Source organism: Vibrio sp. E150_018 (assembly GCF_053544035.1).
The window spans coordinates 1-57,671 of the sequence record NZ_JBHGNY010000015.1; the positions used below are offsets into that span (position 1 = coordinate 1).

44 protein-coding genes and 2 pseudogenes (1 of these 46 running past the window's edge) are annotated in these 57,671 nt (G+C 40.4%); 25 read left to right on the forward strand and 21 right to left on the reverse strand.

Going from position 1 to position 57,671, the window contains the following annotated elements:
* From ACE3G9_RS13410 to ACE3G9_RS13425, 4 genes are all read right to left on the reverse strand, one after another.
* Nucleotides 1-796 (reverse strand): tetratricopeptide repeat protein (locus ACE3G9_RS13410; protein WP_449219391.1); only part of this gene is annotated, 796 nt, incomplete at its 3' end.
* Entirely contained in the window at nt 780-4,466 is a 3,687-nt protein-coding gene (locus tag ACE3G9_RS13415; RefSeq protein ID WP_449219392.1) for a LysM peptidoglycan-binding domain-containing protein, read from the reverse strand. The genes ACE3G9_RS13410 and ACE3G9_RS13415, both read right to left, overlap by 17 nt.
* 3 nt (nt 4,467-4,469) lie before the next feature.
* Nucleotides 4,470-4,988, reverse strand: a complete 519-nt coding sequence (locus ACE3G9_RS13420; protein ID WP_449219393.1) for a DUF4123 domain-containing protein — start codon at nt 4,986-4,988, stop codon at nt 4,470-4,472.
* A complete protein-coding gene (locus ACE3G9_RS13425; protein ID WP_449219394.1) occupies nt 4,981-7,086 on the reverse strand; it encodes a type VI secretion system Vgr family protein in 2,106 nt (701 codons plus the stop codon). Before ACE3G9_RS13425 ends, ACE3G9_RS13420 begins: the two co-directional genes overlap by 8 nt.
* Nucleotides 7,087-7,753: 667 nt before the next feature.
* Here ACE3G9_RS13425 and trxB point away from each other — a divergent pair.
* The 3 genes from trxB (at nt 7,754) to cydC (ending at nt 12,446) form a co-directional block, all read left to right on the forward strand.
* On the forward strand, nt 7,754-8,707 hold the full coding sequence (gene trxB, locus ACE3G9_RS13430; RefSeq protein WP_417879014.1) for a thioredoxin-disulfide reductase: 954 nt from the start codon (nt 7,754-7,756) through the stop codon (nt 8,705-8,707).
* Nucleotides 8,708-8,947: 240 nt separating this feature from the next.
* Nucleotides 8,948-10,732 carry a heme ABC transporter permease/ATP-binding protein CydD gene (gene cydD / locus ACE3G9_RS13435; protein ID WP_449219395.1) on the forward strand — a complete coding sequence of 595 codons (1,785 nt, stop codon included), beginning with the start codon at nt 8,948-8,950 and terminating at the stop codon, nt 10,730-10,732.
* Nucleotides 10,725-12,446, forward strand: coding sequence for a heme ABC transporter ATP-binding protein/permease CydC (gene cydC, locus ACE3G9_RS13440; protein WP_417879016.1), 1,722 nt, complete (start codon nt 10,725-10,727; stop codon nt 12,444-12,446). Before cydD ends, cydC begins: the two co-directional genes overlap by 8 nt.
* Before the next feature lie 143 nt (nt 12,447-12,589).
* Here cydC and serC read toward each other — a convergent pair whose 3' ends face one another.
* Nucleotides 12,590-13,672, reverse strand: a complete 1,083-nt coding sequence (serC, locus tag ACE3G9_RS13445; protein WP_449219396.1) for a 3-phosphoserine/phosphohydroxythreonine transaminase — start codon at nt 13,670-13,672, stop codon at nt 12,590-12,592.
* 163 nt (nt 13,673-13,835) lie between these two features.
* Nucleotides 13,836-15,098, reverse strand: coding sequence for a DUF945 family protein (locus tag ACE3G9_RS13450; protein ID WP_449219397.1), 1,263 nt, complete (start codon nt 15,096-15,098; stop codon nt 13,836-13,838).
* A gap of 233 nt (nt 15,099-15,331) precedes the next feature.
* Between ACE3G9_RS13450 and ACE3G9_RS13455 the strand changes: the two genes are divergently transcribed.
* Nucleotides 15,332-15,883, forward strand: coding sequence for a hypothetical protein (locus tag ACE3G9_RS13455; protein WP_449219398.1), 552 nt, complete (start codon nt 15,332-15,334; stop codon nt 15,881-15,883).
* A 96-nt stretch (nt 15,884-15,979) separates the two neighbouring features.
* On the opposite strand, the gene ACE3G9_RS13460 is transcribed toward ACE3G9_RS13455, so the two are convergent.
* Entirely contained in the window at nt 15,980-16,561 is a 582-nt protein-coding gene (locus tag ACE3G9_RS13460; RefSeq protein ID WP_449219399.1) for a TfoX/Sxy family DNA transformation protein, read from the reverse strand.
* A gap of 450 nt (nt 16,562-17,011) precedes the next feature.
* Between ACE3G9_RS13460 and ACE3G9_RS13465 the strand changes: the two genes are divergently transcribed.
* The 7 genes and pseudogenes from ACE3G9_RS13465 to ACE3G9_RS13495 all read left to right on the forward strand — a co-directional run.
* Nucleotides 17,012-17,917, forward strand: coding sequence for a lysine exporter LysO family protein (locus ACE3G9_RS13465; protein ID WP_449219400.1), 906 nt, complete (start codon nt 17,012-17,014; stop codon nt 17,915-17,917).
* A 104-nt stretch (nt 17,918-18,021) separates the two neighbouring features.
* Nucleotides 18,022-18,543 carry a hypothetical protein gene (locus tag ACE3G9_RS13470; protein WP_449219401.1) on the forward strand — a complete coding sequence of 174 codons (522 nt, stop codon included), beginning with the start codon at nt 18,022-18,024 and terminating at the stop codon, nt 18,541-18,543.
* Nucleotides 18,544-18,670: 127 nt separating this feature from the next.
* A complete protein-coding gene (panP, locus tag ACE3G9_RS13475) occupies nt 18,671-20,320 on the forward strand; it encodes a pyridoxal-dependent aspartate 1-decarboxylase PanP (protein ID WP_449219402.1) in 1,650 nt (549 codons plus the stop codon).
* A gap of 294 nt (nt 20,321-20,614) precedes the next feature.
* Complete coding sequence (locus tag ACE3G9_RS13480) at nt 20,615-21,469, forward strand: MurR/RpiR family transcriptional regulator (RefSeq protein ID WP_417879024.1); 855 nt, start codon at nt 20,615-20,617, stop codon at nt 21,467-21,469.
* Nucleotides 21,470-21,573: 104 nt separating this feature from the next.
* Entirely contained in the window at nt 21,574-21,840 is a 267-nt protein-coding gene (locus tag ACE3G9_RS13485; protein ID WP_089123054.1) for a GrxA family glutaredoxin, read from the forward strand.
* A gap of 260 nt (nt 21,841-22,100) precedes the next feature.
* The gene (locus ACE3G9_RS13490) at nt 22,101-23,783 is read left to right on the forward strand and encodes an aspartate:alanine antiporter (protein WP_417879025.1); all 1,683 of its coding nucleotides are present in this window, start codon (nt 22,101-22,103) and stop codon (nt 23,781-23,783) included.
* Nucleotides 23,784-23,905: 122 nt separating this feature from the next.
* Nucleotides 23,906-24,301 (forward strand): annotated as a pseudogene (locus ACE3G9_RS13495) (helicase-related protein); the annotation flags it as partial.
* Between the two features lie 102 nt (nt 24,302-24,403).
* Here ACE3G9_RS13495 and ACE3G9_RS13500 read toward each other — a convergent pair.
* Entirely contained in the window at nt 24,404-24,892 is a 489-nt protein-coding gene (locus tag ACE3G9_RS13500) for a YcxB family protein (RefSeq protein WP_449219427.1), read from the reverse strand.
* 431 nt (nt 24,893-25,323) lie between these two features.
* On the opposite strand from ACE3G9_RS13500, the gene ACE3G9_RS13505 reads away from it, so the two are divergent.
* The 6 genes from ACE3G9_RS13505 to ACE3G9_RS13530 all read left to right on the forward strand — a co-directional run bounded on the left by ACE3G9_RS13505 (nt 25,324) and on the right by ACE3G9_RS13530 (nt 31,189).
* Nucleotides 25,324-25,629: a PTS sugar transporter subunit IIB gene (locus tag ACE3G9_RS13505; RefSeq protein WP_449219403.1), complete on the forward strand. Its 306-nt coding sequence runs from the start codon at nt 25,324-25,326 to the stop codon at nt 25,627-25,629.
* Nucleotides 25,630-25,644: 15 nt separating this feature from the next.
* Nucleotides 25,645-26,958, forward strand: coding sequence for a PTS sugar transporter subunit IIC (locus ACE3G9_RS13510; RefSeq protein WP_449219404.1), 1,314 nt, complete (start codon nt 25,645-25,647; stop codon nt 26,956-26,958).
* Between the two features lie 62 nt (nt 26,959-27,020).
* Entirely contained in the window at nt 27,021-27,332 is a 312-nt protein-coding gene (locus ACE3G9_RS13515; protein WP_449219405.1) for a PTS lactose/cellobiose transporter subunit IIA, read from the forward strand.
* 16 nt (nt 27,333-27,348) lie between these two features.
* Nucleotides 27,349-28,752, forward strand: coding sequence for a glycoside hydrolase family 1 protein (locus tag ACE3G9_RS13520; RefSeq protein WP_449219406.1), 1,404 nt, complete (start codon nt 27,349-27,351; stop codon nt 28,750-28,752).
* A 64-nt stretch (nt 28,753-28,816) separates the two neighbouring features.
* Complete coding sequence (locus ACE3G9_RS13525; protein ID WP_449219407.1) at nt 28,817-30,226, forward strand: GH1 family beta-glucosidase; 1,410 nt, start codon at nt 28,817-28,819, stop codon at nt 30,224-30,226.
* Between the two features lie 27 nt (nt 30,227-30,253).
* Nucleotides 30,254-31,189, forward strand: coding sequence for an ROK family protein (locus ACE3G9_RS13530; protein ID WP_449219408.1), 936 nt, complete (start codon nt 30,254-30,256; stop codon nt 31,187-31,189).
* Nucleotides 31,190-31,254: 65 nt separating this feature from the next.
* On the opposite strand, the gene ACE3G9_RS13535 is transcribed toward ACE3G9_RS13530, so the two are convergent.
* From ACE3G9_RS13535 to rsuA, 13 genes are all read right to left on the reverse strand, one after another.
* A complete protein-coding gene (locus ACE3G9_RS13535; protein WP_449219409.1) occupies nt 31,255-32,277 on the reverse strand; it encodes a LacI family DNA-binding transcriptional regulator in 1,023 nt (340 codons plus the stop codon).
* Between the two features lie 544 nt (nt 32,278-32,821).
* Nucleotides 32,822-33,286: a methyltransferase family protein gene (locus ACE3G9_RS13540; RefSeq protein ID WP_449219410.1), complete on the reverse strand. Its 465-nt coding sequence runs from the start codon at nt 33,284-33,286 to the stop codon at nt 32,822-32,824.
* Entirely contained in the window at nt 33,274-33,783 is a 510-nt protein-coding gene (locus ACE3G9_RS13545) for an AAA family ATPase (protein WP_449219411.1), read from the reverse strand. The genes ACE3G9_RS13540 and ACE3G9_RS13545 overlap by 13 nt, the downstream gene beginning before the upstream one ends.
* A gap of 165 nt (nt 33,784-33,948) precedes the next feature.
* A complete protein-coding gene (gene fabV / locus ACE3G9_RS13550) occupies nt 33,949-35,151 on the reverse strand; it encodes an enoyl-ACP reductase FabV (RefSeq protein ID WP_237295342.1) in 1,203 nt (400 codons plus the stop codon).
* Between the two features lie 193 nt (nt 35,152-35,344).
* The gene (locus ACE3G9_RS13555; RefSeq protein WP_449219412.1) at nt 35,345-37,642 is read right to left on the reverse strand and encodes an acyl-CoA dehydrogenase; all 2,298 of its coding nucleotides are present in this window, start codon (nt 37,640-37,642) and stop codon (nt 35,345-35,347) included.
* 125 nt (nt 37,643-37,767) lie between these two features.
* On the reverse strand, nt 37,768-38,397 hold the full coding sequence (locus ACE3G9_RS13560; protein ID WP_417879030.1) for a TetR/AcrR family transcriptional regulator: 630 nt from the start codon (nt 38,395-38,397) through the stop codon (nt 37,768-37,770).
* A 548-nt stretch (nt 38,398-38,945) separates the two neighbouring features.
* The gene (nhaA, locus tag ACE3G9_RS13565; protein ID WP_449219413.1) at nt 38,946-40,115 is read right to left on the reverse strand and encodes a Na+/H+ antiporter NhaA; all 1,170 of its coding nucleotides are present in this window, start codon (nt 40,113-40,115) and stop codon (nt 38,946-38,948) included.
* A 221-nt stretch (nt 40,116-40,336) separates the two neighbouring features.
* Entirely contained in the window at nt 40,337-41,461 is a 1,125-nt protein-coding gene (locus ACE3G9_RS13570; protein WP_417879032.1) for a lipocalin-like domain-containing protein, read from the reverse strand.
* The gene (locus ACE3G9_RS13575) at nt 41,461-43,914 is read right to left on the reverse strand and encodes an ABC transporter permease (protein ID WP_449219414.1); all 2,454 of its coding nucleotides are present in this window, start codon (nt 43,912-43,914) and stop codon (nt 41,461-41,463) included. The genes ACE3G9_RS13570 and ACE3G9_RS13575 overlap by 1 nt, the downstream gene beginning before the upstream one ends.
* On the reverse strand, nt 43,895-44,566 hold the full coding sequence (locus ACE3G9_RS13580; RefSeq protein ID WP_417879034.1) for an ABC transporter ATP-binding protein: 672 nt from the start codon (nt 44,564-44,566) through the stop codon (nt 43,895-43,897). Before ACE3G9_RS13580 ends, ACE3G9_RS13575 begins: the two co-directional genes overlap by 20 nt.
* Nucleotides 44,567-44,744: 178 nt before the next feature.
* Complete coding sequence (locus tag ACE3G9_RS13585; RefSeq protein ID WP_449219415.1) at nt 44,745-45,389, reverse strand: DUF2913 family protein; 645 nt, start codon at nt 45,387-45,389, stop codon at nt 44,745-44,747.
* Between the two features lie 30 nt (nt 45,390-45,419).
* Complete coding sequence (locus tag ACE3G9_RS13590; protein ID WP_449219416.1) at nt 45,420-46,610, reverse strand: Bcr/CflA family multidrug efflux MFS transporter; 1,191 nt, start codon at nt 46,608-46,610, stop codon at nt 45,420-45,422.
* Nucleotides 46,611-46,958: 348 nt separating this feature from the next.
* Complete coding sequence (gene rsuA / locus ACE3G9_RS13595; protein WP_417879037.1) at nt 46,959-47,660, reverse strand: 16S rRNA pseudouridine(516) synthase RsuA; 702 nt, start codon at nt 47,658-47,660, stop codon at nt 46,959-46,961.
* Between the two features lie 733 nt (nt 47,661-48,393).
* Here rsuA and ACE3G9_RS13600 point away from each other — a divergent pair.
* The 8 genes and pseudogenes from ACE3G9_RS13600 to gntR all read left to right on the forward strand — a co-directional run.
* Nucleotides 48,394-49,686, forward strand: coding sequence for an outer membrane protein transport protein (locus ACE3G9_RS13600; protein ID WP_417879038.1), 1,293 nt, complete (start codon nt 48,394-48,396; stop codon nt 49,684-49,686).
* Nucleotides 49,687-49,857: 171 nt separating this feature from the next.
* Nucleotides 49,858-51,648 (forward strand): DEAD/DEAH box helicase family protein, encoded by a 1,791-nt coding sequence (locus ACE3G9_RS13605; protein WP_449219417.1) that lies wholly within the window; start codon nt 49,858-49,860, stop codon nt 51,646-51,648.
* A 231-nt stretch (nt 51,649-51,879) separates the two neighbouring features.
* Nucleotides 51,880-52,893, forward strand: a complete 1,014-nt coding sequence (locus tag ACE3G9_RS13610; protein WP_417879040.1) for a TRAP transporter substrate-binding protein — start codon at nt 51,880-51,882, stop codon at nt 52,891-52,893.
* A 78-nt stretch (nt 52,894-52,971) separates the two neighbouring features.
* Nucleotides 52,972-53,523: a TRAP transporter small permease subunit gene (locus ACE3G9_RS13615; RefSeq protein WP_417879041.1), complete on the forward strand. Its 552-nt coding sequence runs from the start codon at nt 52,972-52,974 to the stop codon at nt 53,521-53,523.
* Nucleotides 53,516-54,838: a TRAP transporter large permease gene (locus tag ACE3G9_RS13620; RefSeq protein ID WP_417879042.1), complete on the forward strand. Its 1,323-nt coding sequence runs from the start codon at nt 53,516-53,518 to the stop codon at nt 54,836-54,838. The genes ACE3G9_RS13615 and ACE3G9_RS13620 overlap by 8 nt, the downstream gene beginning before the upstream one ends.
* Nucleotides 54,839-54,895: 57 nt before the next feature.
* Nucleotides 54,896-55,384 (forward strand): annotated as a pseudogene (locus ACE3G9_RS13625) (gluconokinase); the annotation flags it as partial.
* A gap of 9 nt (nt 55,385-55,393) precedes the next feature.
* The gene (gndA, locus tag ACE3G9_RS13630; protein ID WP_449219428.1) at nt 55,394-56,893 is read left to right on the forward strand and encodes an NADP-dependent phosphogluconate dehydrogenase; all 1,500 of its coding nucleotides are present in this window, start codon (nt 55,394-55,396) and stop codon (nt 56,891-56,893) included.
* 80 nt (nt 56,894-56,973) lie between these two features.
* Nucleotides 56,974-57,671 carry the 5' portion of a gluconate operon transcriptional repressor GntR gene (gntR, locus tag ACE3G9_RS13635; protein WP_449219418.1) on the forward strand. 304 nt of this gene lie beyond the right edge of the window, so 698 of the gene's 1,002 nt are visible here — the first part of the coding sequence; it begins with the start codon at nt 56,974-56,976; its stop codon lies off the right edge, out of view.

Below are 57,671 nucleotides of genomic sequence, written 5' to 3' on the forward strand. Positions count from 1 at the left end.
CCATAATTTCAAACAAACCAGTTATCATTTTTTGTTCTTTTGATGTAAGCGCTTTGTTTTTATAATCCCCAGCATTTAAATCCCAAATCAAAATAGCATCAACATAATCCATCAAAGGTTGATAATAATAATTCTCCGCAAACCGAATCACTTCTTTGATGTAGTGCTGACGAGTTTCTTTTGAAAAATTCAATTGATAGTAATTACCATTAGCCAATTGATTTTCTGTGATCACTGGGACCAGTTTTCCATCTTGGGTTAACTTTTTTAATAAAAAATATTGCGCCCGCAAATCTCCCTGCTTTGCTTGTTGTTTGAACATATCAATCGCTTTAATCAGGTTTTCTTGTGTACAAACTTTTTCTCCAAAATATAGAAGACATCCCTCAGAGTCTGGAGACAATTCAAACTGCGCATAAGCATTTCCAGCTTTTGCTGCCTCTTGATATAACCGAATAGATTTTGGAATAGATTTTACACTTGCCATGTAAATCATTTTGGAATACCAAAACTGTGCTTCTGGATCTTTGTTGTCTAAAAGAGGTTCCAAGTATTTATAGGCTTCTTTATTATTCCCATGTTGAATATTCACCAAAATATCGTACAGCTTATCTCCCGGTTTCACGGTACTGGAAATGTATGGGTCATCCGATTTTTTATTAATATTGGCATCAATAAATGGCTGAAAAAGCGCAATATCGTCTTCAGGGTTTGGCGTGTAGTCATTACAGCCCATGAGCCCAAGCGTGAAAACACACAATACTGCACTGATAGATAACTTAAGATAACGCGGCATTAATCGTCCACTCCATAATAAACTCTTGTTTGGTTTCAACTTCACCATCCGTATTACGGATTTGAATAGCCTCACCTTGTTTGGCGTCAGGATTTTCTACAATGGAAACCGGGTAAGCGTGATAGCGGCGCACTTTAACCTTGGGTAAAGTCACATAGCTACTTTGATAGCTATTCGCTAGTGGGTCTTCTAGTTCATCCGAATACGTCAGCACCATGTTCTGGCAAAGTGCAACAGAAGTAAGGTTAAAATTAATAATACTCCCTTCACCAAACTGCTTCACAAACCTCGCCAGCTTAAACCAATTATCCTTAAACGATTCCCACTGCAAAGGCTTATCTTGCAATATCGCTGGGTCATTATTCATGCGAATCAAGCTTTCTTTCCACTGACGTTTTGAGCTGATGTTGTCATTTTCATCATCCACTAACCATTGCATGATTTGTACGATGGATTGTGCTAGGCGTTGGTTGCTTTGGGTAACTGTATACACTATAGTTCCGTTGATACGTGTTACTGGTTTATCTTGCTCTTTAATCAAGGTAACAAACAAATTACGTAAGGTTTCGGGTGGAAGTTTTATTACCCAATTTTTCATTTCTCTTTGCACTTTGGGGTCATCACTAATTGTACGACCAGCCAACAACGGCGCACACTCTTTACTCAAGGTGCTTTGCTTATACTCCGCCCATGTCGATACTGGCATCAATAACACATCAGCCACCGTTAACCCCATAGTCATGGCAAGCGTTAATACATTATTAAGTAACGCAAAGTCTTCATTCTCGCCGTCTTTGTCTACATCACCAAACATCGCTAAACGCTTAAAGTCGTGCTGCTTTAGCACCCCAAGCAAGGTATCCACAAATCGGTCTACCCCTAACATGTCTAGATTAATGGCGAGTTTACCTGAAGCTCCCGGCCCCATCACCAATTTTGCTGAGCTCACAAGCACTAACACGCCACCTTGGAACAATAAGCGAAACTCACCTTTAGCTCCCGCGCCAAAGGAGGCAGAAAGCTCACCATTAATACTACCCAGTTGTTGATACGGGTTCTTATCCTTAATAGGCGGTGGCTGCCAATACACGGTAGCCCCTAAAGTACCTCCAGCTTCAACTCCTGCAAAGGCATCCACGGTAACGCCGGCATCCAAAGGATAATCAGAGCTTACTGGGCCAGAATTCAGCACATTCGTGGACTGTATATTGGGGTCAAAGGCCGTCACTGAACTGCCCTTTAGTCCAAAATTACCACTTCCGGTATCAGAAGCCCCAAACGCTACCTTACTGCTGAGTTGGCAAGATGCGCCCGCCAAACCATACACCGAGCCTTCAATTTTGGCCGCTAAGCAACCTGCTTTATATTCTTGCTGTGTATTATGAGCATCGACATAGTCTAATGTCAGGTCATAGCCTTTGACATCTTTGATGTCTTTATCCTTATTGCCCTTTTCAAACGGCAACCAAAACATAAAGCTGGCTTGCGCTTGCAACAACGAAAAATTCGCTGACACTTCACCCGAGCCGCCCAGTTGTTTTGGGTTCTTTAGCGCATTTTGATAACTGCTTAATGGCGAGTTTAAGCTTGCGGCCGCTTTACTACTAAAGCGGAACAACTGCGCCCCAGCATCCGCACTGTATTCGGCTTCTTTACGATCGGGGCTTATGCCATTTTGATAATGGTAACCATCTGACCAAAATGCCGTATCAAATTTCTTCTCTTTGGTCAGTGGTAGTAAATCCAACTTCACCTCTGGCTCTTTCAGCTTTTCAAGCGCATCCGATAATGAAGTGACCGCACTTTCACTATTCGATTGTTGGCTCGCACACTTAATTTGACCGGTAATATTGCGCACATGCCCTTTGGCCTGCGAACATAAAGTATCCTCGTTACTTTCTGGTATGTACCAAGCAGGGCCACGCAGGTAAAACAGCTCGCCGCTCGACATCAAGCTGCATTCCACAACCTGTAAATCATTGAGCTCGGCCTGATTTTCAAAACCCGCTTTATTTTTCATTTTTGGTTTGTAACTATTATCCCACAATAAAGTGAGTTTAGTGGGCAGAGAAGCCACAAAAGGCGACTGAAATTCTAAATTAGGGTTGGATGACTCTAATCGAGATTGCGCCACGCTTTTTAACAGCTCGATGCGCGCCTTAGCCACTTTTTTAACCCATAGCAATTTATTAAAAAGCTCATCAAGCGGCAGTGGTGTGCCTAATACTTGCGCTAAGTTCTTTTGGTGCTCGGTTATCGTATTATCAATTAAGGCTATCAGCGCCAAGCTTGGATAGTAAGACCAATCAAGCGCCACGTCATTCACTAACGATGACATTCCCTCTGTCTCACTATCATCTTTGGTTGGTTGTTTATTACCTTTAGATTGGACATAAAGCGCTTCTATCAAATCATCTTTTTCAATATCAATCACTTGATTTGGCAGGCGCCAGTCCGGCATTTTTTCATTTAATACTTTCGGCCCTTGGTTTGCTGGGCTATCACCTTCTAATTGCGCCAAGGTTAAACATTGCTCTTTGACCACTAAGCCTTGTCGATTTAGGTTACTCACCGCGGCAGAATACCAATTCATACCATAAGGAGATTGCGCCTCTTGAGGTTGCTGAATAAGTGCGCTTAATTTTGCTTTCGCTTTATCATGAGGCAACTGAGCAATCGACATTTCATCATGATTGTCAGAGAGCATTTTTGCATATTTTTCAATCGTCTCTTGTTGCTTGCTAGTGAAGTATTTTAGCTCTTCTCGATACACAAAATACGTGCCGTCATCCGAATTCATTTCTTCCGCTTTATCAATCGCCGCTTTTTCCATACTTTCTATTTTGTCGATAATGTCATCAAGCACCGTATGATGTAATTGATCCAATAAATATTGGTCAACGTTGGCTTGTTGGTTACGCGCTTCTCGAGCCGTATTAATAGAAGCACCTGAAATCGCATCCACCCTAGAATTAGCCCTATCTCGCGCCATGGCATCCGCTTGTTCAAAATGGCTTTGAAGCTTCTCAGCATAGCGTTTCCAATACTTAACTTTGCTTTTTAAGCCGCCCATGTTGATATTGGCCTTTTCTGCCATATCGTAGAGAACATCAAACGGATCGCTATCGGTCTCTTTGTATAAATAACGCGTGATCACCAATTTAAATAAATTCAGTGTTTTATAATCATCTGCGTTTTCTTGCGACATAAATTGTTCAAAATGTTTTGCAGCAAATTTAGATAACACTCCTAATTTACTTAAATTCTGAGTGGTTGTTTGTACGTCACCTTCCACTATCGTGGTATCTAGCAGCGCTTTTTCTTTTTCAATAATTTTCTTCGCATCTTCGGTAATGCCATACCAACACTTCTTACCTGTTTTAGGGTGAGCGGGTAGGTATAAAATGTCCGCAAAATCAAGCGGCTCGCTACATGTATCAGCGCCACCTGCGAGTTCTTCTGGCGGTTTAGGTAGTTCAGTACGGCTGCCATCTAAAGGAATACTTTCAATGGCAGGATCGGGTAAGGTTAGTTTGCTCCCTTCATAAATCAGATCGGGATTTTTAATTTGCTCGCTATTTAAGCTCATCAAAACGTCTTTGGTGGTATTAAAACGTTCCGCCAGCATGCTTAAACAGTCATTTTTTAATATTGTGTATTGTTGAGCCATGATTTATACCCACTGCTTAAAAATTGATGAGGTTAAACGATAAGGAGTTTCCGTATTTTCTTTATCCGAAGTGCTTTGTTGATGAAAAGAGTGAATCTGCTGCGAATCATCAACCCAATACAAACCACTCGCTGGGCCTAAAATAGTATGAATGTCTTGTTCATTAAGCTCACTCGCCACTTGCTCCCAAATGATGTTCACATAAAAGCGGAATAAAAAAGCCATTTGGTCAATGCTTACCGACAATAATTTTTGTAAATGATTGAGCAGCGCATAAGCATCAATATTTTTATTTAAAGTGAGAACCACTGAACTAGAATCAAACAAAGGCAAAGTACGCCATTTATCTAATACCGATTCATTTGAACCAAGATTAATCAACAATGGGCTTTGATCGATTAAATAATCAAAATCAGAGCCCGCATACAAAGGTAAAACGGTATCAAGTTCAGCAACCGTTTTAAGCTGCTTTAGTGCATCAGGAATACGCACAGTATCGACTACTATCCAAAAGTTATTCATTCGATACCCCCTTATCACAAGCGCAATCCACACGAGTACAAGAGCCATCTGCTTGCTTTTGACATTGTTTCGCTAAAGCAACATTCGCAATCGCTAAAGTCTGCATTTTAGTTGCAGAGATCTGCATGGGTAATGGGTTTACCGGCACAACTGGTGATTCAATCCCTAACGGCAAAACAGGTATAGAACCACTGTAACCACTACCGCTCCCCGCACTACCACCGGAGTTAATATTCACCCCTGCACCCACTAAATGCACACCTGCTGCATCCACTTTAACAAAACTGCCACCTGCTTTTATGGTCAGCTCACTCGCCGCTTCTAATATTATTTTTTGCCCGGCATCTAGATGAATTTCCGTCGCCGCATCTTTGATAATCTTAGAGCCAGACTTAACTTGTATTGAACCATCAACCTCAGTGGTTTGATCTTTGGTTACCTTGGTGCGGCTTTCACCTTCTACCGTCAAATTGTGATTATTTTTGATCTGAGTGAATTGATTGTTTTCTACGGTTAGATGCTGGTCGTGATTTACATCGGTAATGTGGTCATTGAGAGTTTCCGATTTAAAATCTTTTTGCGCATGAACATACACTTGCTCCGAGCCAGATTGGTCTTCAAAACTGATTTCGTTAAACCCTTCACCTTGGTGGGTTTCACTGCGCCATACGGTTTTAGTTTTGTTATCAGGTAGTGGGTAAGGCGGTAGGTTTTGGGCATTAAAGGCGCGACCGGTCACAATCGGTTGGTCTGGGTCGCCGTTTAAAAACGAGACAATCACTTCATGGCCGATTCTTGGAATGGCGATTTGTCCATATTGACTACCGGCCCAGCCTTGTGAGACTTGCACCCAACATGAACTATGCTCATCACCATTTGAATATCTATCCCACGGGAAATGCAGTTTGACGCGGCCATATTCATCACAAAAGATTTCTTCACCGTCAGGGCCGACAACATAAGCGGTCATTGGGCCATCAACTTGTAGGCGAGTCATTTGCGGCGTGCGCCACGTTTTCTCCGCGGGTATTGCTTTAAATTGATTAGCGTAAGTCGTGGGTTTTCCGCCTGCGGATTCTTCAAGTGCTTGCGGTTGGTCGCCTTGATGAGTACTCGCAATAACTAACCATTGTTTATTAAAGCTGTCATCAGAGTGTTCACTTAATTCAAACTTAGCGCCCGTTTGTAGTTGCGGTTCATTGCTTTTACCTTTGGCTGTGTGAGCATAGCGACGCAAACTATCTAGGCGTAGTTGGTTGAATTCTTTACCGGTAGCGTCATCTTTAAAGCGTCCCGGTGCATCAAAGTGCTCATAGGTATCACGCTGGTAGTCTATATCGCTAGCAACGGCTTGTTGGCTAAAAATGTACTGCGGCTTTTTAAAGCTACTATCACCGCTGTGTGCTTCACTGACTCCAAACTGAGTGGTCTTGCTGAACTCTTTTATATACGGCGTTGAGCTGATACCGCTTGCCATCACGTTATAAGGAACCGGAGCACCTAACGAGCTAATGACTTGAGAATCATCGGTGAACAGTACACTGTGTTTTCCTTTTGAATGTTCAATGTGATAAACCATGCCTTCTTCGGCGGCAAGACGGTTAATGAACTCAAGGTCAGTTTCTCGATATTGCATGCAGAACTCTCGTTGCTTTGGCGTGCGAGTTAGCGCAAAAGCAAAATCTTGAATGTCCATTTCTTTAAACAAAGTGGCGATGATATCGGGCGCGGAAATGGATTGGAAAATGCGGCTGTTATGGCGCAGCGATAAACGCTCAATGTCAGGCACTAGCGTTAGGGAATAGAAGGTATGGTGATGACCGGTTTCGCCTTGAGTAAAATTGCGAACAATGCCGTTGATGCGTTGTACTATTTCGCCATCGCGATGCATGACAAGCTCGACACTTTTATCGACCATGTCTAAAGCAGTTAAATCGGGACGACGGCTGGCAAGCTGAATCTGATAACGAAAACCATGGCACCAACTACCATCAGTTTGTTGAACCGAAGAAAAGTTATCTTGTCCTTGATAGCTTCTCACGACTAACGATTCGTCACTGACACCATCGACGCGAAGACTAAATTGTAGCGTTGCCATGCCCTATCCTTTTAATGTTTAACGCTTTACCGGTTTGCTTTAATTAATTGATGAAGCAAACCTTTACCTGAAATCACGTCAACGATACAGCAACTACCATGCCAATTTTTTATCCTCAATAAAATCAATAGTTTTTCATTTTCATAGCAACATTAAGTAGGCAAGATCTTGCTTGGTATTGGCAAGATCTTGCTTATACCTAGTTAACTGATGGCGAGGTTAAATTAAATCCTGAATACTCAACTAACTCATCAAAAAATACCTCTATCTCCTTGTTGTAATGCATTAAACCGACCCGCAATAGCCCTCCCGCCCCCTCGAACAATTTAACTACTTTAATACTCCAATCGTATAAAAGTGCCTGCTCCAAACGCACATATTCTTTTTCGCTAAAAACTTTGCCATTTCACCAAAATCTACCCCTTTGACTTTTAATGTAAAGATAAGCGTTAGCTGTGAAATACTTTCTAGGTTGATATGCCCATAACAAGTCACTTCAGGCATCTTGTTTAAATGTTGCAGAGTATAATTCTGATTGAGTGTATGTATTTAGTGATACTATGGCGTTTCACTCCATTACCTTTGCAGAATGTAAATCTATTACTTTCTTTAATGCGATATTTTCCATACAATCCAGACACAATAACGCATTCAAATTGGAGTCTTCATGAACAACGTTAAGCATTGTAATTTACTCATCCTTGGTTCAGGTCCTGCTGGTTATACTGCGGCGGTTTATGCTGCACGCGCCAATTTGAAACCGGTATTAGTGACAGGTATGCAACAAGGTGGTCAATTAACCACCACAACTGAAGTTGAAAACTGGCCGGGTGATCCAGAAGGATTAACAGGCCCAGGCTTAATGGATCGCATGAAAGAGCATGCTGAACGTTTTGAAACTGAGATTGTGTTTGACCATGTTAATGAAGTAGATTTCAGCCAGCGCCCTTTCCGGCTAAAAGGTGATTCAAGCGAATATACTTGCGATGCGTTAATTATTTCAACGGGCGCGTCTGCTAAATACTTAGGTTTAGAATCTGAAGAAACCTTCAAAGGTCGCGGCGTTTCGGCTTGTGCCACTTGTGATGGTTTCTTCTATCGCAACCAAAAAGTTGCGGTAGTCGGTGGTGGTAATACCGCAGTAGAAGAAGCACTTTACTTGTCAAACATTGCTTCTGAAGTTCACTTAATTCACCGTCGCGACAGCTTCCGCTCAGAAAAAATTCTTATTAACCGCTTAATGGATAAAGTCGAGAATGGTAATATCATTCTACATACTGACCGCACACTTGAAGAAGTCGTGGGTGATGAAATGGGCGTAACTGGTGTTAAAATTAAGGATACTCAATCTGATAACCTTGAAACTATTGATGTGATGGGCGCTTTCATTGCGATTGGTCATCAGCCGAACACCGATATTTTCCAAGGCCAACTTGAAATGAAAGATGGTTATATCATCGTCAAATCAGGCCTAGAAGGCAACGCGACTCAAACTAGCATTGAAGGTATATTTGCTGCGGGTGATGTTATGGATCATAATTATCGCCAAGCGATCACATCCGCAGGTACAGGTTGTATGGCTGCACTCGATGCCGAACGCTACCTAGATGCGTTAAAATAATACTTACCTAAGAGGGCTTCGGTCCTCTTTTCTTTTATAAATAAGCGCCTTATTAAGTACAAGTGAATCAATCGCTGATAGAATATGTCTGCCTAATTATTTAGGTGAAAGTAACACAAGCCAATTTGTTATATCACTGCAGTGCCGACATGGCATCACTCTCGAATTTCAGTGTTTATAATAATGGCCTTTTTTAGATGCAATCCTGCCCCTTTCACCCCTGATGGGAATGAGTCTTACATGGATAAACAACAAAGACGTCATTTAACTAAATGGCTAAAACAGCAAGGTAAACTTGCGAAAAAATGGTTACTGATCACAATAGGGTTAGGTGTTCTTTCTACCTTATTTCTACTCGGTCAAGCCGCATTCTTAGCCTCTATTCTGCATAACATCATCATAGAGAACATCGATAAACATCAACTCGTCAGTTCTTTCATCGGTTTAGCAGTGATGATCGCAGGCCGTGCATTATGTACTTGGGGCCGTGAAATTGCCGGTTATCGCTGTGGTGAAGCAGTACGCCTTTATATTCGTCAACAAATTTTAGATAAACTACGCGATCTAGGCCCTGCCTATATTAAAGGTAAACCGGCTGGTACTTGGGCAGCATTATTACTCGAACAAGTTGAAGAGATGCAAGACTTCTTCTCTCGTTACTTGCCGCAAATGTCACTCGCGGTCTTCATTCCGTTTTTAATCTTAGTGGTCGTATTCCCAACCAACTGGGCGGCAGGTTTGATTTTCCTTATCACTGCTCCACTCGTTCCACTATTCATGGCATTAGTTGGTATGAAAGCAGCTGATGCCAATAAAAAGAACTTCAAAGCATTGCAACGTTTATCGGGTCATTTTTATGATCGTTTGCAGTCCATGACCACGATTCGTCTATTCCATCGCGCTGAAGCTGAAACAGAATTATTACGTGGAGCTTCTGAAGTTTTACGTAAAAGCACTATGGATGTGCTGCGTATTGCCTTCTTATCCTCAGCAGTACTTGAGTTCTTCACATCTATTTCCATTGCAATTACCGCGGTGTATTTCGGGTTTAGCTACATTGGCGAACTTAACTTTGGTTACTACGGCGCAGGAATCACCTTATTTACTGGTTTGTTTGTTCTTGTATTAGCCCCTGAATTTTACCAACCATTACGTGACTTAGGGTCCTTCTACCATGCAAAAGCTCAAGCTTTAGGTGCGGCAGAAAGTATTGTTGAGTTTTTAGATGCTGATGTTGAAGCGGCTAAATCTGGCACTACACCTTTATCTGCCCCAGATAAAATCGTCATTACCGCCCATGATTTGGAAGTGTTTAGTCCAGAAAAAACGAAACTAGTTGGTCCTATCTCTTTCACTTTAGATACAAATCAAACCACAGCGTTAGTTGGCCCAAGTGGCGCAGGTAAAACCAGCCTAATCAATGCGATTCTAGGCTTTCTACCCTATTCTGGCTCTTTGCAAATCAATGGCATTGAAGTCAAAGAACTCGATTTAAAACAATGGCGCAGTAATATCAGTTGGGTGGGCCAAAATCCACTACTGGTTAACGGCAGCATTTATGACAACGTGGTTCTTGGACAACAAAACATTTCTCAACAAGAAGTCACTAAAGCATTACAAGATGCCTTTGCGGCTGAATTTGTCGAAAGTCATGGTTTGGATTATCACATTAGCGATCGTTCAGGTGGCCTTTCTGTTGGACAAGCACAGCGTTTAGCACTCGCTCGCGCCATGCTGCAAAATGGCCAATTCTGGCTGTTAGATGAACCAACCGCCAGCTTAGATGCACACAGTGAAAAATTAGTAGCTAAAGCATTAACGGATAATACCGTTGGCAAAACGACATTAATGGTGACTCACCAATTAGATCACTTAAAGCAAGTTGAAAATATCTTAGTGATGAACGCTGGTCAGATTGTTCAATCAGGCCAATATAATGCGATTAAAGATTCAGGTTTATTTGCTCAAATGTTGTCTTCAAAAGTTGAAACCGACAACGAGAATAAGGGGAATTTAGATGCGTGAGTTAACACCTTATCTCAAACTCTACAAAAAGCACTGGTTTAGCCTATCACTGGGTATGTTTTTAGCCTTTGCGACTTTAGTGACCTCAATTGGCCTACTTACCCTTTCAGGTTGGTTCTTATCCGCAGCGGCGGTTGCTGGGCTTACTATTGCACGAGAAACCTTCAACTACATGCTACCTGGTGGTGGTGTTCGAGGTTTTGCAATGGCGAGAACTGCTGGCCGTTGGGGTGAGCGAGTTGTCAGCCACGATGCAACGTTCAAGTTATTGGCCGATTTACGCATTTTCTTCTTTAAAAAATTAACACCATTGATTCCGGGGCGTTTATCAAAACTGCGCGATGCGGATCTACTCAACCGTCTTGTGGCGGATGTCGATGCCATGGATCACGTGTATTTACGTTTAGTGAGCCCAGTTATCGTCGGCATTTTTGGTATCGCATCGTTAACTGTGTTCATTGCTTGGTTTGATTTAACCATAGGCTTAACACTTGGGTTGATTCTACTCACCTTGTTATTATTGTGGCCGATTATTTTCTACAAATTAGGTAAGCACAATGGTGAAACGCTAACCCAAAATAAAGCTAAGCTACGTATTGCAACGCTAGATTGGGTACAAGGGCACAGTGAGTTAGTCCTATTTGGCGCTGAACCAAAATACCGTGAATCCATAAGCACACACCAAAATTCGCTAATTCAAAATCAATTTAAGAATGCTCACTACACCGGTCTTGCAAGCGCCCTACTGTTACTCTCAAATGGTTGGAGCCTAGTGCTGATCATTTGGATGGCTGCTGACGGTATTAATGGTCAGCTTCCTGGTCCAATGGTCGCGATGATGGCCTTTGCAACCATGGCAAGTTTTGAGCTTTTAATGCCAATTGCTGGTGCATTCCAATACCTAGGACAAACCTTAGAATCGGCACGCCGATTAAATGAAGTCCTTTCAGCAAAACCAGATGTCGTGTTTACCAAATCTGGCACCGAAACCAGCCAAAATTATGATATTCAGCTAAACAATGTGAAATACCGTTACCATGATAGTGATACCGATGCACTTAAATCAGTATCACTGCATTTAGGTGCGGGTCAGAAACTTGCGATTGTCGGCCAAACTGGTTCAGGTAAATCTACTTTACTGCAATTATTAACTCGCCAATTTGATGTCACTTCTGGTGAATTACTCCTTGGCGGTAGCTCTATCGAACAATGGACAGAGAAAGGTTTACGCCAAAGTATTTCAGTAGTTAGTCAACGTGTTGATATTCTAAATGGTACATTGAAAGACAACCTACAACTGGCTAAACCAGATGCTTCCGATGAAGAAATGAAGCAAATTTTACAAGAAGTTGGCCTGTCTCATCTTAATGACAGTACCGGGTTAGATACCTGGTTAGGAGATGGTGGTCGTCAACTATCTGGCGGTGAAAAACGTCGTATCGGTATTGCGCGTGCGGTATTACACAACGCTCCAGTTATGCTGTTAGATGAACCAACAGAAGGCCTAGATAAACAAACTGAAAGCCAAATCATACAGTTATTAAGTAAGCATACTATGGATAAAACAGTGGTATTCGTTACTCACCGTCTAGTTGGCTTAGAAAAAATGGATATGATTTGTCTGATGGATCAAGGCAAAATAGTAGAGCAAGGCAACCATAGCGAATTACTGGCCCAAAATGGCTTGTATCACCGCTTACATCAACGTCTATAATAATAAAGCACCTCTTCACCTTAACTTGTTAAAAAGGTAACCCAAACAAAAACCGCCAAGTTGATCGTTTCAACTTGGCGATTTCTTTATATCATACGAAGCATCACTATTACTTATATGAACGACTTTAAGCTCCAGGTATATTATTTATTTGCTGCTTCAAACGCTTTCATGAAATCAACCAAGGCTTGAACCCCTTCTAACGGCATTGCATTATAGATAGATGCTCGCATACCCCCTACCGCTCTATGTCCTTTCAAGGCTTGTAAACCTCGCGATTCAGCTTGCTCAAGAAACAATCCATCAAGCTCAGGTTTGGCGAGTTGAAATGGCACATTCATTAACGAACGATTATTCGCATGAATATTATTACGATAAAAGTCCGATTCATCAATGCATTGGTAAAGTAACGCTGCTTTGGCACGGTTCACTTTTTCAATTTTCGCAACACCACCATTAGCTTTCAACCATTTAAAAACTAATCCCGACAAGTACCAAGCATAAGTAGGAGGCGTGTTAAACATCGATTCTTTTTCGAACAAAACTTTGTAATTTAAAATGCTTGGCAACGCTGAATTAGCTAATTCCAGCAAATCATCACGCACAATCACAATACATAAACCGGCTGGACCAATGTTTTTCTGAGCACCTGCGTAAATCACACCATATTTAGATACATCAATTTCACGCGATAAAATTGTTGAAGACATATCTGCGACAATTGGTTTATCTGTTTGTGGTAAATCATTAATTTCAATACCATCAATGGTTTCATTCGGGCAAAAATGCACATAAGCTGCATCATCTGATAAAATCCAATCAGAAGCCGGCAGTATTGCGGTTTTACCATCAATTTCGGTAGATGCTTTAAACACATGCGGTTGGCAATATTTTTGCGCTTCATCAACCGCACTAGCAGCCCAATATCCGCCATCAATATAATCAGCTGTTTTAGCATCACCCAATAAGTTCATTGGAATCGCCGCGAACTGAGCACGTGCGCCACCTTGGCAGAAAAGTACTTTGTAATTATTAGGGATGGAAAGTAGATCGCGTAGATCTTGCTCTGCATCCGCAGCAACTTTCAAAAAAGGTTTACTGCGGTGGCTGATTTCCATAACGGATGTGCCTAGGCCATTCCAATCTAAAAACTCTTTTTGAGCTTGTTGCATAACCGCTTTAGGAAGGCTTGCTGGGCCAGCACTGAAGTTATAGGTAGGTTCCATGATGAATTCTGCTCCTGCGTAGATGAGAAATGAAAATAACGAATTTACCTACAGTAATACCATTTTTTACTTAATTGAGAAAAGTCATTTTTGTTCAAACGTAAAAAAAGAGGCCACATTGGCCTCTTTCATAACAAAACACCTATTTTTTCAAAAAATTCAATTATACGAATAACTGTGCAAGTACCGCAAATAACGGCAATGTTTTACCATTTTTGAACACAATGTTGCCGTCTTTAATATCACTATTAAGATGATAGCCATCTGCTTTCTTCGCCATGATTCCTTGTTGAATTAGGTTATCTAAACCCGATTGAATAAATGGAAATTGCGTAACCATTTCATTGGAAACAAAGGCATTAGCTTCACCATAAATCGATGAAATCACTTGCATTGGATTCTTAGTCACTTTGTTATCTCCTTTAGGAAAATTAAGTAACCAATCACTATTAAACTTGCCTTCACCAATCGAGGCTTTCATCTCATTAAGAGAAATACTGAACCCTTTTTCAAACAAGCCATCGATCGATGCCATTACTACTTTAAGATCATCATTATTGAGCTCATGACCTTTATCTTGATAAACACTTAATAATTGAGAAAAGTTTTCAATATCTAAGGCATTAAATGAAGCATCAACACCCAGATCTGTCAGTGAATCATCAACAAGTTCTACTGTATCTATTGCGATTTTATGGTGACTAGAGAAAGTTTTATCTTTTGCATTTTCTTCTGTATTAAATTCATAATCGAATTTGTGCACATCAACAATACTCACGCCCTGAGCATCCACCATATTGGTTTCACCTACAGTGATTTGTTGGCTTCCCAACCAAAAGCCCTCTTTTTTTTGACCGTTGCCTGAACCAACAATAGAGTCAACAATCAACGATTCACCATTGTTGAAATGTCCATCAAAACCGTCAAAAACATAAGTAAAATTAATATGTCCATCACGGCTAATGTCAGCATTCAATTTAACAGGAGAAAACTCCAACTTAGAATTCTCATCATTAGCAAAGTTAAATGTCATTTTTTGGCTAGTCATATCCAATGCAGTTGAGCCATTAATATAGGTAACAGAATGGATATCAATCGGTAAGCGAGAATAGTCATTAGGCTTAGTATCCGTCGCGATACTGATCAGGCCATGGCTGATAGTGTGATCTAACATGAACTCTGTTGGCAAACCATCTAATTCAAGCTGTTGCTTTAATACTGGATCAACCACAGTGACTTTAGTTTGTGCTGTTGAGCTCAAGTAACCACGATCATAATTAACAAGCTCAACATTGACTTCTTTTGTGTCCAGCTCATTTACCGTATCTTGAATAGTCGTTTGAGCGAACTGCCCTAGTGCTAATGGCCAACATGCAACTAATAGTACTGCGCCACCAATTGCGACAAACTTCTTTACATTATTCATTTTAATCCTTAGCAAATAAAAAACAGTCTATCGTAAATTCATTTTTAATGTCATGAAAAAAAAGACATTGAATGAATATATAAAGTGATAATATTTGTCTGAATGCTTACATTAACCGGTACTTTGTCAATTTACATAAGTCGTTGCTTCTGACAAAATCAACAGCATAGAGCAAAAAATAAATAATTTATTTGCTATTTTTACAATTAAATAAAAATAAAGGGTTTTCTTTCATGCGCAAGTCACTGATTCTTTCTGGCCTATTATTGGTATCTGGGTCTACCTTTGCAGCTAATAATGGCTCTGCTAATATGAGTAACTTTAACTACGATTACATTGATGCGCGAATCGGCTTTAGTCCGATGACTTTTGGTGCCGCTGTCAGTAAATCTATCCACCCTAATGCTCATGCCATCCTTTCTGTAGATTCTGAATTCGACAGTGATTACGATCTTTCAGCTGGTTTGGGTTTCCATGCTCCACTCAATAACTGGGCAGATATCACTGGTGAAATGTTATTTAAATTGGTTGATGACCGTCATAAATTTGATAATGACTCAGGTATGGAAGTTAATCTAGGTGTTAGACAGTGGTTAGGTCCACAGTTTGAAATTGGAGGTCAAGTTGGTTACTACAAAATCAACAACCATGATGATACCGATGAAGTTTATGGTTCAATTTCAGGTCGATTCCATGCAACAGAACTATTCTCTATTGGCCTAGAAGGTAAGCTAAATTACATCTATGGTGACCAAGTTATGGTTACAGCACGTTTTAACTATTAATTAAACACGCTTAACTGTTAATCAAAATCAAACATTGCCAAGACAAGAAAGCCTCGCACAAAATACGAGGCTTTTCCTGTAGATCTTAACGGTTTCTTAGTGGTGTACACTGGATAAAAGTTGTTGCTTTCTAGGCTCTTGAATAAGTTTCCAATGGCAACCATCTATTGCTCCGGCAAATTTCCACAACAAGCGTATATCAACATCACCACCATACGCTTCTTTTACCTTCATGAAGACATCTTCAGGCCTCATCTGTAAAAATGTACTCACATCTGGTACGCCTGCTTTTTTCACCATTCGCTCTAGTGTAAGTTGCATATTGGGTAAATCTCGCAACCTACGACTATTTGCTGACTTTTGAAATGCTCTTTCTTGCTTAGAATATTCTATTGATAATTGAATGATATTATCGAGTGACGTATCACCTTCTGTATAAAGTTTCGTTACATCAAAATAATTCACTGTTGCTACTGTTTGTTTTTTAACGTGTTTATATCTTTTACAGCCCCTTTCTTCCAAGGTTTTATCAAGACTACCGCCGCCACGAATAAAAATAGTTCCATCAGAAATCAGTGCATACATTGCATCTTCACTAAATAATCCAATTCCTCCAAACATTGAACGCTTCTGAAATAAGCCAAATTTAGCTACATATTCAAAAAAAGAACGTTCCATATTGCTACCCATGTGTAACCTCCGTACTTATGTTTAACCCCCCGATCAATACACAAGCGCCATTAAGACATATTATTTATCATTTCCATATTTTTGCGAGCAACTTAAAAACACAGACTCTATTAACCATGTTTTTATGAACACGCTCTAATATTAATGATACTTTATGATGAAAATTAAGTAAGTGCACAGCTCACACTCAACTATAAAAACCCATAAAAAACGTGAAATCAGTCGCATTGTTATGTTTATTACGTCATGGAAATGTAATGACACATTCATAAAGTAAATATTTCCACGAAAAAGCCATTATGTATAAAATAGCCAATAAACTTAATTTAAATAAAAAATAAAGAGCCAACTTAGTTAAGTGGATGATTTTTATTCTCAAAATCATTAAGATGGTCGCGCAATTGCGCTTTACTCTCTCACTTTTCATTTGGGGTGTTTATGTATTCAGGTGTATTTATGATTTTCCTGCCATTAGTCGTGGGTTATTTCATCCCCCTCCGTAGCGAAACTTGGCACCATAGAATCAATCAAACCGTTTCTTATTTGATCTACGTTATCCTATTTTTTATGGGATTAAGTCTGTCGGCGTTAGATAACTTAGGCAGTAACTTACAGACAATTGCACTTTTCACCTTTACCTTTTTTATCTCGATTGGTGCTTGCAACCTGGCTGCACTACCATTTGTAGATAAATGGATGCCCGTCGAAGCCCAGTCAAAAGCCGCTCCATTACCGGTTTACATGATGGCATTAGAATCCGCCAAACTCATTTTAGTCGTTGGCGCAGGCTTATTATTAGGTCTACTGCTTCCTTTTCAGGTTCCGTACATTAGTAAAATCAGCGAAAGCATTTTATTACTCTTGCTCTTTTTCATTGGCATTCAATTAAGAAATAGTGGCCTCACGCTCAGACAAATTATTTTAAATAAACGCGGTATGATCATCGCTTGTATTGTTGTTGGTACCTCATGGATTGGTGGCATCATTGCATCGTATATATTGGATATACCTATGACTAATGGTTTAGCGATGGCATCAGGGTTTGGCTGGTATTCACTTGCGGGAATTTTGATGGGAGATGCTTATGGCCCCGTTTATGGTGGCGCTTCTTTTATGTTGGAATTACTGCGTGAATTAGTTGCCTTAATTGCCATACCGATGTTTATTCGTCGCTACCCTTGCACCAGTATTGGTTATGCAGGCGCGACAGCCATGGACTTTACTTTACCCGTCATCCAAAGTACTGGCGGTGTAAAATGTGTCCCTATTGCCATCGTCAGCGGCTTTATACTCAGCTTACTCGTTCCGGTACTGATGTTATTTTTCGTATCATTGGGCGCGTAAATTCGAAAAAACAAACAATAAAAAGTGATATGATGCACTGATTTAGACGACTGCCATCATTTATAATAAATGGCTTTATTAGTGCCTTACCTCAAGGAAAGAAAATGAAAAAACCTGCTATCGCCCTTTTATTGTTATCTCTCAGCAGTTCCGTGTTTGCCGCTACAGATAAAAATACCCAATGCTTAACGGATAAATACCATGCGTATATTGATGCATCTTTAACTTGGTACCAAGATCTTGTATCGATTACCACCGAGACAAACCCAGATTTAAAAGAAGTCGGTGATTGGTTTTTACAAGGTAGAACCCACCATTTTGAATTAAACCGTGCTGCAGTGGATTTTTATCTCACTTCTGAACCTGAAAAAATTGCCACGGATGAGCAAGTAGAATCATGGTTAAAACTTTCTCAAGCCGATGTAAAAACTTTGTCACAACGTAATGATGAATTAGGCAAGGTAGCTAAAACAACATTTGATGACCGCCAATCGCCACCGAATGAAAAGAACTATGAATTACGCTCTGCTTTTGCTGACCTGTTAAGCCACCCTAGCAATATCAAACCTGCATTAGACAAATACAATCAATCGGTTGCGAAAACTAACGCCATTGAGTGTAATTAACTATATGTAAGTAACCGTATATAATCACGGCCGCACACACCTTACCGACATTTGAGCGAGACTTTATTGATTTATTACGATAAATTATTTCGCTCAAATCAATGGAAACTCTAGAAGAAAACGTGTTATGGGATCTAACGACAAAATTGTAGATGTCAATTTTGAGAGCTTGCTGCGCATTTTTACTGTGCCGGAAGCTCCCGATTCAACCTTGGGTAACATCGAACAAAAGCTCTCTCAGAATCTAAATGAATTCTTAAGAGAACATATTGTCGCGGAAGAAAAACCCTTATCAGAGATCGAAAAAGATTTTTCAGATGCCGTCATTCCCGAGTTTCCGACCTTCGTTTCAGAGCATACTCAGCATCTTCTTGATACTTTAGTCTCCCACTCGGTACACACCTCAGCACCAAGCTTTATTGGTCATATGACTTCTGCATTGCCTTACTTTTTAATGCCATTGTCTAAAATCATGATTGCGCTGAATCAAAACCTAGTAAAAATTGAAACCTCCAAAGCATTCACGCCGTTAGAGCGCCAAGTACTTGGCATGTTACACCGTTTAATTTACGGGCAATCTGAAAACTTTTATCAAAAATGGATGCATAGTTCGGAGCATTCACTCGGTGCATTTTGCTCTGGTGGCACCATAGCAAACATCACCGCATTATGGGTTGCGCGTAATAATGCATTAAAAGCTGATGGCAATTTCCAAGGGGTAGAAAAAGAAGGTCTATTTAACGCCATGATACATTATGGCTATCAAGGCATGGCGATATTAGTGTCTGAACGTGGGCACTACTCTCTTAAAAAAGCTGCCGATGTGCTCGGCATCGGCCAATCAAATCTTATTCCAGTCAAGGCCGATGAAACTAACCGCATCTGCCCGACAGCACTTGAAGAAACCATAAAGCAACTTAAAGCAAAAAAAATCAAACCATTCGCGATTATTGGTGTAGCGGGCACAACCGAAACGGGCAACATTGATCCTTTAGACACCATTGCCGATATTGCACAACGCGAAGATTGCCACTTTCATGTGGACGCTGCTTGGGGTGGCGCGACATTAATGTCAAATAATCATCGTTCATTATTAAAAGGCATTGAACGCGCTGATTCTGTGACGATAGATGCCCATAAACAGCTGTATATCCCGATGGGTGCAGGAATGGTGTTATTTAAAAATCCAGAAGCAATGAAAGCGGTTGAACACCATGCTGAATATATTCTACGTAAAGGTTCGAAAGATCTCGGTTCACATACATTAGAAGGTTCTCGCTCCGGCATAGCGATGCTCGTGTATTCCAGCATGCACATTATTAGCCGCCCAGGTTACGAACTATTAATCGATCAAAGCATTGATAAAGCGCGTTACTTTGCCGACTTAATCAAGCAGCAAAATGATTTCGAGTTAATTTCTGAGCCGGAATTATGTTTGCTGACTTATCGCTATGTACCACAAGACACGCAAAAAGCTTTAGTAATTGCATCGACTGAAGAGCGCAAACAATTACACCAATTACTCAATGAACTGACACAATTTATTCAAAAGAAACAGCGTGAAAATGGCCTGTCATTTGTCTCCCGTACTCGTTTAACGCCAGTACAATGGGACCGCATGGAAACCAGTGTATTCCGTGTGGTGCTCGCTAATCCACTCACCACCAATGACATTCTTCATTCAGTTATCGAAGAACAGAGACAAATTGCTCAAACGAGTTCAATAGTCTTGCCACAAATTCACCAACTTACAGCCAAAGTTTTGCAGAGTGCCTAAGACAACCCAGACAAACATCCTGTAAATTTATTTCGAAAAGTAGAAACCCAGTGACCAATATCATCATTAGCGAGCGATAAAATTGGGTTTATTACTTACAAAACTGTAATTTAATTTGAAGTTTGTCATGTTATCACTATAAAAATTCCCACCGAATACATGAATATCCTCTCTCCGTGGTTATACTGGCTATGTACTCATGGACTCGAGTATATATCTGGGCAATGACTACCCTATCTTTATATTCAAGTAATACCCAATTTGGCTTTGAGTCTCAGCATTTTCGAGAGCAATATGAATACATTAGAAAAAATTCAAAAGAACCTAGATATTTTCAGTAAATCAGAAAGAAAAGTCGCAGAAGTCATTATCGAAGCTCCACAAACAGCGATTCATTCTAGTATTGCGACCTTAGCCAAAATTGCTGACGTGAGCGAACCAACCGTCAACCGTTTCTGCCGCCGCTTAGATACCAAAGGCTTCCCTGACTTCAAACTGCATTTAGCCCAAAGTTTGGCCAATGGCACTCCTTATGTAAATCGTAATGTAGAAGAATCTGACGGTCCTGATGCTTATACCCATAAAATATTTGAATCCACCATGGCTTGCTTAGATGTCGCCAAAAATAGCCTCGACCCTTTTCAAATTAACCGTGCCGTCGATCTACTCACGCAAGCGAAACGAATTTCATTCTTTGGTTTGGGGGCCTCCTCTGCAGTAGCCAAAGATGCACAGAACAAATTCATCCGTTTTAATATTCCAATCATGAATTTTGACGATGTTGTCATGCAACGAATGAGTTGTATTAACTCGACAGAAAATGACGTTGTTGTTTTGATTTCACATACCGGACGAACAAAAAGTCAGGTAGAAACCGCTCAACTCGCCAGAGAGAATGGCGCAACTGTGATTGCTATTACCGCCAAAGACTCCCCTTTAGAACAAATGTGCGACTTGGCAATAACCCTTGATATTCCAGAAGATACCGATGTTTATATGCCAATGGCAAGTCGTGTGGTTCAAATGGTAGTGATTGATGTACTCGCGACCGGTTTTACTTTACGTCGCGGTTCAGGCTTTAGAGAAAATTTAAAACGAGTAAAAGATGTACTAAGGGATTCACGTTACAATAAAACAACCCCATTTTAAGCGAATCCTACATACTTAATTACTTTTAACTCTTAATCTGAACTTTAAAAACTCATTCTCTTAAGGCATAGTGAACCACATAACGAATTGGAAGGAGATAAACCATGTTTGTAGTTATTTTTGGTCGTCCAGCTTGCCCGTTTTGTGTACGAGCAAAAGAGTTAGCGGAAAAGTTAAAAGAAGAGCGTGATGACTTCAACTACCGCTATGTTGATATTCATGCAGAAGGTATCAGTAAAGCTGATTTAGAAAAAACTGTTGGCAAACCAGTTGAAACGGTTCCTCAAATTTTTGTAGACCAAGATCATGTAGGTGGATTTACAGAATTTGAAGCCTATGCAAAAGAAAACCTAGGTTTATACAGCGAATAAAGCTCATTCAAATCCCCCCCTTTTAAAGCGACCAGTCTCACTGGTCGTTTTTTCATCCCTTTTAAATCACAACACATCATCAATCAATATTTAACAACGCAAAATTTAATTCAATTTTTTTGTTTTTTCCCTTATTAATTCCACATTTATCCGATACACTTCATAACTAAGCTTATCGACTTAATCTTACTGATTTTAATAGTAAGTTTTTAGATAACCATCTATTCTTTGTTGTACTTTAATTTCACCTGAGAAATATCGTGAATATAGACGTTGCTGCACTCTTAAACCAAAATCCTATACTACTGTTATTTGTTGTATTGGCGATCGGTTTATCTATTGGTAAAATTCGTTTCGGAAACTTTCAACTTGGCAATTCTATTGGCGTCCTGCTGACGGCGTTATTTATGGGAAACCTTGGCTTTGTATTTAATGCCGAGGCGCTAACCATTGGCTTTATGTTATTTATTTACTGTGTAGGAATCGAAGCTGGACCTAACTTTTTCGGTATATTTTTCCGCGATGGTAAACACTACTTCTTCCTAAGTTTGATTGTATTGATTACTGCAACAACACTGACATATTGCTTAGGACATTTTTTTGGCTTAGATTTTGGATTAACCGCTGGCATTATGGCAGGCTCAATGACAGCAACCCCCATTCTAGTTGGTGCGCAAGATGCATTAAATTCCGGCCTAGGAACGATTCCCGATAGCATGCAACTATCCAATGTTTTAGATAACCTATCGGTTGGCTATGCATTATCTTATTTGATTGGCTTAACCAGCATGATCATGTTTGCCAAGTTGCTGCCTAAACTACAAAAAGAAAATCTCAGTGATTCAGCACAGCGTATTGCCCAAGAGCGCGGTCTAGGCGGTGCGGGACAACGAAAAGTCTACTTGCCTATTATTCGTGCTTATCGTGTTGGACAAGAACTTATCGATTGGACTGATGGCAAAAATCTGCGTGAACTAGGTATTTATCGCCAAACTGGTTGCTACATCGAACGTATTCGTCGTAATGGCATCCTCGCCCATCCAGATGGTGATGCTATATTACAACTCGGTGATGAGATTGCTTTAGTGGGTTATCCCGATAGTCACGCTCGCCTTGATCCTAGCTTCCGTAACGGTAAAGAAGTATTCGATCGCAACTTGCTTGATCTTCGCATTGCCGAAGAAGAAATCGTCGTAAAAAGTGACAGTATTGCTGGAAAAAAGCTTTCTGATCTAAACATTGCAGAATATGGCTGTTTCTTAAACCGAGTTGTTCGTGCGCAAATTGAAATGCCAATGGATCTTAATATCGTGCTGGCTAAAGGGGATATTTTACAAGTCAGTGGTGAAAAAAGCCGTGTACTTGGCTTAGCAGAGCGAATTGGTTTCATCTCAATTCATAGCCAAATTGCCGATTTACTGGCCTTCTGTAGCTTCTTTATCATTGGTTTATTGTTTGGCTTAATCACCATGACATTTGGTCAAGTAACTTTCGGACTAGGTAATGCGGTAGGCTTACTTATTTCGGGCATTACTCTAGGTTATTTAAGAGCGAACCACCCGACTTTCGGTTATGTACCTCAAGGTGCATTGAATATGGTCAAAGATCTCGGTTTAATGGTCTTCATGGTGGGAATTGGATTAAGTGCTGGTGCTAATATGCTCGAATATTTAGGACAAATGGGCTTAAAAATTGTTGGCGTTAGCTTCCTTATCAGCGTACTTCCGGTTGTGGTTGCTTACCTATTTGGGGCTCATGTATTGAAGATGAACCGTGCATTATTATTTGGAGCCATCATTGGTGCAAGAACCTGTGCTCCCGCAATGGATATTGTTAACGATTACGCCAAATCGACCATTCCTGCGCTTGGTTATGCGGGTACTTACGCCATTGCTAATATCTTAATGACACTCGCCGGTACCTTGATCATTATATTAAGCTAACAGTAATGTTAACTTCCAAACACAAAGCCGCCATCGAAACTAAACGATGGCGGCTTTGTATTTTCTCTTGTGTGCTACACTCTGCACATATTTTTGAGAGGCAGCTCTTTCATAGCCTTTAGCAAACTCTCACAATTTTTAAACAACAAAACATCCAAGTGCTCATTGCGACCGACCTACTTACTCGTGGCATTCATATTGATGCGCTACCTGTGGTCATTAACTTTGATCTCCCTGAAAGTGCCCCCGTTTATGTTCACCGGGTTGGGCATACTGCACGAGCTGGCCACACAGGGTTGGCAATATCTTTGGTGTGTCATGCGGAAACATTGGCATTAGATGCAATACGTAAGCTAACCCAACGCGAGTTGCCTCTCGATAATTTGGCGGATTTTCCTGTCACTGACACACCTAGTTCTGACGTAGCAAAACGCCCAACTCGTGACAAACAAGCGAACCGCCGCAGCGCACAGAAGCGTAGTATCAAAGAGTTTAAAGGAAAGCCAAAGCGCGGTTAAATAGACGGTAAGGAAAGTAGAATGGGAAAACCTTGTAAAGACTATACAAGGTTTTAGATTGTCGTATTTATTATTTCTCTATTTTTCGAATATTGACGGTCTTCATTTAACGGCTGCGTGCTGCTCTACAATGAACGCGATCGCTTCATCATTTAAGCAAGATTTACTGATATATTGACGTTGTTTGCCTATATGAAAAATAAAACCTAAATCGCTTTGTTGAACTTGGTCGATGTCAGTCCAGGCAATACTACGGCTGTTGGCTGAGCTATCATAACTCACACCGTTAGAGTTGACTTGAAATGTCACGTTGCTATTAGAGGCAGTACTGTACGCTTGTCGCCATACCCACCATGTTCGCTTAAAATACACACTAAGCACTTCAATCACACTCAGAACAATAAAGAACCAACCAACGTAACTGCTTGGCAATAGATCAAACTTAACGACAATCACCCCGAAAATAAGAAAAAACATAGCCTTGAGATAGGCCTTGGGAAATTTAGCGGGACGACTAGTTTGGTCATAACACTCTTCAAAAAAGCGCTTATCGAGAGTGTATTCTGTAGTGAAATCAAAATTTTTAGACATATATGGGTACTTTGAGGTTTTCTGTGAGTGAGTATTTAGATAAATTTTCTTATCTTGCACTTGCCAATGCTCGTAATCTTTCCAAGCATTTTCAGTAAAGCAAGATAACATTATTCACCACTATCAACTAATAGCTTCTCAACAATCTTACCTTATTCAGCTTGTGCAATTGAGTTTATTAGTCATGAGACATTAGATAAATATCGAACTGTTTTTTGTTCTCGACTTCATTACTCCACATTATCAATGAATCTTTCACGATCCCATTATAAAAAAATTGTGATAAACCGCAAATTATCATCACTATAACCAAGAAAATAATGAATAGAGTCACACAAATGTAACCGGTTACTGTAACCGGTTACATTAATGGTGAAACAAGATATATCCATAACATAAAATAATGAGTCAAACAGACTAAGGAAAATAATATGCCTAAAATCCTCCTTTGCTGCGCTGCTGGAATGTCAACCAGTATGGTCGTAAAAAAAATGCAAGAAGCCGCTTCCAACAAGAATCTCTCTGTTGAAGTCACGGCTGTAGGCTTGGATGAGTTTGATGCCAACTTAGATACTTACGATTGCTTCCTTTTAGGACCTCAAATCAAATATAAATTTAATGATTTCAAAATGAAAGCGGACGCGGTAGGTAAACCTGTTGCCGTTATCAATGCCATGGATTACGGCATGATGAAAGGTGAAAAAATACTTGATGAGGCGTTGGCTTTACTCGACTAATAATGGAGAACAATCATGTCTAATCCTTTTTTTGATTTCATTGAAAATAAGATCGCGCCATTAGCAGGTGCGTTTGCTTCACAACGTCATGTCAGTGCAATGCGTGATGGGTTTATCGGTGGTATGCCTTTTATGATTGTAGGCTCATTTCTACTTGTATTTGCTTTTCCTCCATTTTCTTCAAATACCTCTTTTGCATTTGGCCAATGGTGGCTCAGCATGTCACAGGAATATTTTGACCAGATCATGACTCCTTTTAATATGACCATGGGGATCATGTCCTGTTACATCAGTGTCGGTATTGCTTACAACCTGGCAAACCATTACAAATTAGATGCACTTCCTACTGGGTTATTATCATTAATGACTTTTTTATTAGTGGCTGCGCCTATGGAAGACGGTAAGTTATCCGCATCATTCATGGGAGGCACTGGTATTTTTACCTCTATTATTGTCTCCATTTATGTTACCGAGTTAACACGCTTTCTGAAAGTACGAAATATTGGCATCAAATTACCTGAACAGGTACCCGCTAAGATCCGTCAATCGTTCGATCTATTGATTCCAGCATTAGCTGTTATTTTTACAATTTACCCACTTAACCTGTTCTTACAAGGACAGTTAGAGATGATTTTGCCTGCAGCCATCATGTCATTATTCGCGCCATTGATTTCTGCTTCGGATTCTTTACCTGCCATTCTTTTGGCTGCTTTCCTTGCACACGCGCTATGGTTTGCTGGTATTCATGGTGCAGCAATTATAGGCGGTATTATGGCGCCGTTTTGGTTGGTTAACTTAGGACTTAATCAAGATGCATTAGCTGCAGGTGTTGAATTACCTGCTACCTTTATTGAACCATTTTGGAGCTTCTTTATTACTCTTGGAGGCTCAGGGGCAACCTTTGCGCTTATCTTGCTTTACTTACGCAGTAAGTCTGTTCACTTAAGATCGATCGGTAAATTGTGTGCGATACCAACACTATTCAATATCAATGAACCGGTAATTTTCGGTAGCCCAATTGTAATGAACCCAGTCCTGTTTATTCCATTTGTTGGCACACCAATGATCAACGCCACCATTGCCTATTTAGCGGTTCAAACGGATTTGATTAGTAAAACAATATCATTGGTTCCTTGGACCGCTCCTGCACCTATTGGCGCAGCATGGGGTGCGGGTTGGGATATGAGTAACAGCTTGCTTGTTGTGGGACTCATTCTACTTGATTTAATTATTTATTACCCCTTCTTCAAAATATATGAAAAACAATTGGTTGCTGAAGAAAATTCAAGTGGAGGCGAAAAAATCATAAACGAAGTTAACTACACCTAACATACAAGTCTGAATATCCTTGGGGGGTAGCCTTCCCGACGACACTAACTAGGAGTATCACAATGGATCTTGAATCAACAGTCATGGAATTGATCATCAATGCAGGTGAATCCAAAAGCTGTGCAATGCAAGCCCTGCAATGCGCTAAACAAAGTAAATGGGATGAGGTTGATGATCTTTTAACTCAGTCAACCGCGGCAGCAAAGCGAGCTCATGCAGTACAAACTGAACTTATTGGTCTTGATGAAGGTACAGGAAAAGTACCAGTAAACTTGATTATGGTTCATGCACAAGACCATATCATGACCTCGATGCTAGCAAGAGAATTGATTGAAGAAATAATTAATATTCATCGCACTATGCAAAAAGTGTAAAACCAGGATCTAAATAATGAAAAGCACTGAATTAAAAAACTTTCCAAAGAACTTTTTATGGGGAGCATCAACGTCTGCGTATCAAGTCGAAGGCGCATGGGATGAAGATGGCAAAGGGCCTTCTGTTATCGATATGGGAAAAGTAGTTGAAGGTACAACAGATTTTAAAGTAACCAGCGACCATTACCACAGATACAAAGAAGACGTAGCGCTCTTTGCAGAATTAGGCCTAAAAGCATACCGTTTTTCTATTGCGTGGACTCGAATTTTTCCAAATGGTGATGGTGAAGTTAATCAAAAAGGCATTGAGTTTTATAGCAACCTGATTGATGAGTTACTGAAATACAATATCGAACCTATTGTCACTATGTATCATTTTGATTTGCCATATTCACTACAAGAAAAAGGAGGATGGTCTAATCGAAACACAGTAGACGCTTTCGCTCTATATAGTAAAACTCTGTTTGAACTCTATGGGGACAGAGTGAAATACTGGCTGACCATTAATGAACAAAATATGATGATTCTGCATGGAGATGCATTAGGGACTAAACATGTTGCTAGTGAAAATCCAATGAAGGATCTTTATCAGCAGAATCACCATATGCTGTTAGCTCAAGCGAAAGCGATGAACATTTGCCATCAGATATTACCTGAGGCAAAAATTGGTCCGGCTCCAAATATTTCGGTTATTTATCCTGCTTCTTCAAAACCGGAAGACATTTTAGCTGCAAATACGTTTACTGCTCTGCGTAACTGGTTGTACTTGGATATGGCTGTGTATGGTCGATACAACAAAACCGCGCTTCATTTTCTGGAAGAGCGTGATGCTCTGCCTGATATTGAGCCTGGTGATATGGATATTATGGCGACAGCTAATCCTGATTTTATTGCCTTTAACTATTATAACTCCCAAACAGTCGCTGCTAGTACCGGTGATGAGAGTGATATTAACTCCACTGGCGATCAGCAGATCACTATTGGTGAAGTTGGTGCATACAAAGGTGTTAGTAATGAGAACTTGGATAAAAATGAATTTGGCTGGGAAATAGATCCTGTTGGTTTCCGTACTACAATGCGCGAAATTTATGATCGCTATGCTCTGCCGCTTATTGTGACAGAGAATGGCCTGGGTGCCTTTGACACCGTCGAAGAAGATGGTTCAATTAACGATGATTATCGTATTGAATACCTGCACAAGCATATTGAGCAGGTGCAACATGCTATTACTGATGGTGTAGAGGTGTTTGGTTATAGCCCATGGTCTGCTATTGATTTAGTCAGTACTCATCAGGGGTGTTCTAAACGATATGGATTTATTCACGTAGATAGAGATGAGTTTGACTTAAAAGAGATGAAACGCTCTAAGAAGAAAAGCTTTTATTGGTATCAGAACCTAATTACAAACAACCGCTTATAGTCTCTCCATCATATTCCTGAAAGGCAACCTGCCTTTCAGGGGATCAATTCAATGGAATTCAACAATGAAATTTGCTAACGATTTTTTAATAGGTGCTGCAACCGCTTCATATCAAATCGAAGGGGCATGGGATAAAGACGGTAAAGGCCCAACAAACTGGGATGAATTTACCAAAATACCTGGAAAGACGTTCGAAGGAACGAATGGCGATGTCGCAATCGATCACTATAACCGCTATAAAGAAGACATAGCTTTAATGGCTGAAATGGGCTTAGAGTCTTACCGCTTTTCGATCTCTTGGGCTCGAATTTTCCCAGAAGGTACAGGGGCTGTGAACCAAAAAGGCATTGATTTTTATAATGCCATTATTGATGAGTGTCTCAAATATGGCATTGTTCCATTTATTACGCTGTACCACTGGGACTTACCTTTAACGTTGGAAAAAAAGGGGGGGTGGCTAAACAAGGAAACAACGAAAGCTTATATCGAATATGCCAAACTTTGCTTCAACAAATTTGGCGACAGGGTTAAGCACTTTATTACCTTTAATGAAACTGTCGTTTTCTGTTCACTTGGTTATATGCGCGGGGCTCACCCACCTGGTATTCAGAATGATCCTAAAAAGTACTTTCAAGCTACGCACAACGTCTTTTATGCACATGCTAAAGCAGTAATCGAGTATAAAAAGTTAAATCAATTTGGTGAGATCGGCCTCAGCCACGTATTTAATCCAGCATTTGCGGTGGACAATTCTGAAGATAACCTATTTGCCCAAGAGCATGCGAATCAATTCAAGATGAACTGGTTCTTTGATCCCATCTTACTTGGAACGTACCCTGACTATGTCATCAAGCAACTAAAACAAGAAGGGAACCTACCAGATTGGAATGATGAGGAGTTAAAAACTATTTTTGAAGCTGCGCCTTTGAATGATTTTATTGGACTAAACTATTACCAGCCAATGCGTGTTAAAAAAGTGAGTGGTCACAAGCAAGACCAAGAAATGACTCGTGAAAATGCTACGGGGGCACCAGGTAGTCCGAGCTATGATAATGTTTATCAGACCGTAAAAATGAGCGATAAACGATACACCAAATGGGATTGGGAAATATCACCAGAAGCCTTCGTAAGTGGGCTTAACATACTCAAAGAGCAATATGGGCAGATTAAAATCTACATTACCGAAAACGGGTTGGGTGATGAAGATCCTATTATCGAGGGAGAAGTCTGCGATATAACCAGAATTCATTTTATAAAAGAGCACCTAGCGGCAGTGAAGAAGGCCATTAGTTGCGGGGTCCATATTAAAGGCTATTTTGCTTGGTCAGCTATCGACCTGTTAAGTTGGCTGAACGGCTATAAAAAACAATATGGTTTCATTTATGTGGATCATGACGATGGACTGAAGCGGAAGAAAAAAGCATCCTTCTATTGGTACCGAGATGTTATCGCTAACCGTAGTGAAGACTTTTGATTCAATTAGATAAGAGAAAATAGAACTATGACAACCTATCTGTCGTTTGATATTGGTGGTACTGACATTAAGTTCGGTGCTGTAAATGTTCAGGGTGATATTCTCCACCGAGGCAAAGTGAAAACAGCTTCTGCTGGAGAAGATATTATTCAGACCATTGTTAATATAAAGCAGGAGCTGTCCCAGACATATCGCTTTGATGGTGCAGCTTTCTCAGTGCCCGGATTTGTCAATGTCGACACCGGTTACCTAAAGGCGGGTGGAGCCATTGCAGACTTTTGTGAGTTTGCCTTTAAAGATATTTTGACAGATAGATTATCTCTGCCGGTAGAAGTCGAAAACGATGTGAATTGTGTCGCACTAGCTGAAAAGTGGCAAGGTAAGGCAAAAGATATTAGTGATTTTATCTGTATTACCTTAGGTACTGGTATCGGGGGAGCTATCTATACCAATAATCAGTTGATACGCGGACATTGCTCAATGGCTGGTGAGTTCGGCTATACTTTTATTCACTATACACATGAATCGGAAGATAAAGCCTCTGAAACAATGAACCTGACCGCTTCGATAAGAGATGGCTTAAGGCGACGTTACGCCATTTATAAGGGATTATCGGGCTTTGAGCATATATCGGGAAAAGATATCTTTTCGCTAGCAGATGGGGGGGACAGTGTGGCTGTGGGAGTCATTGAGGAGTTTTATAAGAGTATTGCTGTTGGGCTACATAATCTTACTTTTATATTAAACCCTGAAAAGATCATCATTGGTGGTGCTATCAGTGAGAGACCGGATTTGATATCCAATGTAACCAAAGAAATGAAGAGGTTACTCAATGCTATTCCGGTCATCAATAAACTTAACCTCGATGAAGTGGTCTCTATCGAAAACGCATCATTTACCAATGATAATGGCTTAATCGGTGCGGTATATCACTTTTTAATCATGAGGGGGAAAAGAACGTAATAAGTAGACATCTAGCCGTATTTACATTGAAATCGAACGCATTATGCTGGCTACTAGATAAAAAATTATAAATCTAGCCAGCTTTTTTGTGTATGACACGGAATAACAGAATTACGCTGAATGAGTCTGCCATGGTGATGATGGGACAGTGGAGGTTTTTTAGTTTCAGTCAGTTCTAATGCCAATTCCACAGCCTGCCTCGTCATTTCTTCGATAGGAAGTTCAACGGTTGTGAGTGTAGGATTAAAAAAATCTGTTATCGGGTCGTTATCAATACCGGTCACAGCGATTTGTTCTGGAACATTGATTCCTGCGTCATCCAGTGCTTTTAAAGCACCAACAGCCATATTGTCATTAAATGCGACAATAGCGGTAAAGGGTATCTTATGATTTAACAGTTCCTGACATGCTAGGTATCCACTCATCATATGATAGTCACCGTTTTTAACAAGATTAACCTGAAATGGTATACCATTGGATTTTAGTGAGTTTTTATATCCGGCTAGGCGAGCTTGTCCGGTTGGGTTTTCAAGTGGACCAGTAATACAGGCTATTTGTCTATGTCCAAGATTTATCAAATGATCCATCACTATACTTATGGCTCCCTCCTGATCAAAGGAGACCGTGTGATATAAGGGCTCAGAGGGGTTTCGGTTTAAAATCACCAGTGGTATGGATAGATTGCTATGTAGACTTTTAATATGCTCATCAGACAACGTTCGACTATAAAGAATTACCGCATCACACCGCCCTTCAAGTTGACGAATGGCTTCATATTCCTGTTCTGGGTCATTTTTCCCATCAGTGACTATGAGTTGTTTATGTGCATTATCAGCGCTTGCGGCAGCTTGTTTTAATAACAATCCAAAATGAATACCATCAAAATCAGAAACCACCAACCCTATACTGTTGGTTCGATTGGTTGCTAGTGCCTGAGCCATTTTATTTGGCCTATAGCCAAGCTGATCCATTGCTGTAAAAACAGCTTCTCGGGTAGACTCTTTAACTTGTCCAGTTCCATTTACAACTCTAGAAACCGTTGCTTTAGATACACCGGCTAATTTACACACATCAATAATAGTACTCATCAGCTTACTTTTCTCTAAGGAATTAATAGTCTATATGCACCCAATAAGTGGTTAAAAAGATAATAACACGCAATGAAACCGGTTACACTTTGGTTCGTAAAAAATTGACACATTAACTTTAAGTTTTGTCGTAAATTGAACCTTTATTTATAATCTGCTTAGCACTCATTACCTTTCACATCATTACTATCCACTCTTTTGCATTACCCCGATTTTACACCATACAAGCTGGATAATCCTCCAAATCGAGCATTACACAAATATGAAGCTGAAAAATCAAAACTACCCTCTTAAAACACGCATAGCCCAGATCCGAACTCACATTAGTAAATCTAGGACAAATTCTAACAGTAGAAGCTCTTGTTTAAGCTATAATAGATAATTATTATAATGAGATCTTGTTGTTCATTCCAAATAATAGCAGTGATTCTTCTTGCGCCAAGGCCTCCTGTACTGGAGCGATCAGCTATTTTCAATTTTTAACAATTTCATCTTGATAAGCTCAAAATTTAGACGGGAGATGAATATAGACTAATAAGCTGCTTTATAACCAGCGGCGTACTTTCTGGCAATAGTCGGTGTATTGCTTACCAAACTTTTGTTGTAGGAAACGTTCTTCAGGTTTGATTTGAAATTGGGTGATATAGCAAACAAAACCGAGACATACTCCGATGGTTAACCAGTTACTCAACCACACCGAAATCGCCAATAAATTAAGTAGCATTCCGAGGTACATTGGATTTCGTGAAATACGATAAATACCACTAGTAACCAGTTTATTGGTGGCGTGTTTTAAATCGGGATGAATGGTGGTTTCTGCTTGAATGAACTTCTTTACACCGGTCATCGCAAGCATTAAACCAATAAGCACTAAACCTAGTACCATTTCCAAACGATTTTGCCCTACTCCTAGTTTGTCATTGGGTAGCCAATAGTCGAGCCCAAACATGATGATTACGGCAATGAGAGCCACAATCGGCGGTTTTATTTTTAGATCTAATGACTGCATATTTTTTCTTTACGAATAGTTTTGATCGTAAAGCCTTCTTGTGACTTAGGGGCTTCGAAATATTGGGTTACGTGGTGAAACATAGCTTCGGTATCGAATCTCACTCTGGCTGGTTGCTCTATTCGTCTATGTTTAATTTGTTGCAGACAAACCTCACCATCCGCATCGATATAAATCAGTTGATGCTTAACCTGAGCATTTTCAAATAACTGCTTAAACCATTCTCTTTGTTGATAAGTATTGGCAGGGAAATCGAGTATAACATCCGTTCCCGAAGTGAGAATTTGTTGGATATGTTTGGAGAGTAGCGGTTTTATTCTTGATGCAAATTTTAAATATTCTTCAAAATTGCTGATTTGATCAGGGTACAACGCCGTTAGCCACTCATCTTCGCTGATATGAACCGCTTTAATCTCTTTGGCCAATTGTAGAGAATGTGTCGATTTACCGGATCCCATTTTGCCGGCATAAAAATAAAGTGTTGCTACGTTTTCCATGCTCTCTACCCCACAAATAACCACGCTGTCTTTGATAATTAACCTTAGGTTAGTTATACCATTAAAACATAGACCAGATCTAAGGTAGTCTCTTTACTTTTTAGAAAGAATAAAAAAGACGCCCCGAGGAGCGCCTTATATTGTATTCACTTTAACGTATAAGAATTAGATATCTTGAACGTCGAAGTTAACTTCTGGGTTTACGTCAGCTTCGTAGTCAACACCATCAACACCGAAACCGAATAGTTTCAAGAACTCTTCTTTGTACTCAACGTAGTCTGTTAACTCTTTCAAGTTTTCAGTGGTGACTTGAGGCCATAGGTTACGGCAATGCTGTTGAATGTCTTCACGTAGTTCCCAATCATCTAAACGAAGGCGGTTTTTGTCATCCACTTGTGGAGCGCTGCCATCTTCTTTGTATAGACGTTGAGTAAACATGCGGTGAATTTGCTCCATACAACCTTCGTGTACGCCTTCTTCACGCATTTTCTTAAATACCATTGCGATATAAAGAGGCATAACTGGAATGGCAGAACTTGCTTGAGTCACAACACTCTTCAATACGGCAACATTCGCAGTACCGTTAAGGCCTGCTAGCTTTTCATTTAATGCGGTTGCTGCACGATCTAGGTCCATTTTTGCTTGACCTAGTGCGCCATCCCAATAGATTGGCCATGTTAGCTCAGTTCCGATGTAGCTATAAGCGACAGTTTTACAACCTTCTGCTAGTACACCTGCTTCAGATAGCGCTGCCATCCAAAGTTCCCAATCTTCGCCACCCATTACAGTAACAGTATCTTTGATTTCTTGTTCTGTTGCTGGCTCGACACTGGCTTCAATAATAACGTCTTTATTGGTATCAACTGCGGTTGCTGTGTACGTTTCACCAATTGGTTTAAGCGATGAACGAATCACTTCACCGGTTTCTGGCATTTTACGTACTGGCGATGCTAATGAGTAAACTACCATATCGATTTGGCCAAGATCAGCTTTGATCAGGTCGATGGTTTTTTGTTTTGCTTCATTTGAGAAAGCATCACCATTCAGGCTTTTAGAGTATAGGCCTTCTTCTTTCGCTAACTTGTCAAAAGCTGCTGAGTTATACCAACCCGCTGTGCCAGTTTTTTTCTCTGTGCCAGGCTTTTCAAAAAACACACCGATAGTTGATGCACCACCGCCAAATGCAGCTGCAATACGAGATGACAAGCCATAGCCACTTGAAGAACCAACCACTAGTACGCGCTTTGGTGCGTTAGCAATTGGGCCTTGAGCTTTTGTGTAGGCAATTTGTTCTTTTACGTTTGCTTCACAACCCACTGGGTGTGTTGTTGTACAGATAAATCCACGGATTTTCGGTTTGATGATCATATTCAGCTTCCTTTAAAAAACCCCTGTAGGATAAAAGTTTATCCGAGGTTTCGCATCTTATTTCTGCATTTTTTGCTTATATAGCCAAGTGGTTAGACCTGTTTAACCACAACTTCACTAAAGCAAAAACGCCACAGTAGCTGTGGCGTTGTCATTAAGTATACTCAATTTTGTATGGTATGCGCACGTTCAATCAAGCGGCGCTATCAAGCTTTTTTGACGACTTCTCCTTTTTCTCTGCATCATGAGTACGAATTTCACTGAAATCATGGCTAAAGTGATCCACTTGAATTGAACGGTAACGAATTTCGTCCGCTTTCATCACTTGCTCCGCTTCGTCTTGGGTTAAGATTTTTTGCTCAACCGCCGCTTGTAAACGCTCTTTTAATGGACCAGCTTTTGCTAGCTTGCCATCTTTAACTGCTTTCATCATTTTACGCTCTAGATGCTTCACACCGTACATGGCAATGAACGCTCGTTCGATAAGCCCAACGCTGTCATTTTCATCATCGCCAATGTAGCAAAGGCGCGTTAAACGTTCACGATGTGCTCCCGGTGTCATTAAGCTTTCTGCCACTTTAGTTTTTTGCTTATCAGACGGTGCTTTAAAGCGATTACCTAATGGGAAAACCAACACTTTTAGTAGCATTCCAGCAACTCGACTCGGCATATTGCGGTAAGCTTCTTCTAAACCGTTGGCTGCCTGACTTAAGCAATGATTCATCGCATAATGAACGTAATCGAGATCGTCTTGCTGACAGCCTTCATCTTCATAACGTTTTAGCACTGCTGAGCCTAAATATAAATAACTCAATGCATCACCAAGACGCGCGGACAACATCTCTTTACGTTTTAGCTCACCACCTAGGGTTAGCATGGCAAAGTCTGTCGTCACCGCTAATGCTTTACTTAAACGAGTCATATCGCGGTAATACTGCTTCGTCGCACCAGAGGTATGAGATTTCGCAAAGCGAGAGCCCGTCAATGCCATGCTAAACGCCCCTAAGCTATTTTTAATGGCATAACTCATGTGTTTAAATAACAAGTCATCAAACGCTTTTGCACCGGCTTTTTCATCTGGATTTGCCGCCGCTTCCATTTCAGGTAGGACAAATGGATGACAACGCGTTGCGCCTTGTCCGAAAATCATCAAGTTACGGGTTAAAATGTTCGCGCCTTCTACAGTGATCGCAACTGGTACGCCATAGTAATGATGCGCTAAGTAGTTCATTGGGCCAGTTTGAATCGCTCGGCCTGAATGAATATCCATTGAATCGTTTAATATGGTACGCGCCATTTCGGTCATGTGATATTTAGCAATCGCGGTAACAATCCCTGGTTTTTCACCCATATCCAGTGAAGTCGTGGTTAAAGTACGCGCCGCTTCTAGCATGTACGTCATGCCACCGATACGCGCCATCGCATCAGCCACGCCTTCAAACTTACCAATCGACATGCCAAATTGCTTGCGTACATAACCATAAGCGCCAGTTGTTCGGCTAGTAAGGTGACCAATTGCCGTTCCGAGTGCCGGTAGAGAAATACCACGGCCTGCTGATAAACATTCCACCAGCATACGCCAGCCTTTACCTGCGTAATCTGCACCGCCAATTAGCCAATCCATAGGAATGAAGATATCTTCACCGCGAGTTGGGCCATTCATAAAGGCTAACCCTAGCGGATCGTGGCGCTCACCGATTTCTACGCCTTCATGATCAGCAGGAATCAACGCACATGTAATGCCAAGATTTTCTTTATCGCCAAGCAGGTGATCAGGATCATCTAACTTAAATGCGAGGCCAAGTACCGTAGCCACTGGCGCAAGAGTGATATAACGTTTATTCCAGCTAAGGCGAATGCCTAGAACTTCTTCTCCATTGTGCATGCCTCGACACACCACACCTTTATCTGGAATACCACCAGCATCAGAACCCGCTTCTGGCCCTGTTAAAGCGAAACATGGAATATCTGTGCCATCAGATAATCGTGGTAGCCAGTAATCTTTTTGCTCTTGTGTACCATAATGCGATAGCAGCTCACCCGGACCCAAAGAGTTAGGAACCATTACGGTTACAGCGGCACTAATACTGCGAGTAGCAATTTTGGTAACAATCGTTGAGTTTGCGTGCGCCGAAAAATTCAAGCCGCCATAAGCTTTATCAATGATCAGAGCAAAGAACTTCTCTTTGCGGATGTAGTCCCACACTTCTTTTGGAAGATCACGGTCTTCTTGTACCACTTTGTAGTCATCAAGCATCGCAAGTAATGTTTCAACTTGATTATCAATGAATGATTGTTCTTCTTCTGTCAACGTTGGTTTCGGATAGTTATGCAATGTTTGCCAATCTGGTGTACCTGAGAAAAGCTGACCATCCCACCAGACACTACCCGCTTCCATCGCTTCTCTTTCAGTACTAGAAAGCGGCGGTAATACTTGTTTAAACCATTTAAACGCTGGGTCACTGATCCATTTTTGTCTTAGCGAGCTCATAATCTATTCCTTTTTATCCACGTTATTCATTTAGTTGTTTTTGTTATGTTCAAGTCCAAGCATAGAAACTGTTCTTCAATATTTATGCTTGAAAGCTAGGTTTAATAAAACCCAGGTTTAAAAATCTAGGCTTGAGCGGCAACCCCTGCCGCTAAAAATGGGATTAACTGTTGAATAAACACATCGGAATCGACTTTCTTTCCATAAGAGTTATAAGCAATTTCCGCAAGTGCTTGACTTGATGACATGGTGAATACACAAGTACCTAAGGTGAAGTGTAGTCGCCAAAATAGAGTTTCAGCATCTAATGCTGGGTTGGCTTTTTTTACCGAGTCCGTAAATAGGTTAAGTACACTGCTGTATTGAGTCGTAATAAACCAACGTAGATGCCCTTGCACATCGGTATAACCACGGCCAATCAACAACATAAAACGACTTGCACCATTTGGACGAAGGTTATCAAGAGATAATACTGGATGTGTTAACGTATTAAACACCTCCGTCATGGTGTAATTATCACTTTGATTCAGCTTTGTTAGGCTTTTTTCCAACTCGGGCATAAAGGCTTCTAAGTAACGGTTAAGCACCGCTCTCACCAAAGTTTTCTTATCACCAAAATGGTAGTTTACCGACGCTAGATTTACATTAGCTTTAGTAGTGATCGTACGTAATGACGTATCATTAAATCCGTGTTCAGCAAACAATGCTTCTGCTACATCCATGATTTTTGCTTTTGTCTTATTCTTAACCGTCATTTCAATCGCTCGTATTAAACACTTGTTTGAATATTATCAGGATAGATCAATTGAACAAGCGGCAAAGATCACAAATGCGAAACATAGTTCACCAATAAATTTAATAAATATGCCCAAGTGACTTCAAGATGAAGCTTCCGAAAGGCAAGTTAAAGTTATATGGATATAGCAAGTTCGACACGTTATAAATAATCTCGATTTTTTTGAAAAAAGATTGAACCGAATGTAATTAACCCAGTCCTATATTACGTAGCAAGTGGAAATAAGCTGGAAACATGTCTTAATTTGTTCATCCATCAGTTTTCTACACCTAACTGCAATTTTTTCATATACAACTCCTATATTGTTTTTAGCCCATTTCAAATTGATTTGGGCTTTTTTTTGTCTTCATCAATCTGCCTTATCGAGTTTCTATAGACGTAAAAAAGGCCACTCCTTATGAAGTGGCCCCTTATTTACGCTGAAGTGGCTTAGTGTTCTTAAGTCATCAAGCTTTCTTAAATGCCCCGATCTTCTTAAATAAGTTCGCTTTATACCATTAAGATAGCTTACTCTTCTGTAGCAACTGATGTTGTCGTCTGCTTAGGTAAGAAACAATGCAATAGCACATAACCTAAAATTGCAGCAGTCGTTGAGCCAATTAAGATGCCAAGACGTGAATAAGTATCAAATGCAGCATCAACATTAGTAAAGGCCAGTGATGAAATAAAGATCGACATAGTGAAACCGATACCACATAGTACTGAAACCGCAAAGATATGCTTGAAGTTTATCCCTTCTGGTAATTGAGCAAAACCAGATTTTACTGACACCCAGCTGAAGGTAAATACACCTAGGGGTTTACCAACTATTAGACCTAACGCAATACCCATTGGTACCGTTGATGACAAGCCCGCTAGTGAAACCCCTGCTAAAGAAATACCCGCATTTGCAAAAGCAAAAAGAGGTAAAATCAAGAAGTTCACATAAGGATGCAATGCATGCTCTAGTGATTTCAGTGGAGATTTACCGCCTTCTTCACCTTTTAGGGGAATAGCAAAGCCGATTAATACACCTGCAAGCGTTGCGTGAACACCTGACTTCAGAACGCTCACCCATAAAATGAAACCGACAATCAAGTACCAACGTGTTTTGGTGACATTTTTCATGTTCATGTAGAACAAAACAGCGGTCGCAATAAAGCCTATCAGTAAAGCAAGGCTTGATAGATCACTTGAGTAGAATAGAGCGATAATAACAACGACACCTAAATCATCAATGATTGCTAAAGCAAGTAAAAATACTTTTAAGCTCACAGGAACACGTGGACCTAGTAACGCCATAATACCGAGTGCAAAGGCAATATCCGTTGCAGCAGGAATAGCCCAACCACTAGCAGCAACAGGATCACTGTAATTAAATACAAGATAGATTAAAGCGGGTGCAAGCATGCCGCCGACGGCCGCAATCGCTGGGAACATAGCCGTTTCTTTAGAACGTAATGCTCCTATCAGTAATTCACGTTTTACTTCCAGACCAATAAGTAAGAAGAACACCGCCATCAAACCATCGTTGATCCAATGTGATGCTGACATACCTAAAATGTAGGTATGGAGTGTATCTTGGTATAGGGAACCATATGATGAATTGGCAATCAGCATTGCAATAACAGCTGCAATCACGAGAATGATGCCACTTGCTGATTCCATCTTAAAAAAATTAACTACTTTATCGCGCATAAAACCTTTTCCTTAGTCTAGCGTAACTCATCTGATAATACATGCATCGATAGTATCTGGATAATTTAAACTATAAAAATCGATTGTTTAGATACGAACACTCGAATTTTCCGAATTAATAAAATTTAAAAAAAGTCTTTCACATATATACCCAAGTTAACAATATGAATGGCTCACATTTAACTTACCAAAAATCATACAAATAAGAATGATAGATGAGCCTAGTACCCCGTCAATTGCATAAAGCCAACACCTCTATGGCTTCCTGTGATTTGAATAGGCCCTTCCCATGACGGGATCCAAAATGGTAACCATAACTCTTTATTTAAAGATTGAGTAATCAAGCTGATTTGATAGTTTGGTAGCTCAATAACCCAACGTAAAGGTAAAAGTCTTCCATTTAGTAATTGTTGATTTTCAATTGGGTAAATTCTCACTTCACTATCTTTAATCTTCACTGTTGAGCCATTTTTATTCGATAATGAACCTGAAATATAGCGCATATTCTGTGGATTATGATATTGGGTTAAAGATAAGACTCGCCCATCGGATAAATGAAGGTTAAAGGTATCCCAACGCAATGAACGATTGGCGACAAGATGGTTACCCCACTCTTTATCTAACCAAGCAACACCTGACACATTTACTTCTTTACCATTCAAAATCAAACGTCCTTTAGCCTTAATAAAAGGAGCGCTAAATGAATAAGATGCGGTAGACATTAGATCGTGTGTTTTTTTATAGCCTTTATCACCATTTAAAACAAAAGGTCCATAAGCTGCATTTTGTAGTGAGACTTGAAAATCGTCGGTTTTAACATTCAACTGGCTTGCGATGGCAAAATTATTATTCGAAACCCAACTCCAATCATCGATCCATAGCCTAAACGGGTACATCATCACTCCGGCCTGCCCAATACCGCCACGGGCAATACGCTGCTGTGACCATGAATGCCTGGAAGTTGAGACAACGACTTGCGCCGTATAGATTTGTGCATTTCTCCAGCCCACGCCTTGATGATCACCATTAGCAACACGATAAACCGTCCACTGCACGCCATAGTCTAAGCCATCATCGCCTTTTAAGTTGGCACTGTAGTGCCAAACTTCATTATGAAAACCATTATGTTCAGAAAAATCTTTGCCGTACTTAATCGTATAATCTGGTAAAACCGGATCATATACAGCTTGATTACCTTCTTTCGATTCCGCTTGAAGATGAAGCTGATCAATTTCTTTCGCTACTAATCCTTTAACTAAGTGAGGGGCGAGCAAACCTGATAACAGCAAGAAAGCAAGCGTCACCACAATCGCTTTAAATATCCATTGGTGTTGTTCAGTCTTCATTATAATGAGTCCCTCAACAACTTCATTGGCGTCGATTTAACCATGTGCCAAACTGGCCATGCTCCAGCAATAAACAAACTCGAAAGTGACCAAACAAAAGTAGAAATATATTGTTCAGGCAATAAAGTGATTTGCATGGTCCAACCAAAAGCATTTTTAAGAACGACATCCACCATTAACTGCGCCACTAAAATACCAAGTGGTAAAGCAATGAAAGCAGTAAATAGCCCTATCGCAAGCAATTGTAGTGCCCCTAAAATAACTAACTCTCTACCAGAAACACCTAAACAACGCAGTAAAGCAACTTGCTTTTGCCTTGAAACTTCACCGGCAACGGTTGAAACAAATAAGCCGAACACCGCAATAAACAAGGTAATTTTCCCTAAGGTATCCGCCACTTTAAAGGTTTGATCAAACGCAATCATCGCCTTCGTATGCATAGCATTATTGTTATAGATTCTTTCCGGAGACAGGCTATAAGTTCTTTCCATCCGCTGTATTAAGTCACTTGGCTCGACTTGTTCATTCAATACAACACCTAAAGCCACATCGCCTTGGCCTTGGAAGGTGTCTGACCATTTATGTTCTGAGATAATCACCTGGTTATATGGATTCCCATAATCATAATAAACGCCTAAAACAGGCCAATGTCCACCTAAAGGCTCAGGTAAATTAATAATATCGCCAGGATGAATGTTATGTTTGAGTGACATCGATTCACTGACCATCACACCTCGATCATGATGCAAATGATACCAAAACTGTGGGACTGCTAATTTCACTGTTAACGATTTACGCTCACCTTCTGTTTCACCTGAGCTCACAACCTGGACAGTTTCTGTATTGGTTTGCAGTGATTTCTCCCACCGCCACCAAACACTCTTCACTTCAGGTTGTGTTTCAAGCCAATGGCTCATTCGAGCTGCAGAGGATATTGTCGGAGTAATATATAAATCAGCAGATAGCCGTTGAACCAACCATTTATCTGTCGTCTCTTTAAAGCTATGAACCATCGTTACCACGCCAATATTGGTTGCTAACGCCAGCATAAATGCCATTGCGGCAACACCACGATAACTCATACTGGCAGCCATATCAGCAAAGAACCAACGAACTTTGACCCACGGCATAGTATAAGAGAAGCTGGTAAATAACTTCCATAAACAATATGGCATCACCAAGCCAACACTCACTAATATTAATGCAATGAGAGTAAAGCCTTCTTTTTGATTACTCGGTGATTGATACAAAGCCACCGCCGCCACAGTACATATACAGGCGACAAAAGCTTGTAAACTAAACTCTCGACCAGCAAAACGCATTAATGATAAACGAGAAGTGAGTCGAATTGGTTGAGAGCGAACCAATCGAACAAGCGGCCAAAAACAAGACAATAGACAACCAAAGATAGACATCAATAAGCTGTATTGAATCCATTCCCAGTCCCATTTAATAGATAGGCCAACATCGGCATTATATAAATCACTTAAACTTGCTGAAACCGAAGGCATGAGTCGGTTCGCCAAAGCCAACCCAAGTACCGTGCCGCTCAACCAACTAATTAAAATCCAAGCCATAACTTCTAACAACAATGCTTTGGTTAACTGCCAGCCAGACACACCTGTTAAACGTAAAATACCCACTAGAGGCTGACGTTGGATAAAAGAAAGTGACATTGCTTGATAGAAAATAAATAAACCCACAAGGAAAGACAGCATTCCCATCGCAGTTAAATTCATATGAAAAGCTTTAGTGAGCGAACCTAGCTCAACACGAGTATTACGATGCAAGGAAATACCATCAGGCAAATAATTACGTAATTTTTCTAATTTAGCCGGTGACATTGCAGTACAAGCAATCATATCAAAGCCTGAACTACGATTAAGCTTTCGAAGCAAAGACATATCTGCTACGAGTCTTGAACCCGAAATTCTTCCTTGAGTATCTACCTTGATCGGCCCAATTTTTTCGCCTGATTTTAAAGTGATAAAATCATTATCAACTATATCTAGGTAGTTAGATAATTGAGAACTGATCAAAATTGGATATGGAGGACGCATCAGCTCAAGCATATCCGAAGAACCAAAACTTTGATTCTGCTTGAATGACAACATTATCACCGGATCAAAACCCACAATATTGAGTTGCATGCCACCTTCAGTCACAATTCGATAGTTATCAAAAGGGGCACATTGATGGAAACCATTGCGTCTTAATTGAATGTAAAAACCTTGAGGAATTTTATTACCCGTCAGTTTCGGCTGAATTCGATATGGGAGTGGATTTGAAAATAGCTTTTCACCATTAGCATAACTCTGCTTGGCATGATAATTAACCGCTAAAACACCGACGAACAGCGATATGCCTAGTGTTAAACCTAGCCATACGAGAAGAATTTGAAATGGGTGGCGACGATAATGGCCAAGTAGAGCTTTAGCTACGGGCCACAACATTCAACGCGCCTCCTTGTAATCGAACACAACCTTCTAAATGTGCAGCTACCCTTTCACTGTGAGTCACCAGTAATAAAGTGCAATTCATCTTACTCGACAGACTCGTCAATAAACGCATCACCGCTTCGGCATTTTTCTCATCTAGACTACCGGTTGGCTCATCCGCTAATAAGATCGAAGGCTCCATATATAATGCACGAGCAATCGCGGCACGTTGTTGTTGACCACCGGATACTTCTTCAGGATAACGGCCGAGCAATGGCATTAAGTCAAGTGAGGATAATATTTGACGCCAGAGATGTGGGTCTTCTGGTAAACCTTTTAATTGACGACAAAAGCGAATATTATCGGCAATATTCAGCGTTGTTAGCAAATTAAATTGCTGAAAAATAAGCCCAATATTATTACGACGAAAAGCATTTTTTTGTCTATCAGGGGCATCGTGCATAGGAAATTCAGAACAAATTACTTCACCAGAATCGCAAGAATCTAACCCTGCAATAATGTTCAACAATGTACTTTTCCCTGAGCCACTTTCTCCCATTAAAGCAAGTTGGGCTCCACGGTCTAATGATAACTCAGCACCTTGTAAAACGGGGTTAAATACGCCCCCATCAATATAACCTTTACAAAGATTTTTAAGATAAAGCATTAAACTTGCACCTGCGACCAATAATAAGAAAGGAAATTTACACTAATTAGCTTGTTGTAGGAAGAGCTTTACCCTATATGACCTGAGTTACCACTGTATATAACATCGACATACCAAATATCAGGCACCAATTCAATAAAACCACACCCCTTAAGTAACCAACTGATAATTAAAACTATCAATAATTCATTGGAATTTCAGCCAATTGGGGCCCAATGTTGCACGGATAAACTCGGTATTCACCGTGATACTTCACAATGGATTTATAGTCAGTTTGCTTATGTAATAAAAAACCTTGCTCTGTTGCCTCGGTGATAAAAGCTGCGTGGTTTCCTCTTACATAAAAACTCATCGGTTTAGTTAGTAACTCACCATCAAAGCAATCATCACATTGCTTAGCACATAAAACAAATGAGTTTGGCTGATCGGCAAAAATTTGTGTCTTTTCAGTTAACTCAAATTCATTAACGACTTCCCACCCCTTCGCTTCCATGTGATCCATAAAAGCTTCAATATCCGAATCTTTCAGCACTTTAGGCTCAGATTCCACGGGCAGAAAATGTTGGTATAATTTTGCAATGCGTTCAAACGTCACAAGAAGGTCACTACCTGCCCCTTTGCTACGGCTCAATTTTTGCCAACGAATCAGATCATTTTTCACACACCCATCAAATTCTTGAGTCTTTATGCTTTTCGTTACCCAGCGAGCTAAAAAATGAGTATTTGTAATCGGTGTATTGGCCAACTTACCGTTTTGATGCTGTTGCTTTAATTCTGATAAAGCACTGGTCACTACTCGTTGGATCTCTTGTGAATATTGCATGTTTTTCTCTAATTCAAAATTTGTATTCATTTAAGCATTTCGGCTCAATAACCAATAACAACTTGCCGACAATACTGCGCATAGGAACATTGCGATTACCATCGGCCATACATAACCGCTTGGTAAGAAAGCAATCAACGCACTGATGGCAGCACCCACGCCAAATCGTAGTGTACCGGCAAGCGAAGAAGCCGTGCCCGCCATTTGAGGGTAACTACTTAACAGTAATCCCATTGAGTTGCTACCGATAATCGAAATGGTACCAACAAATAAAATCACACAAGGCACTATCGCCCATAAGCCTAAACCTAATAACCAACTCGCCAAAAGTGCTACGCCAGCAAAAGTTTGGCACCAGAGACCAAAACGTAGCATCCAGTGCGAGCCCATTTTACGGACTGCGCGACCATTAAAGCTAGTCATTGCCACCATACCAACAACATTTAACGCAAACAAATAGCCAAAGTATTCTGGTTGTACGCCGTAGATATCAATATACACAAATGAACCTGCGGTAATAAAAGCAAACATACCAGCAAACGAAAATGCACCACAAAAGATAAGGCCAAAGACTACAGGGTTGGTAATTAATTTAAAATAATTACGCATGGTGGTTTTAAAGCGTAAAGTTTGCTTGTTTTCAGGTGCTAGCGTTTCAGGAATGTTAAACAACACCGCTAATAGAACGAAGAAAGACACCGCTGCAAGTACGGTAAAAATAGAACGCCAACCAAACCAAACCGCTAAGTGGCCACCAATCATAGGCGCCAACAAAGGTGAAATGGTAATAACCAAGGTAATAAAAGACATCGCTCGAGCAAATTCTTCTTTATCGAACATATCTCGAACTATGGCTTGCACAATCACAGCCGCTGCTGCACCAGCAAAACCTTGTGCAAATCGAGTGTATAATAAAGCTTCAATACTCGTCGTTGTAGCGCAAATAATAGAAGCAATTGCAAAGAACACAATTCCTCCCATTAAAATTGGACGACGACCATAACTGTCTGCTAAAGGTCCATGCAAAAGTTGCCCCAAAGCAAAGCCGGCTGTATAAGCGGTTAGCGTCGCCTGTACCAGGCCATGATTCACCATAAAGTCATTGGCAATAGTCGGCATTGCAGGCAAGTACATATCAATAGCGAATGGTGTTAATAAACCAATCGAACCTAAAATCAGAAATAAAACAAAGCTGCTTTTAGGTAAGGAAGTTTGCGGCATAGCGTGTCCTTTGTGAAAATAAATAAACAAACCACAAGTTGATAATTAGCGGCTTGGCTAAATATATAAAGAGATAAATAACATAAAGCTTTCATACCCGAATGACTTCAAGATGCAGAATTCAGAGCTCTCATCCAGGCCTTTAGGTAAAGAAGATTGGCGAAGGAATGTAGGCCCTTTCAAACCAATCTGACACGGCATAAAGGCTGGATGAATCTCACGAAAGGCAAGTTAAAACAAGCTGTATGCTAAGTTAAATTGCCAAGAGATAGAATCACTCTGATCATATTCAATTTGCCTTGCCTAAAACTTATTTTACTCTTGCTGAAACTTGCATCTCAACGTTACTTAAGTATAAATTGCAGCGACTTCTTCATTTGTTAATGGACGGTACTCACCAGGTTCAAGCGTCTCATCGAGAACAATCATACCAATTGATTCACGGTGTAATTGCTCAACTTTATTACCTAGAGCAGCAAACATACGTTTTACTTGATGGTACTTACCTTCCGAAATCGTCAGCAATAATTCATTTTGAGAAAAGTCCACGACTTCCATTTTTGCAGGAAGTGTCAGCCCTTTTTCGTTTCTCAATTGAATACCGTCTTGCAATTGTTGGATGTAATCATCACCAATCGCATCTTCTAGCCATACTCGATAAGTTTTCTCACATTTGTGTTTTGGCGAAGTAATACGATGTGACCATTGACCATCATCAGTAATTAATACCAAGCCTGTAGTATCGACATCAAGACGACCTGCGAAATGAAGCTTATCCATATTTACTTCATCTAATAGAGCAAACGCCGTCGGGTTATTGCTATCTTCATGTGAACAAACAAAGCCATCCGGTTTGAACAGCATGAAGTAACGAGGCCCCGGCATAGGTAAATGACGCTCTTGCCACTCAACATAGGATCCTTCCCCTACCTTGATTGAGGCGACTTTAACTATCTGCCCATCTACCGTTACTTCACCACGACGCAATAAAATCGTTGCTTCCCGGCGGGTTACCCCTAATGTTTCACATAAAAACTTATCTAAACGCATGAATACCTCTAGTCTGACTATCGCTTGTTGATCGAGTCAGCACACATAAATGTTGCTATAAACACTAGGGTTGGTTGAGCTTTTATCAGCATTTTTGCAGTGAAAGACCCACCATCCCTAATTCCAGCATGAGATATCATTATAGAGATATTTGCTTCATTAGTTGAGCTATTTCACAAAATTGATTTATTAATGAATTAAAGAAAAATACAACGCTCCAAGATCAGAAGGTAATATAAATCCTGTTATTTAAAAATCGATCCTTTTCTGGTTAAATAACAAACAACTTTATTGCAGATATTTTTTATTTTCTATTTATAGCTTTCTTAAATAGCTTTGTATCATTTTGTCACAATTAAATTTATCTTAGTTTTTTGCTTAATTTATATTCATAAAATAATGAAACATTATTTAGGCAATAAATTAACCCCCTCGACCTTAGTCTAAAATGAAATCAAAAAGTTAAGACACTGTTAGACCTTAGTCTTAACCTTCATCATCAGCATTATTTGACCAAAAAATAAACAACACAAAAACCAGACCATTATCAATAAGTTATACTGGTCATACCTGATTTATGGGAAGAAATAAGATAAATTGCAAAATTATTAACCTTGTAGCATTTTTTGAAAATTTAAATACCAAATTATCACATTAAGTAATAAAACTATTAACAACACATCGGACCAAGCCGATGCGGCACAATAAAATAATTAATGTGTAAGGGATGACAATGAAAAAAACACAATATTCACTATTAGCAATTTCGATTGCTCTTGCCTCTCAAGTTCATGCTGCTGGCTTCCAAGTAGTAGAACATTCCGCCTCTGGCCTAGGTCGTGCATTTTCTGGTGCAGGTGCTGTTGGTGACAACGCCAGTGAAATGTCAGCAAACGCCGCATCAATGATGCTATTTGAGAAGAAACAATTTTCTGGTGCAATTTCCTGGATTGAGCCTGAAATTGATGTCAAAGGTAATGATGCTACAGCTATTCCTGGGACAAATAATTCAGCAAACGACATCGCACCCTCCCAAGTTGTTCCTGCCTTTTACTATGTCAACCCTATTAATGAGCATTGGGCTTGGGGAATCGGCATGTACACTGATTACGGTGTAGCAACCGAATATCCTGGTGACTTTTTAGCTGGTGATATTTCAGGGGAAACTTCTTTAACTACTTTTAAATTTAACCCGAACATTGCATATAGATTAAATGACCACTTCAGTGTTGGTGCAGGCTTCAACGTAACTTATGCAAAAGCTGAATTAAAAAGAACTAAAGGTGCATTATACGTTGCACCGCCTCAATTTGGCGGTGGTGGTTCTCCATCTAATACTTTAATAAAAATGGAAGGAGATACCTTCGGTTATGGCTGGAACGTAGGTGCCTTATATGAAGTCAATGAAAACAACCGTTTTTCTGCTTCCTATAAATCAGCTGTCAAACTAAAGTTTGAAGATGGTGATTTTACTGATGGAGCTGGAGCATTTACAGGACAGCCTGGCTCAACAAATAATGCAGATTTAGATATTGAACTTCCTGATATTGTTATTCTATCCGGTTTCCATCAACTAAATAATCAATGGGCTGTTCACTATAGCTGGCAATGGACAAACTGGAGTAAGTTTACAGATTTAACTGCAACAGGAAGTGCTTGTGTCATAACAAGTGGAACATGCTTTACTAAGCAAGAAAAATATGATGATAACCAACGTTGGTCGATTGGTACTACTTACCAACCTACTGATAGCGTAATCCTACGTGCAGGTTTTGCTTATGATGAACAAGCTGGTCAAGCCACGTTAAGTATCCCAGATACTGACCGTTACTGGTACACAGCAGGTATCACTTACCTATGGACAGAAGATCTATCTCTTGATGCTGGCTTTGCTTACATTGATGGAAAATCAGGCAACTTTGATGAAACATCTAAGACTGGATCTATCACTGGCTTACCTCAAAATAACTATAACTCATCAGGTCCAGCTTACATCGGTTCTGTACAGTTAAACTACACATTCTAAGCCTTGCTTAAATGAACGACTAAAGCCCACCATCTCGGTGGGTTTTTTTATCGACGCTCCACAGCCAAGCCGAGTCATGAGAAACGAAGTGCCCAAGATTCTAGAAATGCCCTAGTATTTCCCCACCAAGCCTATTATCCTTTCACCTTCTTACTCATTCGCTGATTTATCATGTTCAAACTTCGCCCTTATCAAACCGACTCCGTAAAAGCCGTTATCCATTACTTTCGTAATAATAGTGAACCTGCCGTGATTGTTTTGCCAACTGGCGCAGGTAAAAGCCTAGTGATCGCAGAACTGGCTCGATTAGCTAAAGGTCGAGTATTAATGCTAACCCACGTGAAAGAATTGGTTGAGCAGAATCATGCTAAATACGAAAGTTATTCCACAGAAGATCGTCCTCTTAAAGGTGGCATTTTCTCTGCAGGGTTAGGTCGAAAAGAATCAAATGAACAAGTTGTCTTCGCTTCAGTACAATCGGTAGTACGTAATCTTGATGCCTTTGCCAATCAATTTTCATTATTGGTAATTGATGAATGTCACCGAGTACCTGACAACCCGAAAAGCAGCTATCGAAAGGTAATTTCACACCTACAAACGATCAATCCCGGCATCAAAGTACTCGGTCTCACCGCAACTCCTTATCGCCTTGGCATGGGTTGGATTTATCAATATCAAGTACGTGGCAAAACTGGCCAAGTGAAATCACAAGAACCGCGTTTTTTCCGCGATTGTATTTTTGAGCTACCGATTCAGTATTTATTAGATGAAGGTTTCTTAACCCCAGCCAGAATGATTGATGCACCGATACTGAGCTACGACTTCTCTCATTTAAAACCCGCACTAGCTGGACGCTATAAAGAAGCCGACCTCGATTTAGTTATTGAGCAATCCAAACGTGCTACGCCACAGATCATTGAGCAAATTATTGAACTGGCGAAAGACAAACAAGGCATTATGATTTTTGCCGCCACGGTTCGTCATGCTCAAGAAATTCTCACCCTTTTACCTGCAGAACATTCAGCACTGGTTATTGGTGATACGCATCAAACCGAGCGTGATCGCATCATTAATCAATTCAAAGACAAACAAATTAAATTTTTAGTCAACGTATCGGTATTAACCACTGGTTTTGATGCACCTCATGTTGATTTAATTGCGATTCTTCGCCCCACTGAATCTGTCAGCTTATACCAACAGATCATCGGCCGTGGCTTGCGTTTAGCAGAAAATAAAACCGAATGCTTAGTACTGGACTATGCGGGCAATAATTACGATCTCTACCAACCAGAAGTTGGTGAAACCAAACCCGACCCAACGAGTGACGCCGTCACTATTCCTTGCCCTGCTTGTGGCTTTAATAATACCTTCTGGGGCAAACTGGATAACAATGGCATGTTAATCGAACATTATGGCCGCCGTTGCCAGGGTTACTTTGAAGTGTTAAACGAAGAAGACAGACCTACCGGTGAACGGGAACACTGCGGTTATCGTTTTAAAGCTAAATTCTGTTCTGAATGTGGTGCGGATAACGACATTGCCGCACGAATCTGTCATCAATGTGACGCCACCCTAGTCGATCCAGATAAAAAACTGCGTGATGCACTAAACCTCAAAGATGCCCTAGTATTTGAATGTAAAGATATGGAACTGAACGTTCACAAAACCCAAGATGGCAAATCACAACTTAAAGTCACCTACTCTGGCGAAAGCAATGATGAACAACCTGCCGCTTTAGTTCATGAATTCTGGTCATTAACCACAAAAAAACAAAAGCAAAACTTTGCTGAGCAATTTGTGCGTCCTCATCTTGCCGATAGACATCGCCCTTTTGAAGAAAGCTCACCAACCAAAGTCGTGAATCATCAACATCGATTCCGTCTGCCTTTGTTTATCATTGCTCATAAATCAGGTCGTTTTTGGAAGATCCGAGATAAGATCTTCTCCGATGAGTTAAGCTAAACCTCTCCCGCACTGGCACGACTTCCTTGAATAAGGTGTGCCAGATCTCTCAACTCACCACCTCAATTAACCTTAATCATTCATTAAATCATTTTTTGTGATCCAGTTAATAGCGAAGGCAAATAGTTACCGGTAACATTTCATTTACAAGTTACCGGTAACATTATTCTAATAATCGGAACTTATGCGCCAATACGTAATGTCTAAACGTGCAACTAAAAGGACTATAGAATGAAACTTACTCGCACTCTACTTACTGCTGCTTTAGCTGGAATATTTTCCACCTCTGTTTTAGCCGCTGACTTTAATTTAAAAATTCAATCATCCGATCCATCTGGTGATAAAAATTTCCAAGTACAACAAAAATGGGCGAAAAGCGTTGAAGCCATGTCTGATGGTCGCATCAAAATCTCCCTACTTCCTGTTGGTAGTGTTGTAAAAAATACCGAAACTTTAGATGCCATTCGTCAAGGTATTTTAGATGGTCAACTTACAGCAACAGAGTACTTCTCAGGTAAAGATCCAGCTTTTGGCCTAATTGGTAATATGGTTGGTGCTTGGTCAAACACTGGACAACTACTTCAATACATCAATTACGGCGGTGGTTATGAACTCATGACCGAGCTGTATAAACCTTATGGCGTAAAATTTATCGGTGGCTCGACTACTGGGGTTGAATCATTGGTATCAAAAGTTCCACTTGATGGCGTTGCCGATCTGAAAGGTTTAAAAATTCGTGCACCTGAAGGCTTAGTTCAACAAGTTTTCGCTGCAGCAGGTGCAACGCCCGTAAACTTACCGGGCTCGGAAGTATTTACCGGATTAAGTAAAGGCGTTATTGATGCGGCTGACTACACAGTATTTTCTACTAACCAAAAAGCTGGTATGAACGATATTGCCACTCACCCTGTTCAGCCGGGTTTCCACTCTCTACCTCTGATTGATATTTCAATTAGCCAAAAGAAATGGGACAAGATGTCACCAGATCTACAAGAAATTCTTACCGTATCAGTTCGTGACTTTGCTAATGACATGACAACAGAACTTCGTATTGCAGACCAAGCCGCGGTCGCCAAAGCCGAAAAAGATCCCAATATCACTATTCATAATTGGTCTGCCGAAGAACGTAAAAAATTCCGTACGATTGCAAAAACCCAATGGAAAGTATTTGCTGAGCGCTCACCAAATGCTCAAAAAGTCTATGACTCTGTAACCAAGTATTTAGAAGAGAACGGGTTACTGTAATTTCTCAACAAGTACTATCTGAGGACGGAATTCTTCGTCCTCATTATTCTCTTTTCGTTTGTTTTAATAGGTTGTGTTATGAAGGATGTCCCAACGCCACCAGAGGCTGAAGATGCACCTAAAAATTGTCTTGATGCTTGGATAATTAAAGCCAGTCATGCCCTTAGTATGCTGTTTATTTTAACCGTATTTATTTCGTTTTATGAAGTATTGATGCGTTATGTTTTTGATGCCCCAACGACTTGGGTACATGAAACCGCTTCTTTCGTCGGCGGCAGCTTATTTGTCATCGGTGGCATCTATGCTTTTGCCACTGATAAACACGTAAGGGTAGTGTTAATTTATGACGCGGTGTCAGCTAAAACGCGCCGTAAACTCAATATGGTGCACCACATTGTTGGCCTGGCTTTTGCTCTTATGATGGCATGGGCTTCTTTCACCATGACGAAAACGGCCTGGTATACCCCTTGGGGAGAGTTCCGCCTTGAAACATCAGGATCTTATTTCAACCCACCTTATCCAGCATTACTAAAAGCGCTTATTTTTATTATTTTTTGCATTTTATCGCTGCAATTTATTCTTCATATCATCCATGAAATCAAGGCATTAAGGAGCGATAAAGATGTTTGATTTATCATCTATTGGAATTGGTTACGCAAGCTTATTGATGCTAATCATGATGATCGGGTTATTGCTAACTGGTATGCAGTTAGCCTTTGTCACTGGCTTTGTCGCATTATTCTTTACCCTAGGCTGGTTTGGAGTGGATGCCATACCACTTATTTCTAGCCGCATGTTTAGCTTTGTTGACGGTTATATTTTTCTTGCAGTACCTATGTTCGTATTAATGGCTGCTCTACTTGACCGTTCAGGTATTGCTCGTGACTTATTCGATGCTATGAAATCGGTTGGCCGTAAAGTTCGAGGTGGTGTTGCCGTTCAAACGTTATTAGTGGCGGTATTGCTTGCCTCTATGTCTGGCGTGATTGGCGGTGAGACAGTGTTACTTGGCATTCTCGCTTTACCACAAATGCTACGCCTAGGTTACGACCGTAAATTGGCAATTGGTACAACGTGTGCCGGTGGTGCACTAGGTACTATGTTACCTCCGAGTATCGTATTAATCATTTATGGCCTCACTGCCAGTGTTTCGATTGGTGATTTATTCAAAGCCTCTTTCATTCCCGCGCTCATACTCGCGTTTTTATACATCGCTTATGTTCTTATTCGTAGCTTTTTAACCCCAAGTTTAGCACCACTTCCAACCGAAGAAGAACTGGCTGAAGATGCCTTAAATCGTCCTAGTTACTTTAAAGCCTTGTTCTTTCCTATTCTATCGGTTGCAATCGTCCTAGGAAGCATCTACACCGGTGTTGCATCGGTAACCGAAGCGTCGGCTTTAGGTGTTGTTGGTATCATGGTGAGCGCTATTATTCGCGGCGAAATGAATTGGAACATGCTTAAAGAAAGTGCCATCGCCACCATGCGTACCTGTGGCATGATTATTTGGATTGGTATTGGCGCAACCGCTTTAGTGGGTGTTTATAACCTAATGGGCGGCATTGATTTTGTCGAACAAACCATCCTAGCTTTAAGTGGCGGCCACGCTATGGGAACACTACTCATTATGATGGTGATCTTACTGGTTCTAGGAATGTTCTTGGATTGGGTTGGTGTTGCCTTACTGACTATGCCGATCTTTGTGCCAATTATCATTAATCTTGGTTTTGACCCTATTTGGTTTGGTGTAGTGTTTTGTATGAACATGCAAGTTTCTTTCTTGTCACCACCATTTGGACCTGCTGCATTTTACCTAAAATCGGTGGCGCCAAAAGATATTAGCCTAGGTGAAATTTTTTCATCATTGCTGCCTTTTATCGGTTTACAAATTGTGGCACTAGCATTGGTTATTATCTTCCCGCAACTCGCCTTATGGTGGCAGTAAATTAATCACAATTATCACGCGGGCCTTAGTTTTCTAGGGCTTCGCTAAGGCTGTATTATGAACAATAAAAAGATATTAGTGATGGGTGTTTCCGGCTGTGGGAAAAGCCACATTGGTCACTTACTTGCACAAAGTTTAAATTACAAATTTTTTGATGGTGATGATTTTCATCCGCAAAGTAATGTAGAGAAAATGCAGCAAGGTATCCCCTTAACCGACGAAGACCGCATTGACTGGCTACACACACTCAATCAACTATTTATTGATAATGAATCAGTGGTTATTGCCTGCTCAGCATTAAAACCCGAATACAGAGATATTCTGCGTCACAATAATGAAAATCTCACCATTGTTTACTTACAAGGTAACTTTGACACCATCTGGCAGCGCCATAAAAAAAGAGACAATCACTGGTTTAATGGAAAATCAATGCTAGAAAGTCAGTTCGATACCCTCATTGAACCTCTATCTAATGAAGCGATATTCATCGATATAACCCCCCCCGTTGAAACGGTATTACACAATATTCAGCAAAAACTAAAACAAGGAATGCTTATGTCCAATTCACCTTCTTTAAATCATAGTCATATTGCCATGATCGGGCTTGGTGTAATGGGTAAGAGCCTAACCTTAAACCTGCTTGATAACCAATTCAATGTTGCGGGCTTTGATATTAATCAAGAGCACTTATCTGCCACACAAAAAGAAGCAGAGTTACTCAATAAAGGCACTTTTTTAGCCTGTGATTCATTAACGGGATTATTAAGCACTCTAAAATCACCACGTGTTATTGCCCTCTCTATTCCGGCAGGCAAAATAATAGAGCAAGTGATTGATGATTTGCTAAAAGCTGGATTAGAACCTCAAGATATTGTCATTGATACTGGTAATAGCTTGTGGACTGACACCATTGATCGAGAACAAAAATATCAAGGTCAGCTGCAATTTTTCAGTACAGCAGTTTCTGGTGGTGAACAAGGTGCACGTTTTGGCCCAGCCTTAATGGCAAGCGGCTCAGTTGAAGCATGGCAATCGATAAAACCAATGTGGAATGCCATTGCAGCAAAGGTCGATGCTAATGGTCTTCCTCTGCCACCACTTCATGATGGCGAATCTTGCGCTACCTATACAGGCCCTAGTGGTTCCGGACACTTCGTTAAAATGGTGCACAACGGAATTGAATATGCTGATATGCAACTCATTTGCGAGGTGTACCATTATTTACGTAACGCACTTGAACTCTCACCAAACCAAATTGGTGATATTTTCACCCAGTGGAATCAAGGGGTACTGAACAGCTATTTAATCGAAATTACTGCTGATATTTTAAAACAACAGGATTTTTCAACCGAGCAACCACTCGTGGATATGATCCTCGATAAAGCCGGACAAAAAGGTACGGGAACATGGACAGCCATTAATAGCCTAGAAATTGGTTGTCCAACACCAACAATCACCCAATCCGTGTATGCTCGTTCATTAAGTAGTTTAAAGTCTCGACGCTTAATTGGCGCTCAATGCTTAAAAGCAAAAGTACAACCTATCGATAAAACAAGCCTATCAGCTGTCATCAATGAGCTTCATGATGCATTATATTGCGCCAAATTATGTACTTATGCTCAAGGCTTTGATTTAATGAACGCCACATCTGAGCAGCAAAACTGGCAACTGAATTTTGTTGATATAGCCAAAGGTTGGCGCGCTGGTTGTATTATTCGAGCCACCTTCTTGCAAGACATTGCTAACGCTTACCAGCATACACCAGCACTAGACAACTTGTTGTTTGCAGAGTACTTTGCCCATCAATTAGAAAACCGACAATTAAGTTGGCGAAAAACCGTCTCTAATTCAAGTATGCACGGAATTCCAATGCCAGGAGTCAGCTCAGCACTAAGCTATTTTGATTCGATGAGATGCAGAACTTTGCCGGCGAATCTACTACAAGCACAAAGAGATTTTTTTGGATCTCATTCCTATTCTCGAATCGATCAACCTGAATCTGCGAAATACCATGTAGAATGGAGCCATTCGCCGAGGGTTGAAATAAAGCGTTAACTCTTGATATCGTGTGAAAAAACTAACAAATTTTCTCACACGATACCTGACTTATAGGACTAGAAGTAATAGAGAGAAAAATGGCACCTAAAAATAAACGACCAACACTACAAGATATCGCAAATCTTGTTGGCGTAACCAAAATGACGGTCAGCCGCTGCCTACGAGATCCTAATAACGTCTCTGATGTATTACGTGAAAAAATCAAATTAGCGGTGGAAGAGCTAGGTTACATCCCAAACCGCGCACCTGATATTCTTTCTAATGCAAAGAGTCACTCAATTGGCGTCTTAGTCCCCTCTTTAACAAACCAAGTATTTGCCGAGATCATTCGGGGCATTGAGAGTGTCATTGAACCTGCGGGGTATCAATTGATGCTTGCTCACTATAGCTATAGTGAGCAGCAAGAAGAGAAAAGTATCGAAATGTTGCTCTCATATAATGTTGACGCTTTGATATTATCGGAGAACCACCACAGCGAACGCACTCGAAAAATGCTAAAAACTGCTGGTATCCCAGTTATTGAAATAATGGATACAGTATCAAACTCAATTGAACAATCCATAGGTTTTGATAATCATGCCGCCGCCAAAGCCATGACAACGGCGATGATCGAAAAAGGTCATGATCATATCATTTACTTTGCTGCTCGGTTAGATGTTCGAACTAAATTGAAATTAGCCGGGTATGAAGAAGCGATGCATGAACATGGTTTAACACCGATAAGTCTGCAAACAACCAGTGCTTCTTCTTTCACTTTAGGCGCTGATTTATTACA

What these genes read in the sequence shown, in the direction of transcription:
- ACE3G9_RS13415 (WP_449219392.1), bottom strand. Translation starts at nt 4,466, where the DNA reads ATGGCTCAACAATACACAATATTAAAAAATGACTGTTTAAGCATGCTG.
- ACE3G9_RS13420 (WP_449219393.1), bottom strand. Translation starts at nt 4,988, where the DNA reads ATGAATAACTTTTGGATAGTAGTCGATACTGTGCGTATTCCTGATGCA.
- ACE3G9_RS13425 (WP_449219394.1), bottom strand. Translation starts at nt 7,086, where the DNA reads ATGGCAACGCTACAATTTAGTCTTCGCGTCGATGGTGTCAGTGACGAA.
- trxB (WP_417879014.1), top strand. Translation starts at nt 7,754, where the DNA reads ATGAACAACGTTAAGCATTGTAATTTACTCATCCTTGGTTCAGGTCCT.
- cydD (WP_449219395.1), top strand. Translation starts at nt 8,948, where the DNA reads ATGGATAAACAACAAAGACGTCATTTAACTAAATGGCTAAAACAGCAA.
- cydC (WP_417879016.1), top strand. Translation starts at nt 10,725, where the DNA reads ATGCGTGAGTTAACACCTTATCTCAAACTCTACAAAAAGCACTGGTTT.
- serC (WP_449219396.1), bottom strand. Translation starts at nt 13,672, where the DNA reads ATGGAACCTACCTATAACTTCAGTGCTGGCCCAGCAAGCCTTCCTAAA.
- ACE3G9_RS13450 (WP_449219397.1), bottom strand. Translation starts at nt 15,098, where the DNA reads ATGAATAATGTAAAGAAGTTTGTCGCAATTGGTGGCGCAGTACTATTA.
- ACE3G9_RS13455 (WP_449219398.1), top strand. Translation starts at nt 15,332, where the DNA reads ATGCGCAAGTCACTGATTCTTTCTGGCCTATTATTGGTATCTGGGTCT.
- ACE3G9_RS13460 (WP_449219399.1), bottom strand. Translation starts at nt 16,561, where the DNA reads ATGGAACGTTCTTTTTTTGAATATGTAGCTAAATTTGGCTTATTTCAG.
- ACE3G9_RS13465 (WP_449219400.1), top strand. Translation starts at nt 17,012, where the DNA reads ATGTATTCAGGTGTATTTATGATTTTCCTGCCATTAGTCGTGGGTTAT.
- ACE3G9_RS13470 (WP_449219401.1), top strand. Translation starts at nt 18,022, where the DNA reads ATGAAAAAACCTGCTATCGCCCTTTTATTGTTATCTCTCAGCAGTTCC.
- panP (WP_449219402.1), top strand. Translation starts at nt 18,671, where the DNA reads ATGGGATCTAACGACAAAATTGTAGATGTCAATTTTGAGAGCTTGCTG.
- ACE3G9_RS13480 (WP_417879024.1), top strand. Translation starts at nt 20,615, where the DNA reads ATGAATACATTAGAAAAAATTCAAAAGAACCTAGATATTTTCAGTAAA.
- ACE3G9_RS13485 (WP_089123054.1), top strand. Translation starts at nt 21,574, where the DNA reads ATGTTTGTAGTTATTTTTGGTCGTCCAGCTTGCCCGTTTTGTGTACGA.
- ACE3G9_RS13500 (WP_449219427.1), bottom strand. Translation starts at nt 24,892, where the DNA reads ATGTCTAAAAATTTTGATTTCACTACAGAATACACTCTCGATAAGCGC.
- ACE3G9_RS13505 (WP_449219403.1), top strand. Translation starts at nt 25,324, where the DNA reads ATGCCTAAAATCCTCCTTTGCTGCGCTGCTGGAATGTCAACCAGTATG.
- ACE3G9_RS13510 (WP_449219404.1), top strand. Translation starts at nt 25,645, where the DNA reads ATGTCTAATCCTTTTTTTGATTTCATTGAAAATAAGATCGCGCCATTA.
- ACE3G9_RS13515 (WP_449219405.1), top strand. Translation starts at nt 27,021, where the DNA reads ATGGATCTTGAATCAACAGTCATGGAATTGATCATCAATGCAGGTGAA.
- ACE3G9_RS13520 (WP_449219406.1), top strand. Translation starts at nt 27,349, where the DNA reads ATGAAAAGCACTGAATTAAAAAACTTTCCAAAGAACTTTTTATGGGGA.
- ACE3G9_RS13525 (WP_449219407.1), top strand. Translation starts at nt 28,817, where the DNA reads ATGAAATTTGCTAACGATTTTTTAATAGGTGCTGCAACCGCTTCATAT.
- ACE3G9_RS13530 (WP_449219408.1), top strand. Translation starts at nt 30,254, where the DNA reads ATGACAACCTATCTGTCGTTTGATATTGGTGGTACTGACATTAAGTTC.
- ACE3G9_RS13535 (WP_449219409.1), bottom strand. Translation starts at nt 32,277, where the DNA reads ATGAGTACTATTATTGATGTGTGTAAATTAGCCGGTGTATCTAAAGCA.
- ACE3G9_RS13540 (WP_449219410.1), bottom strand. Translation starts at nt 33,286, where the DNA reads ATGCAGTCATTAGATCTAAAAATAAAACCGCCGATTGTGGCTCTCATT.
- ACE3G9_RS13545 (WP_449219411.1), bottom strand. Translation starts at nt 33,783, where the DNA reads ATGGAAAACGTAGCAACACTTTATTTTTATGCCGGCAAAATGGGATCC.
- fabV (WP_237295342.1), bottom strand. Translation starts at nt 35,151, where the DNA reads ATGATCATCAAACCGAAAATCCGTGGATTTATCTGTACAACAACACAC.
- ACE3G9_RS13555 (WP_449219412.1), bottom strand. Translation starts at nt 37,642, where the DNA reads ATGAGCTCGCTAAGACAAAAATGGATCAGTGACCCAGCGTTTAAATGG.
- ACE3G9_RS13560 (WP_417879030.1), bottom strand. Translation starts at nt 38,397, where the DNA reads ATGACGGTTAAGAATAAGACAAAAGCAAAAATCATGGATGTAGCAGAA.
- nhaA (WP_449219413.1), bottom strand. Translation starts at nt 40,115, where the DNA reads ATGCGCGATAAAGTAGTTAATTTTTTTAAGATGGAATCAGCAAGTGGC.
- ACE3G9_RS13570 (WP_417879032.1), bottom strand. Translation starts at nt 41,461, where the DNA reads ATGAAGACTGAACAACACCAATGGATATTTAAAGCGATTGTGGTGACG.
- ACE3G9_RS13575 (WP_449219414.1), bottom strand. Translation starts at nt 43,914, where the DNA reads ATGTTGTGGCCCGTAGCTAAAGCTCTACTTGGCCATTATCGTCGCCAC.
- ACE3G9_RS13580 (WP_417879034.1), bottom strand. Translation starts at nt 44,566, where the DNA reads ATGCTTTATCTTAAAAATCTTTGTAAAGGTTATATTGATGGGGGCGTA.
- ACE3G9_RS13585 (WP_449219415.1), bottom strand. Translation starts at nt 45,389, where the DNA reads ATGCAATATTCACAAGAGATCCAACGAGTAGTGACCAGTGCTTTATCA.
- ACE3G9_RS13590 (WP_449219416.1), bottom strand. Translation starts at nt 46,610, where the DNA reads ATGCCGCAAACTTCCTTACCTAAAAGCAGCTTTGTTTTATTTCTGATT.
- rsuA (WP_417879037.1), bottom strand. Translation starts at nt 47,660, where the DNA reads ATGCGTTTAGATAAGTTTTTATGTGAAACATTAGGGGTAACCCGCCGG.
- ACE3G9_RS13600 (WP_417879038.1), top strand. Translation starts at nt 48,394, where the DNA reads ATGAAAAAAACACAATATTCACTATTAGCAATTTCGATTGCTCTTGCC.
- ACE3G9_RS13605 (WP_449219417.1), top strand. Translation starts at nt 49,858, where the DNA reads ATGTTCAAACTTCGCCCTTATCAAACCGACTCCGTAAAAGCCGTTATC.
- ACE3G9_RS13610 (WP_417879040.1), top strand. Translation starts at nt 51,880, where the DNA reads ATGAAACTTACTCGCACTCTACTTACTGCTGCTTTAGCTGGAATATTT.
- ACE3G9_RS13615 (WP_417879041.1), top strand. Translation starts at nt 52,972, where the DNA reads ATGAAGGATGTCCCAACGCCACCAGAGGCTGAAGATGCACCTAAAAAT.
- ACE3G9_RS13620 (WP_417879042.1), top strand. Translation starts at nt 53,516, where the DNA reads ATGTTTGATTTATCATCTATTGGAATTGGTTACGCAAGCTTATTGATG.
- gndA (WP_449219428.1), top strand. Translation starts at nt 55,394, where the DNA reads ATGTCCAATTCACCTTCTTTAAATCATAGTCATATTGCCATGATCGGG.